The 57,671-nt window shown below is 73.5% G+C and carries 46 protein-coding genes and 3 pseudogenes (1 of these 49 running past the window's edge); 18 read left to right on the top strand and 31 right to left on the bottom strand.

The window, feature by feature from the left end; genetic code table 11:
* Positions 1-1,049 carry the 5' portion of a DUF1349 domain-containing protein gene (locus tag OO54_RS34335; RefSeq protein WP_033210347.1) on the bottom strand. 457 nt of this gene lie to the left of the window's left edge, so only the first 1,049 of its 1,506 coding nucleotides appear in the window; its start codon is at positions 1,047-1,049; its stop codon lies beyond the left edge, outside the window.
* Between the two features lie 148 nt (positions 1,050-1,197).
* On the opposite strand from OO54_RS34335, the gene OO54_RS34330 reads away from it, so the two are divergent.
* A complete protein-coding gene (locus OO54_RS34330; protein WP_234439566.1) occupies positions 1,198-2,388 on the top strand; it encodes a sensor histidine kinase in 1,191 nt (396 codons plus the stop codon).
* The gene (locus OO54_RS34325) at positions 2,385-3,056 is read left to right on the top strand and encodes a response regulator transcription factor (protein ID WP_033210345.1); all 672 of its coding nucleotides are present in this window, start codon (positions 2,385-2,387) and stop codon (positions 3,054-3,056) included. Before OO54_RS34330 ends, OO54_RS34325 begins: the two co-directional genes overlap by 4 nt.
* 103 nt (positions 3,057-3,159) lie before the next feature.
* Here OO54_RS34325 and OO54_RS34320 read toward each other — a convergent pair whose 3' ends face one another.
* The 9 genes and pseudogenes from OO54_RS34320 to OO54_RS34280 form a co-directional block, all read right to left on the bottom strand.
* The gene (locus OO54_RS34320) at positions 3,160-4,056 is read right to left on the bottom strand and encodes a hypothetical protein (RefSeq protein WP_234439565.1); all 897 of its coding nucleotides are present in this window, start codon (positions 4,054-4,056) and stop codon (positions 3,160-3,162) included.
* A 90-nt stretch (positions 4,057-4,146) separates the two neighbouring features.
* Positions 4,147-4,527, bottom strand: coding sequence for a nuclear transport factor 2 family protein (locus OO54_RS34315; protein ID WP_033210344.1), 381 nt, complete (start codon positions 4,525-4,527; stop codon positions 4,147-4,149).
* A gap of 160 nt (positions 4,528-4,687) precedes the next feature.
* Positions 4,688-5,461, bottom strand: a complete 774-nt coding sequence (locus tag OO54_RS34310; protein WP_078905489.1) for a response regulator transcription factor — start codon at positions 5,459-5,461, stop codon at positions 4,688-4,690.
* Between the two features lie 26 nt (positions 5,462-5,487).
* The gene (locus OO54_RS34305; protein ID WP_063738360.1) at positions 5,488-6,831 is read right to left on the bottom strand and encodes a sensor histidine kinase; all 1,344 of its coding nucleotides are present in this window, start codon (positions 6,829-6,831) and stop codon (positions 5,488-5,490) included.
* A 162-nt stretch (positions 6,832-6,993) separates the two neighbouring features.
* On the bottom strand, positions 6,994-7,848 hold the full coding sequence (locus OO54_RS34300; RefSeq protein WP_033210342.1) for a maleylpyruvate isomerase N-terminal domain-containing protein: 855 nt from the start codon (positions 7,846-7,848) through the stop codon (positions 6,994-6,996).
* A gap of 83 nt (positions 7,849-7,931) precedes the next feature.
* Positions 7,932-8,093, bottom strand: a pseudogene (locus tag OO54_RS34295) (VOC family protein); the annotation flags it as partial.
* A 123-nt stretch (positions 8,094-8,216) separates the two neighbouring features.
* Positions 8,217-8,990: a MerR family transcriptional regulator gene (locus OO54_RS34290; protein ID WP_033210341.1), complete on the bottom strand. Its 774-nt coding sequence runs from the start codon at positions 8,988-8,990 to the stop codon at positions 8,217-8,219.
* A 129-nt stretch (positions 8,991-9,119) separates the two neighbouring features.
* Entirely contained in the window at positions 9,120-9,623 is a 504-nt protein-coding gene (locus tag OO54_RS34285) for a DinB family protein (RefSeq protein WP_033210339.1), read from the bottom strand.
* Between the two features lie 77 nt (positions 9,624-9,700).
* The gene (locus tag OO54_RS34280) at positions 9,701-11,707 is read right to left on the bottom strand and encodes a SpoIIE family protein phosphatase (protein ID WP_051787497.1); all 2,007 of its coding nucleotides are present in this window, start codon (positions 11,705-11,707) and stop codon (positions 9,701-9,703) included.
* Between the two features lie 389 nt (positions 11,708-12,096).
* Here OO54_RS34280 and OO54_RS34275 point away from each other — a divergent pair, with 389 nt between their 5' ends.
* The 3 genes and pseudogenes from OO54_RS34275 to OO54_RS34265 form a co-directional block, all read left to right on the top strand.
* On the top strand, positions 12,097-12,882 hold the full coding sequence (locus tag OO54_RS34275) for a YqjF family protein (protein WP_033210337.1): 786 nt from the start codon (positions 12,097-12,099) through the stop codon (positions 12,880-12,882).
* Between the two features lie 238 nt (positions 12,883-13,120).
* On the top strand, positions 13,121-13,816 hold the full coding sequence (locus OO54_RS34270; protein WP_033210334.1) for a type 1 glutamine amidotransferase domain-containing protein: 696 nt from the start codon (positions 13,121-13,123) through the stop codon (positions 13,814-13,816).
* A gap of 65 nt (positions 13,817-13,881) precedes the next feature.
* A pseudogene (locus tag OO54_RS34265) lies at positions 13,882-14,781 on the top strand (LysR family transcriptional regulator); the annotation flags it as partial.
* Here OO54_RS34265 and OO54_RS44215 read toward each other — a convergent pair.
* Positions 14,782-15,897 (bottom strand): annotated as a pseudogene (locus OO54_RS44215) (histidine kinase); the annotation flags it as partial.
* Positions 15,898-16,346: 449 nt separating this feature from the next.
* Between OO54_RS44215 and OO54_RS34255 the strand changes: the two are divergent.
* Positions 16,347-16,988 carry an ankyrin repeat domain-containing protein gene (locus OO54_RS34255; protein WP_051787495.1) on the top strand — a complete coding sequence of 214 codons (642 nt, stop codon included), beginning with the start codon at positions 16,347-16,349 and terminating at the stop codon, positions 16,986-16,988.
* 11 nt (positions 16,989-16,999) lie between these two features.
* On the opposite strand, the gene ligA is transcribed toward OO54_RS34255, so the two are convergent.
* Complete coding sequence (gene ligA / locus OO54_RS34250; protein WP_033210331.1) at positions 17,000-19,075, bottom strand: NAD-dependent DNA ligase LigA; 2,076 nt, start codon at positions 19,073-19,075, stop codon at positions 17,000-17,002.
* Positions 19,076-19,126: 51 nt separating this feature from the next.
* Complete coding sequence (locus tag OO54_RS41895; protein ID WP_051787505.1) at positions 19,127-20,062, bottom strand: TSUP family transporter; 936 nt, start codon at positions 20,060-20,062, stop codon at positions 19,127-19,129.
* 91 nt (positions 20,063-20,153) lie between these two features.
* Here OO54_RS41895 and OO54_RS34240 point away from each other — a divergent pair, with 91 nt between their 5' ends.
* Entirely contained in the window at positions 20,154-20,933 is a 780-nt protein-coding gene (locus tag OO54_RS34240; protein WP_033210328.1) for an AraC family transcriptional regulator, read from the top strand.
* Between the two features lie 85 nt (positions 20,934-21,018).
* Here OO54_RS34240 and OO54_RS34235 read toward each other — a convergent pair whose 3' ends face one another.
* Positions 21,019-22,293 (bottom strand): glycoside hydrolase family 16 protein, encoded by a 1,275-nt coding sequence (locus OO54_RS34235; protein WP_033210326.1) that lies wholly within the window; start codon positions 22,291-22,293, stop codon positions 21,019-21,021.
* A gap of 239 nt (positions 22,294-22,532) precedes the next feature.
* Between OO54_RS34235 and tpx the strand changes: the two genes are divergently transcribed.
* Entirely contained in the window at positions 22,533-23,033 is a 501-nt protein-coding gene (gene tpx / locus OO54_RS34230; RefSeq protein ID WP_033210323.1) for a thiol peroxidase, read from the top strand.
* An 89-nt stretch (positions 23,034-23,122) separates the two neighbouring features.
* On the opposite strand, the gene OO54_RS34225 is transcribed toward tpx, so the two are convergent.
* Entirely contained in the window at positions 23,123-23,533 is a 411-nt protein-coding gene (locus OO54_RS34225; RefSeq protein WP_033210321.1) for a Fur family transcriptional regulator, read from the bottom strand.
* Between the two features lie 271 nt (positions 23,534-23,804).
* On the opposite strand from OO54_RS34225, the gene katG reads away from it, so the two are divergent.
* The 3 genes from katG (at position 23,805) to OO54_RS34210 (ending at position 28,337) form a co-directional block, all read left to right on the top strand.
* A complete protein-coding gene (gene katG / locus OO54_RS34220) occupies positions 23,805-26,039 on the top strand; it encodes a catalase/peroxidase HPI (protein ID WP_033210319.1) in 2,235 nt (744 codons plus the stop codon).
* A 174-nt stretch (positions 26,040-26,213) separates the two neighbouring features.
* Positions 26,214-26,879 carry an RNA 2',3'-cyclic phosphodiesterase gene (gene thpR, locus OO54_RS34215; RefSeq protein WP_078905488.1) on the top strand — a complete coding sequence of 222 codons (666 nt, stop codon included), beginning with the start codon at positions 26,214-26,216 and terminating at the stop codon, positions 26,877-26,879.
* 147 nt (positions 26,880-27,026) lie between these two features.
* Positions 27,027-28,337, top strand: a complete 1,311-nt coding sequence (locus OO54_RS34210) for a phytase (protein ID WP_033210318.1) — start codon at positions 27,027-27,029, stop codon at positions 28,335-28,337.
* Between the two features lie 127 nt (positions 28,338-28,464).
* On the opposite strand, the gene OO54_RS34205 is transcribed toward OO54_RS34210, so the two are convergent.
* On the bottom strand, positions 28,465-29,001 hold the full coding sequence (locus OO54_RS34205) for a hypothetical protein (protein WP_033210316.1): 537 nt from the start codon (positions 28,999-29,001) through the stop codon (positions 28,465-28,467).
* A 156-nt stretch (positions 29,002-29,157) separates the two neighbouring features.
* A complete protein-coding gene (locus OO54_RS34200) occupies positions 29,158-29,727 on the bottom strand; it encodes a DinB family protein (RefSeq protein ID WP_033210315.1) in 570 nt (189 codons plus the stop codon).
* 160 nt (positions 29,728-29,887) lie between these two features.
* Between OO54_RS34200 and OO54_RS34195 the strand changes: the two genes are divergently transcribed.
* Complete coding sequence (locus tag OO54_RS34195; RefSeq protein ID WP_234439563.1) at positions 29,888-31,198, top strand: hypothetical protein; 1,311 nt, start codon at positions 29,888-29,890, stop codon at positions 31,196-31,198.
* A gap of 161 nt (positions 31,199-31,359) precedes the next feature.
* On the opposite strand, the gene OO54_RS42645 is transcribed toward OO54_RS34195, so the two are convergent.
* Positions 31,360-31,611 carry a hypothetical protein gene (locus OO54_RS42645; protein WP_234439562.1) on the bottom strand — a complete coding sequence of 84 codons (252 nt, stop codon included), beginning with the start codon at positions 31,609-31,611 and terminating at the stop codon, positions 31,360-31,362.
* A gap of 103 nt (positions 31,612-31,714) precedes the next feature.
* Positions 31,715-32,848, bottom strand: coding sequence for an FAD-dependent monooxygenase (locus OO54_RS34185; RefSeq protein WP_033210312.1), 1,134 nt, complete (start codon positions 32,846-32,848; stop codon positions 31,715-31,717).
* A 228-nt stretch (positions 32,849-33,076) separates the two neighbouring features.
* On the opposite strand from OO54_RS34185, the gene bdeA reads away from it, so the two are divergent.
* The 3 genes from bdeA (at position 33,077) to OO54_RS34170 (ending at position 37,809) form a co-directional block, all read left to right on the top strand.
* Complete coding sequence (gene bdeA, locus OO54_RS34180) at positions 33,077-33,958, top strand: bis(hydroxyethyl) terephthalate hydrolase (protein WP_033210310.1); 882 nt, start codon at positions 33,077-33,079, stop codon at positions 33,956-33,958.
* Positions 33,959-34,057: 99 nt separating this feature from the next.
* Positions 34,058-36,976 carry a helix-turn-helix transcriptional regulator gene (locus tag OO54_RS34175; RefSeq protein ID WP_063738361.1) on the top strand — a complete coding sequence of 973 codons (2,919 nt, stop codon included), beginning with the start codon at positions 34,058-34,060 and terminating at the stop codon, positions 36,974-36,976.
* A 65-nt stretch (positions 36,977-37,041) separates the two neighbouring features.
* Positions 37,042-37,809: a class I SAM-dependent methyltransferase gene (locus OO54_RS34170; RefSeq protein WP_033210309.1), complete on the top strand. Its 768-nt coding sequence runs from the start codon at positions 37,042-37,044 to the stop codon at positions 37,807-37,809.
* 55 nt (positions 37,810-37,864) lie between these two features.
* Here OO54_RS34170 and OO54_RS34165 read toward each other — a convergent pair whose 3' ends face one another.
* The 3 genes from OO54_RS34165 to OO54_RS34155 all read right to left on the bottom strand — a co-directional run bounded on the left by OO54_RS34165 (position 37,865) and on the right by OO54_RS34155 (position 42,897).
* A complete protein-coding gene (locus OO54_RS34165; RefSeq protein ID WP_033210308.1) occupies positions 37,865-39,919 on the bottom strand; it encodes a pectinesterase family protein in 2,055 nt (684 codons plus the stop codon).
* A gap of 96 nt (positions 39,920-40,015) precedes the next feature.
* Positions 40,016-42,022: a CASTOR/POLLUX-related putative ion channel gene (locus OO54_RS34160; RefSeq protein ID WP_234439561.1), complete on the bottom strand. Its 2,007-nt coding sequence runs from the start codon at positions 42,020-42,022 to the stop codon at positions 40,016-40,018.
* Between the two features lie 83 nt (positions 42,023-42,105).
* Positions 42,106-42,897, bottom strand: a complete 792-nt coding sequence (locus OO54_RS34155) for an NPP1 family protein (protein WP_106970151.1) — start codon at positions 42,895-42,897, stop codon at positions 42,106-42,108.
* Positions 42,898-43,073: 176 nt separating this feature from the next.
* On the opposite strand from OO54_RS34155, the gene mgt reads away from it, so the two are divergent.
* Entirely contained in the window at positions 43,074-44,294 is a 1,221-nt protein-coding gene (mgt, locus tag OO54_RS34150; RefSeq protein WP_033210305.1) for a macrolide-inactivating glycosyltransferase, read from the top strand.
* A gap of 52 nt (positions 44,295-44,346) precedes the next feature.
* Here mgt and OO54_RS34145 read toward each other — a convergent pair whose 3' ends face one another.
* From OO54_RS34145 to OO54_RS34135, 3 genes are all read right to left on the bottom strand, one after another.
* Positions 44,347-46,296, bottom strand: a complete 1,950-nt coding sequence (locus OO54_RS34145; protein ID WP_078905484.1) for a family 20 glycosylhydrolase — start codon at positions 46,294-46,296, stop codon at positions 44,347-44,349.
* Positions 46,297-46,530: 234 nt separating this feature from the next.
* Positions 46,531-48,819: a protein translocase subunit SecD gene (secD, locus tag OO54_RS34140; protein ID WP_033210302.1), complete on the bottom strand. Its 2,289-nt coding sequence runs from the start codon at positions 48,817-48,819 to the stop codon at positions 46,531-46,533.
* Between the two features lie 142 nt (positions 48,820-48,961).
* Complete coding sequence (locus tag OO54_RS34135; RefSeq protein ID WP_033210301.1) at positions 48,962-49,564, bottom strand: hypothetical protein; 603 nt, start codon at positions 49,562-49,564, stop codon at positions 48,962-48,964.
* A gap of 202 nt (positions 49,565-49,766) precedes the next feature.
* Between OO54_RS34135 and OO54_RS34130 the strand changes: the two genes are divergently transcribed.
* Entirely contained in the window at positions 49,767-50,438 is a 672-nt protein-coding gene (locus tag OO54_RS34130) for a lysophospholipid acyltransferase family protein (RefSeq protein ID WP_033210300.1), read from the top strand.
* Between the two features lie 42 nt (positions 50,439-50,480).
* Here the strand turns inward: OO54_RS34130 and OO54_RS34125 are convergent, their stop codons facing one another.
* From OO54_RS34125 to OO54_RS34100, 6 genes are all read right to left on the bottom strand, one after another.
* Positions 50,481-51,404: a glutaminase gene (locus tag OO54_RS34125; protein ID WP_033210299.1), complete on the bottom strand. Its 924-nt coding sequence runs from the start codon at positions 51,402-51,404 to the stop codon at positions 50,481-50,483.
* Positions 51,401-52,504 (bottom strand): enoyl-CoA hydratase/isomerase family protein, encoded by a 1,104-nt coding sequence (locus OO54_RS34120; RefSeq protein WP_418953286.1) that lies wholly within the window; start codon positions 52,502-52,504, stop codon positions 51,401-51,403. Before OO54_RS34120 ends, OO54_RS34125 begins: the two co-directional genes overlap by 4 nt.
* A gap of 534 nt (positions 52,505-53,038) precedes the next feature.
* A complete protein-coding gene (locus OO54_RS34115) occupies positions 53,039-53,722 on the bottom strand; it encodes a GNAT family N-acetyltransferase (RefSeq protein ID WP_033210296.1) in 684 nt (227 codons plus the stop codon).
* Between the two features lie 288 nt (positions 53,723-54,010).
* A complete protein-coding gene (locus tag OO54_RS34110; RefSeq protein ID WP_033210295.1) occupies positions 54,011-54,724 on the bottom strand; it encodes a ribonuclease H family protein in 714 nt (237 codons plus the stop codon).
* Between the two features lie 77 nt (positions 54,725-54,801).
* Entirely contained in the window at positions 54,802-55,719 is a 918-nt protein-coding gene (locus OO54_RS34105; protein WP_157856549.1) for a phosphatase domain-containing protein, read from the bottom strand.
* A 2-nt stretch (positions 55,720-55,721) separates the two neighbouring features.
* Positions 55,722-56,930, bottom strand: coding sequence for an RNA ligase (locus tag OO54_RS34100; RefSeq protein WP_033210294.1), 1,209 nt, complete (start codon positions 56,928-56,930; stop codon positions 55,722-55,724).
* Positions 56,931-57,133: 203 nt separating this feature from the next.
* Here OO54_RS34100 and OO54_RS46535 point away from each other — a divergent pair, with 203 nt between their 5' ends.
* Positions 57,134-57,535 carry a hypothetical protein gene (locus tag OO54_RS46535; protein ID WP_033210293.1) on the top strand — a complete coding sequence of 134 codons (402 nt, stop codon included), beginning with the start codon at positions 57,134-57,136 and terminating at the stop codon, positions 57,533-57,535.
* Positions 57,536-57,671: the final 136 nt, after the last annotated feature.

Below are 57,671 nucleotides of genomic sequence, written 5' to 3'. Positions count from 1 at the left end.
AGACCCGTCACGAAGGTGACGGCCGCGACGACGACGGCCTTCGCGGCGAGTTCCGCGCGGGTGACCGGCGGCCCGTCCTCCGGGTCGCGGCGGTACGCGGTGGTGGCGAACCGCACCGCGACCACGAGCACGACGAGCAGGGCGAGCGCCAGGCCGCCGAGGGTGCGTTCGACCGGGCGCGCGCCGTCCTCGGCACCCGCAGGTCCGATGTCGCCGGCTCCGGTGACGGTGATCGTGCCGTTCTTCTGCACCGCCCCCGACCGCGTCTGGTCCTTCTCCCAGTCGGTACGGTTCGCCTCGCCGACGGTCTCGTCCTTCCATCCCCCGGCCGCATCCGTGCCGGTGACGGTCACGTGGTCGAACGTGCCGCCGGCCTGGGTCCAGCGCACCTGTTCCGTGGCGCCGCCGAGCCCGACGGGCCGCAGGGTCAGATCGCCGGGAGAGGTGGCGAACAGGCCGACCTGCACGGTCGCGGGCAGCGCGGGCAGCGTCGCCTTGCCGACCGTCACCCAGCGCTCGCCGTCGGCGGACTCCTGGCCGGTGATCTCGTCACCCGCCCGGGTCAGCCGCAGCCAGCGCGGTGACCGGGCCGAGACCCCGCCACCGCTGCCCGCGACGTCGTGGAGGTAGTCGTACTGCATCCGTACGCCGTGGCCGCCGGTCAGCATCAGCGCCGCGTAGGCGGATCCCGGGCGGACACCGTCCTTGATGATGATCCCGGCCTTCGCCCACGGGACCAGGCCCGGGACGATCGTGTCGTGGGGCGGCGGCGGGTAGGTGATCGTGCCCGTCATGGACGTCATCCGGACCGTGATGCTGCCGTCCCGGCCGAGGTCCCGGTGCATGAAGGAGAACTGGTCGTTGACGAGAGTGCCGTCCGGGCCGGTCGGATCGACGGGGCACGGACCGTCGCAGGACGCGTGGTTGCCGTACGCGTAGACCAGGCCGAGGGCGATGACGGCCAGGGCCGCCAGGACCATGGCGACGAGTCGGCCCGGACGCCGGAAGCGGGTCCATTCCCGCCGGAGGTGTTCGTGGGTCTTCAGCATGGTTCCGGTTCTACGGAGGCGGCCGTAACAGGGGCCGAACCGCGCCTGTCATGACGCTGTTAGGTGCGGCACGGCATGCTGGGTCCGGCGCGGCCGGCTCCCTGCCGGTGTTCTCCGCCGCCGAACGCACGGGAAGAGGACCATGGGCATGCTGCGGCGCGGGACGGTCGGACGACGCTTCACGATCCTGTACGCGACCGGCTTCCTCGGTTCCGGAGTCCTGCTGCTCGCGCTGACCTACCTCATGTCCGGCGTGCGGCAGACGACGCTCGCCCCTGGACAGGCCCCGACGCCCGTCCCGACCGGCGAACCCGGCCTCGCCGCCGCCGAAGCGCACATCCGGGCCCTTGAGGCGCAGCTCGCGGACGTGCACGGGCAGCAGGAACGCCGGATGCTCCTCGGCTCGCTGGTCGCACTGGTGGTGGCGGCGGCGCTCTCGCTCCTGCTCGGCCGGATCCTGGCCGGCCGGGTCCTGCGCCCGCTGCGGCTGATCACCGCCGCGACGCGGCGGATCACGGCGGAGAACCTGCACGAGCGGCTCGCCGTCACCGGGCCGGACGACGAGGTCAAGGAACTCGCCGACACGGTCGACGACCTCCTCGAACGCCTCGAGGCGTCCTTCGACGCGCAGCGCCGCTTCGTCGGCAACGCCTCGCACGAACTGCGTACGCCCCTGGCGACGATCCGGGCCTCCCTCGACGTGGCCGTCGCCAAACCGGAACCCGCCGCCCAGACCGTCGCGCTCGCCGGCCGGATCCGCACCGAACTGGACCGCCTGGACCACCTCCTCGACGGCTTCCTCCTCCTCGCCCGCGCGCAGCACGGCGCCTTCGCCGACCGCACCCTGGTGTCGCTCGCGGAGCAGACGCGCGAGGCACTGGCCGACCGTGCCGCCGACATCGCCGCGAAGGGCCTGGTCCTCGACACCGACGTACGACCGGACGCCTGGGCGCGGGGCAGTGCGGTGCTGCTCTCCCGGATGGTGAGGAACCTCGTCGACAACGCGATCGTGCACAACGACGTGGACGGCCGGATCCGCGTCGCCACCGACGACGACGGCACCGGTGCCCGTCTCGTCGTGGAGTCCGGCGGGCCCCTCCTGGACCAGCGGGAGGTGGACCGCCTCGGGCGGCCGTTCGAGCGGCTGGGGGTCGCCCGCACCGGACCGGAGGGGAGCTCGGGCCTGGGGCTGTCGATCGTCGCCGCGATCGTCGCCGCGCACGACGGCCGTCTCGTGCTCCGGGCCCGGCCGGAGGGCGGCCTGCGCGTCGCGGTGACGCTGCCGCCGGCGGGCGGCCGGGTGGACCCCACCGCGAAGGTACGACAGGTGACGCCGTGAGGATCCTGGTCGTGGAGGACGCGCGGGCCCTCGCCGAGGTCGTCGCCGAGGGGCTGCGGGATCAGGGGATGGCCGTCGACCTCGCGTACGACGGCCTGGCCGCCGCCGCGAAGCTCGACCTCACCCCGTACGACGTGGTCGTCCTCGACCGCGACCTGCCCGGCATCCACGGCGACACGCTCTGCCGGATGATCACCGAACGGGACGACCGTCCGATGGTCCTGATGCTCACCGCCGCCGGAACGCCCGGCGACCGGGTCAGCGGGCTCACCCTCGGCGCCGACGACTACCTCGCCAAGCCCTTCCACTTCCCCGAGTTGGTCCTGCGCGTCCACGCCCTGGCCCGCCGCCGTCCGGCGGCCCGCCCCCGCACCCTCCGCGCCGCCGGACTGGAACTCGACCCGGTCCGCCGCACCTCGTCCCGCGACGGCCGCCCACTCGCCCTGTCCGTCAAGGAGTTCGCCGTCCTGGAGGCACTCCTGCGCGCCAGTCCCGGCTTCCTGAGCGCCGAGGAACTCCTGGAACAGGTCTGGGACGAGAACGCCGACCCGTTCACCAACACCGTGACCGTCACCGTCGGCCGGCTGCGCCGCAAGCTGGGCGCCCCGCCGGTCATCACCACGACGACCGGGGTGGGCTACCGCATCGCCGACGATCCGGCACGCTGACGCCCCCGGCCTGCCCCGCACGAGGGCAGCACCGCCCTGCCGCTGCTCGTCCCGACCTGCGCCACCGTCGCCGGGGCCACCGTCGCCAGGGGCCATCGCCGCCTCACCAACTCCCCTCGAAGAACGCCAGCAGCGCCGGGGCCGGGTCCGCCGCGGTACTCGTGTTCGCCACCGCGACCACCGTCGCGATCAGCGACGACGAAGCCCAGAGGACCGCGAACGACGCCCGGACACGCCTCGCCGGCCGATCGGCCGCCGTGGTCCCGCGCAGCCTCCGCCACGCGACCGCGCTCATGCCGAGGAGGACGACCGCCACGATCCCGGCGGCCACGGCCATCGCCACGTGGTACCGCGCGAAGTCGTCGATCATCACGCCGAGAGCGGGAGGGGTACGGCCTCCCGGAGGTGCGGGGTCGGCAAGTCCCCGCCTGACCTCCACGAGCGCGTCGGCGAGCGGCCCCTCGGCGGACGCGCCGGTCGGCAGCATCGGGAACAGGGAGGCGAACGGGGCCACCGCGCCCTGGACGTTGGCCATCACCATGGCGGCGGAGAACACCGCGAGCCCCGTGACGAGCACACCGGCCGACCCGAGTGCGACTCTCCTTCCCGCTCCGAGGCCACCGGCTTGCCGGGAGGCCGCCGGGAAGGCCTTCCAGAGCAGCACCGCGAGTACGGCGAGCGTCGCCAGCAGGAGCGCGGCGATCACGGCCTTGGTCACGTGATACCGGAACCAGTAGTCGACGACCCCCGCCATCCCCGGGGAGTGATCCCGCGCGCCGGAGCTCCAGTACGCGACGAACGCCTCGCGGAACGCCCGGGCGAGGCCGCGCCGGTCGACGGCGCCACCGCCGGAGCCGGTCGCCGCCAGTGTGCGGGGGAGGAGGACGAAGGCCGCGACGAGGGCCACGGCCAGGAAGCAGAGGGCGGCGACGGTACGGCGGGAGACGTCCGCCGATCGCCACGGTGCCGCGCGACCGGTGAGGTCGGGTGCTGAGGTCATGCCGACCACCGTCGCCCACCGGGCACACGTGGTCACCGGAGCAGGCCGGACATCGGGGGTGTGGACAGCCACACCCCCGAAGACGGCCGCCTAGAACATGGTGTTGTCGTTCGCGGAGGCGGGCGGTACGACCTGGAGGACGTCCCAGTGTTCGACGATCCTGCCGTCGGCGTCGAAGCGGAAGATGTCGATGCCCGCGTACTCCTCGTCGGGCCAGATCTGGTGGCAGTGCAGGACGACGTGGTCGCCCTCGGCGAAGACGCGCTTGAATTCGACCCGCTTGCCGGGATATTCGGCGGCCATGCGCTCGAAGTAGTCGACGAACGCCTGCTTGCCGTCGGCGACGTGCGGGTTGTGCTGGATGTAGATGTCTCCCGCGTACCGCTCGATGGCCTCGGCGGGCCGGCACTGGTTGAACATCAGGTCGTAGAACGCCTTGGCCGCGGTCTTGTTCTTCTCCGGGTCGCTCATGCTGCCACCGTAGGGTCGGGCGCCCGGTCCGGCGCGGTGGGCGCGTCGGGCAGGTGTACCCGTCGCGCGTCGCCCCGCCCGGACGCCGGGCCGGGATGGTGGGAACCGGCCCCGCCCGACGCCGGGCCGGGGCGGTCGGAACCGCCGACCCCGACGGCCGTCAACTCCTGAGGTGGGCGAGGACGGCGAGGACCCTGCGGTGGTGGGCGTCGTCGGGCAGGAGGCCGAGCTTGGCGAAGATGTTGCCGATGTGCTTCTCCACCGCGCTTGCGGAGACCGCGAGTTGCCGGGCGACGGCCGCGTTGGAGCAGCCCTCGGCCATGAGCGCCAGGATCTGGCGTTCGCGTGGAGTCAGGGTGTCGACCGGGCTGTCCCGACGCCGCTCGGCCAGGAGCTGGGCCACGACCTGGGGGTCGAGCACCGTCCCCCCGCGGGCGACCCGGTCCAGTGCGTCGAGGAACTCGTCGATCCTGGCGACGCGGTCCTTCAGCAGGTAGCCGACGGCGCCCGAGCCGTCCGCGAGCAGCTCCCCCGCGTAGGAGGCCTCCACGTACTGGCTGAGCATCAGCACGGGGGCGCCGGGCAGTCGGGCGCGGACGGCGATCGCCGCCCGCAGGCCCTCGTCGGAGTGCGTCGGAGGCATCCGTACGTCGACGACTGACACGTCCGGACGGTGGTCGAGGACCGACTCGACCAGGGAAGGGCCGTCGCCGACCGCGTCCACGACCTCGTGTCCGTCCTCGCCGAGCAGGCGGACGAGGCCCTCGCGCAGCAACACCGAGTCGTCGGCGACGACGATGCGGAGGGGTCGGCGGGGGGCCGGGGCGGGGTGCGGCTCGGAAGGGTGCAGGGGTGACGGCTCGGAGGCGTGGAAGGGTGACGGCTCGGACGGGTGGGCGGGTGAGGGTGCGGGTACGGGCGGGCGCGCGCTCATGGCCTCGGGCGTTCCTTCGGGCGGGGTCAGCGGCATGGGATCTCGGCGGTGATCGTCGTAGGGCCGCCGACGGGGCTGTCGACCCGCAGCCGGCCGCCGACCGCGCGGAGCCGTTCCTCCAGGCCGCGCAGTCCGTGTCCCTTGGACGGCGCCGCGCCGCCCACTCCGTCGTCCGTCACCCAGGCCGTCAAGGTTCCCTCGCCGTGTCGTAGTCCGATCGCGCAGCGGTGCGCGTGGCTGTGCTTGGCCACGTTGGTCAGTGACTCCGCGACGACGAAGTACGCGGCCGTCTCGACGCCGGCGTCCAGGCGGCGGTCCAGCGGAACGGTATCGAGTACGGCGGGGACGGTGGAACGGGCGGCCAGAGCGGTGAGCGCCTCGGGCAGGCCGCGGTCGACGAGGATCGGTGGTGCGATGCCGCGCGACAAGGCGCGCAGCTCCTCCAGCGCCTCCTGGGCCTGCGTGATCGCGTCGGCGAGTGCCGCTCGGGTCGTCTCCGGCCTGCTGTCGAGGTAGCGCTGCGCCCGCCCGAGGTCCATCGCGAGGCGGACCAGCCGCTGCTGCGGCCCGTCGTGGATGTCCCGCTCCAGCCGGCGCAGCGCTGCCGCCTCGGCCGACACGGCGGCGACCGTCTGCGCACGGGCCGTGTCACGTTCCTGTTCGAGGCCGCTGATCCTCCGGTGCAACGCGGACGCGTCGGAGAGCAGTGCCTTTCCGAGCCGGGCCTGCGCGGTGGCGCACGACCTGGCGACCAGGGGCAGGGTGAGCAGCAGCACCAGGCCCGCCGCCGTGCCGAACGCCACCCGGTCCGTCGGCGACGACAGTCCGAGGCTCACGGTGACGTGCGAAGCGGCGTCCCCGGCGTTCAGGGACAGGGGCCGCAACGACCCGCGCGGCGCGTCCTCGTAGCGGAGCACGCACGTGGCGCAGGCGAGACCGACGAACCACCACAGCGCCGTCAGCGTCGCCGTCACCAGGGCGACCGGGAGCACCACCACCGCGTGAGCCGCGTCGAGCCACGCCCCGGGAGCGAGCGCGGCACCCTCCCCCGTCGGCCTCGGCCTCGGTCGCAGGTCGGCCCGTGTGCCGCCCGGCACCTTGCCGATGCGCCACCGTTCCAGGTTCGCGCACCACCGCGCCGGCTCCAGAGCCCAGGCCGCGGCCCTCGTGCCCCCGGGCAGCAGGAGGCCGGCCGTCGCGCCGAACACGCCGGCGAGCACCGCCACGAGCCCCACCAGGGCGGTGAGCGGGGCGGTGAGCAGGTAGAGGGACCGTACGAGCGTGTGACGCGCCGTCCGGGAGAGGGCGCCGACGCTGCCCGTGCGCCCCAGGACACCGGCTCCTGGTGCTGCTCCTGTCCCCGTCCTCATCCCGTCCTCATCCCCGTCCCTGTCCCCGTCTCCGTCCCCGTCTCTGCCCCGGAAGCGAAGGACTTGGTCATCGCTCCACGCTAGTACGGCTGTCGAGGGTCCGGCGCAGAGATCAGGGACAGGGGGCAGGGGCAGGGGCAGGGATGAGGACGGGGGCAGTAGTCAGGGATTCGCGATGAGTTCGCCGAGCCGCATGGCCAGCCAGGGCTTGCGTCCGCCGGCCCGCATCTGGCCGCGGGCGACCGCCTTCCAGATGGGTGTGCGTCGGAAGGAGACGAGGAGGAAGGCGACCGGTGCCGCGGTGAGGCGGCAGTCGTAGGCGCGTGGTGGGGCGTCGCGGGTGACGGTCATGGTGCCGGCGTCGATGACGACGGCGAGCCGGGGTCCGCCCTTGATGGCGAGGTCGAGGGCGAGGGTGACGCCTCGTGCCTTCGCGGTGTCCAGGGCCAGGGCCATCATCGCCGGCATGGTCTGGCCGAGGACGAGCCGGGCCTCGTCGGGGCCGATGTGCCAGGGGAGCCCGGCGCCGCGGGCGATGTCGAGACCGTGGACGAGGCTCTCGCTGAGCATCAGGCCGGTGAGGGTCGCGAGGGTCAGATCCTTCCCGAACCAGGGGACGGAGACGGGCGTGTCCGGGGCGAGGCCTTCGGTGCCCCGGAGGAAGGCCTCGCCCCGCTCCGCGACGAAGTCGCCCAGGCGCGCGCGTTCTTCGTCGCCGAAGAGGCCGATCGCGGTGGCGTTCATCGCGGTGATGCGCTCGTCGAGCGGCCCGTCGTGGTCCGGGAGGACGCTGTCCCAGTCCATGGACTCGTCGCCGTGGGCGAGGGAGCAGTACGCGAGGTACACCGCGGCGAGGTGAGCGCCGACGTCGCCCACCGTCCAGACCGGGACGCCGGATGCCGCCTTCGGGTCCGGCACGTCGCGGAGCAGCCGGACGAGTCGCGGGACCACGTCGGCCAGGGCGGCGCGGGTCCTCTCGTGTTCGACGACGGGATCGAACGACGTGACCGTACCCATACCACTCCCCCACGCGCGGCTGACCGGGCCCGCAGATTACCGCCGAGTAGCTTGCCGACGATAGCCCTCCGCGCCGAGGTGTGTCAGGCCTGCCGCTCGCTGATGTCGACCATCCAGGTGATGCCGAAGCTGTCCGTGCACACGCCGAACACGTCGCCCCACATCTGCTTCTCCAGGGGGACCGACACCGTGCCGCTGCCGGAGAGTCCGTCCCAGTAGCCGCGCAGTTCGGTGTCGTCTTCGCCACGGGCCGGTCCGACGCCCCGGGCCACCGCCGAAAGCCCGGCCCTTCTCACCTTCTTGGTGGGTTCGAAGCGGTCGCTCGTACGCTCGGCGGAGCCCGGAGGCCCTGGGTAGGTGCCACTGCCTCAAGCGGTTGATGCGGCGTCCGGGCGGTCGGTGGCGTAGGCGTCGATGGCGTCGCGCTGGAATGCCGCGAGGCCGGGTGCGATGGCGTCGTGGGCGGCATGCCAGGAGGGGTTGTCGACGCAGGCGCGGCCGATCTCCCGGAACTCCTGTGCGGACACCGGGCGCAGGACGGCGAGGGCCCGGTACTGGGCGTCGATCTCGGCCTGCACCGGTTCGGCGTCGGCCGCGTGGCCGGCGGCCCGGAGTTCGGCGAGACGGACCATCCGGGCGGTGCGCTCGCGCTGCCCCGCCTCGATGTCCTGCGGGCTCATGCCCGCGACCCGCCGGGCGACCTGTTCGGCGTGCTCGGGGAAGTCGCGCAGGCTGTCCTGGTACTGCTCGGGCTGGACGCCGTCGAAGAGGTTCTCGGGGCGGTTGACGGTCATGGGGGTGCCGTCCTTCCTGGACTGCTCCAGTTCGGTGATCGTGCGGGTGACGGTGGCGGCCAGGACGTCCAGTCGGTCCCGCTCGGCGAGCAGCCGGCGGCGGTGCCCGCGCAGGGCCTCCACCTGGTCGACCTGCTCGGCCAGGACCCGGCCGATGACCTCCAGCCCCAGGCCGAGGGCCCGCAGGACGAGGATCTGCTGCAGGGTCAGCAGCTGACGCTCGCCGTAGTAGCGGTGACCGTTGGCCCCGATCCGGGCGGGCGGCAGGAGGCCGATGTCGTCGTAGTGCCGCAGGGTCCGGGCGGTCACGCCCGACATCCTGGCTACCTCCGCGATCGGCCAGTCCATCGCCGTCTCCCTCACGCCTCACCTGGCGGGCCGGTCTCTCCGCCCCTGGTCACGACCGTAGGAGCTGCCGCAACGGCAACCACAAGCCCCACGGACTTCCCGGCCGCCCGCCCCCGGAAGGCGGCGGTCTCAGCCGGTCGTGCCGTCGAGCATCTCCCGGAGGATGTCCAGGTGGCCGTTGTGGCGGGCCGTCTCCTCGGTGAGGTGGAGGAGGATCCAGCGCAGGTCGACGTGGACACCGTTGCGGACGGGACGCTTCGCCTGGCTGTCCAGGGCGTTGCCCTCGACCAGTTCGCGGTAGCGGGCGCTCTGTTCCGCGTACTCGTCGAGCAGTCGGGCGAGCGGGAAGTCGACGGCGATCCGCATCTCGCGGTCGGGGTCCTCCTCGGTCCAGGGGCCCTGGTCCTCCTCGCCGAGGAAGACCACCTGGAACCAGTAGTACTCGACCCAGCGGAGGTGGTTGATCAATCCGCACATGGTCATCAGCGGCGAGCCGGGCAGGAGCGCCTTGCGGGCGTCCTCCGCCGAGACGCCGGCGCACTTGGCGCGGGCCGTGTCGCGGGTGTAGTCGAGGAACGTGGTGAGCTGGGTGCGCTCGTCCCACGCGGGCGGCGTGTCATCGATTCGGGTCACCGTGCGAAGGGTTCCCGATCATCGCGGCCCGTGTCGAAGCATTTACGCGAAGGACGGCCGGACGGACACCCCACCCCTCAGGGAGTGTCCTCCCTGGTCGGAGCGGGGCCCGCGCGGAAGACGATCATCGCGGTGTCGTCGCGGTGGTCGGACAGTTCGTCGAGGAGGAGGAGAAGTTCGGGAAGGGGGGCGCCGCGGTGGCCGGCGGCGGCCTCGGCGAGGCGTCGTTGGCCGTCTTCGAGCGAGCCCGTGCGGGATTCGATGAGTCCGTCCGTGTAGTGGAGGAGCGTGTCGCCGGGGGCGAGGGTGTGCCGGTGACCGGTACGGGCGATGCGGGGGCCCACGCAGAGGGGCGGGTCCTCTCCGCTGCCGGTGAGGAAACGCGGGGTGCCGTGCGCGGGGATGAGCAGGGGCGGTGGGTGGCCGGCGTTGGACCAGGTCATGTGCCAGGTGCCGTCCGGGCGGCGGACGAGGTGGCTGTGGACGGCGGTGGTGAAGGGAGCGCCGGCGAGGCCTTCGGCGACGTCGTCGAGCATGGAGAGCACGGTGGCCGGGGTGCGGTCGGGGCCCTTGTGCCAGGCGAGGGCGCGGAGCATGCTGCGGAGCTGGCCCATCGCGGTGGCCGCGGCGAGGTCGTGGCCGGCGACGTCGCCGATGTCGAGGACGAGCGTGCCGTCCGGATGGACGATCGCGTCGTACCAGTCGCCGCCGATCTCGTGCGAGGAGCTGGCCGGCCGGTAGCAGGCGGCCAGGCTCGCGCCGGGGACGTCGGGCGGCCTGGTGAGGTGGGCCCGCTGGAGGTCGAGGGCGGTACGACGCGCCTGCTGGAGGTCGAGTGCCTTGCGGATCGGCCGCTGGGCGTGGTGCAGCACCTCCCTCAGCAGTTCGGCGTCGGCCGGCGCGGGGACGGGCGTGTCCCCGTTGGTGCTGGTGGCCGCGTAGCCCAGGACGATGTCCTCCACGACGAGCGGAACGAGCGTCAGGCTGGTCGCGCCCGCGGCGACGAGCCACCGCTCGGTGACCTCCGGGACGAGGCCGGGCGGCACGGGGCCGCCCTCCGGAAGCGGGAACGTCCTGGGCACGCGACGCTCCAGCACTTCGCGCACGGTCTCGGTGACCGTGACCTGCTGCCCCAGCAGCGCCGGCGGGGCGGGCAGGCCGGGCCGGGTGGCGGAGGCGACGCGCCGGGCGGTGACCGTGGCGTTCTCCGGCAGCGGCCACTCCTCGTGCGAGAGCAGCAGGATCAGGCACGCGTCCGTCAGCTCGGGGACCACCACCTTCACCACGGCGGCGAACGCCTCCTCGGGACTCCCGCCGGAGACGGCCGCCACCCGCGCCAGCAGGCTCTCCCGCAGGTGCGTGCCCCAGGTGTCCTCGACGTCGGCGGTGGCCGCGATCCACTCGGCGACACGGCCCTCGTGCAGGACGGGGGCGCAGCGCGTGGTCAGGTGGCGGTACGAGCCGTCGGTCGTCCTGACCCGGAAGGTGCTCTGGAAGACGCCGGTGCCCCCGGGTTCGGCGGCCGCACGCCACGCCTCGCTCAGCTTCTCCCGGTCGCGCGGGTGGATGAAGGCGTACCAGCGGTCGTCCGCGCGGCCGTGCCACGGCGCTCCGGTGAGCTGTTGCCAGCCGGGTACGACCTCCTCCATGGAACCGTCGTCGTGCATCACCCAGACCATCTGCGAGACGGCCGAGACGAGGGCCTCGTACCGCTGGAGTGCGCGGCTCTCCGGCGTCGTGTCCATCGCCACCACCAGGACCCCGGCGCCGTCGCGTGTGGTGACGGGGCTGCAGGAGTAGACGAAGCGGGCCGCCTGGCCGACGGCGCCCGGGTCGACCTCGCGAGCTCCCGTGACCTGGCGCGCGCGTCCCGTCGCCCGCACGTCGGCGAGCACGGACAGGAACCGCCCCGAGTCCGGGTCCGGGAACGCCTCGCGGGCCGGCAGCCCCACCGATCGCCGGCCGAACAGCCGGGTGAAGGCCTCGTTCGTGTAGATCAGCCGGTGCTCGGGCCCGGCCAACAGGGCGACCGCCGCGATCGTCGCGTCGAACAGCTCCGGCTCCAGCGCCGACGCCGGACTCATCGCGAGCCCACCACACGGACCTGCCGTCCGAGCCCGCGCCGGAAGCCGTGACCGGGGACTCCGCCGCGCCCCCGCCCGGCACCCTCGGCGCGGGCCCCGTCGGAACGTCGCCCCGCCCCGCAGCCGAGGCCCGGGCGGTGCACGACCTCCGCACCGAGGCCCCGGCAGCGTCTGACGTCCCCGCCGGGGCCCCGGCCGCGTACCCCGCCGAAGCTCCGGGCGGTACGTCCCGCCGTGGGCGTCCGCCCGTCTCTCACCACACCAGCGCCGCGCATTTCCTCATCCTCCCTGGTCACCCGGCTCGTCCCGGGCGCGCCACGCGGGCTCGGGAAGGCCCCGGCGTCCTGGAGCGGCCCCGTCCTCGCCGCGCGATCCTGGATACTGCTGCGATGCCGCAGACGCCGCCCGAACCCATATCGGCCGACCCGCCGCACCGCACGGACCGCACTCTGCTCACGCAGTCGTGGCTCGACCTGGCGTTCCTGCACTGGCCTGTGGAGCCCGCCGAGGTGGCGCCGCTGCTGCCGGGCGGCACCGTGCCGGACACCCTCGACGGGGTGACGTACGTGGGGCTCGTCGCGTTCCGGATGCACCGAGTCGGCTGGTTCCGGCTGCCGGGGCTCCCGTACCTCGGCAGCTTCCCCGAGACCAACGTCCGGCTGTACTCCGTGGACGGCCACGGGCGCCGTGGGGTGGTCTTCCGCTCGCTCGACGCGTCCCGCCTGCTGCCGGTGGCCGTCGGCCGGTGGGCGTTCCGGCTGCCGTACGTGTGGTCCAGGATGAGCGTCCGGAACGACGGCACCACCCTCACCTACAGCAGCAGACGGCGGTGGCCGGGACCACGCGGGGCCCACAGCGCGATCTCGGTGGACGTCGGGGAACGGGTCGACGAACCCACCCCGCTCGAACACTTCCTGACCGCGCGATGGGGCATGCACAGCTCCTTCCGCGGACGGCCGCTCTACCTCCCCAACACCCACCCCCGCTGGCCCCTGCACCGCGCCCGGCTCGTCTCCCTCGACGAGAGCCTCCTCACCGCCGCCGGATTCCCCCGCCCCCTCGGCGAACCCGTCAGCGTGCTGTACTCCCCCGGCGTCCCCGTCCGCTTCGGCGGTCCACCCAGGCGGCCGTACGACATCGCCGTTCCCCGCCAGCGCCGGGCCGGCGACAGCTGACCCCACGGCCACCGGCCCGGCGCGCGGCGCGGGGGCCCCGACGGGTGCCGTCGGGGTGGGGGTATTCCCCGGTGAACCATCGGAATCCCGATGTCGGGCATCGGGTTCTCCATTGGTGGCGGTTCCGGGACGGGTCTACGTTCGAGGACGTCGCCGCGTCGACGGCCCGGAGGGGTTGCGTCGGGGCGGGGAGTCCTGATCGTCGGGCCCTGAGGGCCTGCTTGCTTGGAGTGAGAGCATGTCGAAGATTCTTTTCGTGATGACCGGCGTCGACCACTGGACGCTCGCGGACGGTACGAAGCATCCGACGGGGTTCTGGGCGGAGGAGGCCGTGGCGCCGTACGAGGCGCTGACGGCGGCCGGGTACGAGGTGGTCGTGGCGACGCCGGGTGGCGTGGTGCCGACGGTGGACCGGGGGAGCCTCGCGCCGGAGGCCAACGGCGGGCAGGAGGCGGCGGACAGGATCGCCGCCGTGCTCGGCTCGATGGAGGAGCTGAAGAAGCCGATCCGGCTGGAGGACGTGGATCTGGCCGAGTACGACGCCGTCTTCTACCCCGGCGGGCACGGGCCGATGGAGGACCTCGCCGTCGACACCACGTCCGGCAGGCTGCTGATCGACGCGCTGGAGTCCGGCAAGCCGCTCGCGGTCGTGTGCCACGGGCCGGCGGCGCTGCTCGCCGCCACGCGGCCGGACGGCACGAACGCCTTCGCCGGCTACGAGGTCGCCGCGTTCACCGACGCCGAGGAGACGCAGGCCGGGTTCGCCGACAAGGCGAAGTGGCTGCTGGAGTCGCGGCTCGTCGAGGCCGGTGTCGAGGTTCGGGTGGGCGAGCCGTGGGCGCCGAACGTGGTCGTGGACCGCAATCTCGTCACCGGGCAGAACCCCGCCTCCTCCGCGCCGCTCGCGGCCGAGGTCGTCAGGATGCTGGGCTGACCGGGACGGGGCCCGCCCGGCGACGGCACGCGCCGCGCCCATAGGGAGATCGGTAGGCTGGCGGGGTGACGCATGTGAATTCCGATGGCTCGGGGTCCGCGTCGCCGGTCTCCGGCGTCGCTGCCGTGTCGGATCTGAACCTGCTGCGCACGTTCCTCGCGGTCTACCGGTCCGGGTCGTTCACGGCGGCCGCGGGGCTCCTCGGCCTGTCGCAGCCGACGGTGACCGCGCAGATCCGGTCGCTGGAGCGGCAGACGGGAAGGGAACTGTTCGCGCGGCTGCCGCGGGGGGTCGCGGCGACGCCGGTCGCACACGATCTGGCGGCGCGCGTCGCCGCTCCGCTGGACGCGCTCGCCGCGGCGACCGGGCAGGACGAGTCGCGCGACGAGCGGCGCGCGCCGGTGCACCTGGCGGGGCCCGCGGAACTGCTGTGCACGCGCGTCCTGCCCGCGCTCGCCCCGGCGGCCGCCGAAGGCGTGCGGCTGCGGGTGACGCCGGGGCTGACGGAGGCGCTCCTGGAGGAGCTGCGCGCGGGGCGGCACGACCTGGTGGTCGCGACCTTCCGGCCGCGCGGGCGGACCTTGGTGTCCGTGCCGCTGATGGACGAGGAGTTCGTCCTCGTGGCCGCCCCCGTATGGGCGGACCGCGTGAGGGAACGGGTGGTCAGGGAAGGGCCGGCGGCCCTGCACGCCGTCCCGCTGGTCAGTTACGCGGAGGACGTTCCCATCGCGCGCCGCTACTGGCGCCACGTCTTCGGGACAAGGCTGTCGTGCCCCGCCGCCGTCACCGTCCCCGATCTGCGCGGCGTCCTCGCGGCGGTCACCGCCGGAGCCGGGTTCACGGTCCTGCCCCGGTACCTCTGCGAGGCCGAACTCGGAACGGGCGCCCTCGTCGCGCTGTGCGAGCCCGAGGATCCGCCGATCAACACCGGCTATCTCGTCCAGCGCCCCGGCCGGCCGGACAACCACGCCGCCGGGGGTGTCGGCGGGGTCGAAGCCGTGGCCGTCGTCGGCGATGTCGAGGACGACCTGGTCGTCGAGGTAGGTGAGGGTGAGGGCGGCGGATCGGGCGTCGGCGTGTTCGCGGATGTTGGCGAGGGCGCCCTGTGCGATGCGCAGCAGCGCCGACCGCACGCGCTCGGGCAGGACGGTGACGGGGACGCCGTCCTGGTGGAAGTGGATCCGGAGCGTGTCGGAGGCCTCGCGCTCGACGAGGGAGCGCAGGGCGTTGTCGAGGCCCGCGCCGTCGGCTAGGTCGGCGGGGGCCAGGTCGTGGACGAAGCGGCGGGCCTCGGTGAGGTTGAGTTCGGCGATGGACTCGGCGGTACGGATGTGGCGGCGGGCGGCCTGCGGATCGGTGTCCCACAGCCGGTCCGCCGCCTGGAGCAGCATCTTCTGGCTGGACAGGCCCTGGGCGAGGGTGTCGTGGATCTCCATCGACAGCCGCTGGCGCTCCGCGAGCGTCCCCTCCCGCCGTTCGGTCGCGGCGAGTTCCCGGCGGGTGCGGACGAGGTCGGTGATGACGGTCCGCAACCGGTCGGCCTGGCGCTGGGAGTAGACGAAGACGGCCGTGGCGACGGCGGCGACGGCCGGCGGCGCGAACATCAGGTTCGGGTCGAAGCCGAAGCGGAGCCGAAGCTTCACCTGGGCGGCCACGACGCAGGCGGTGATGAGGGAGACCAGGAGGATCGCGGATCGGGTACGCAGGGATCGCAGGCCTGTGTAGAAGAGCGGCACCGCGCACCAGCCGAAGCTCGGTGCGAGCATCACCAGGGTCAGCCAGGTCCCCATCACCGCGGCCAGCCAGATCATGGGACCCGCCGTGCGCCCACCGGGGGCGGGCGTCCGTCGGGGGCCGAGCACCGGCCCGAGGACGTACAGCAGGGACAGCAGGGCGGCCAGGGCGACGACCCAGGGGGTGCTGCGGGCTCCGGGGTGGACGATGAGGTAGCGGGTCAGCGACGAGCACAGGAGGACGAAGAACGCCACGTGCATCACGGTCGCGAGCCAGCCGGCGTCGGGGTCGGAGTCCTCCGTGCCCATGAGCGACCGTTCGGTGCCCGGTGTCGACCGCTCGTTCATCCGCACCGCTCGCTCCTCGCCTCCGGTCGTGTCCTCGCGCCCAGGTTATCCGGATTGATCCATTCCGTATCAACCGATCGGCTGACCCCCGGGTCCCCCGCCAGGTGCGCCGGGCGGAGCCTCCAGGTCGACCGGCGAGGGCCGCATCCGCCCCCAGGATGGACGTCAGAGCGGGAACGCAGAAGCTTCCCGGGCCCCTGGAGGGGCGACCACCAAGGAGCCGAAGACCATGAAGAAGCTGTCCCTGCGCACCCGCGTCCTCACCGGTACCGTCGCCGCCGGCGCCCTCGCCGGCGACCTCGACGAGAAGTACGCCCAGGCCGGCGTCGCCACCCTCGCCAAGTAGGCGCCCCCCCCGGACGCCGGCGGCACCTGTCCCCCCGTACGGGTGCCGCCGGCTTTCTCTCACGATGTGACGGGCATGGACAGGACGGACGTGGAGGACCGAGATGAGCGACCGCAACCGCCGCCTGCTGGCGGCCGCCCGCCGGGGTGACGCCCACGAGGTCCACGCCGCCCTGGAGGCCGGCGCCTCCGTGGAGGCACGCGACGAGGAGCTGCGCTCGCCGCTGCTCCTGGCCTCGCTCGGCAGCCATGTCGAGGCCGCCCGGGTTCTCGTCGCGGCCGGGGCCGACCCCGACGCCCAGGACCGCCGTCACGACAGCCCGTGGCTCGTCACCGGCGTGACCGGCAGCGTGGAGATGATGCGCACCCTGCTGCCCGCGGGCCCGGACCTGACCCTGCGCAACCGCTTCGGCGGGATCTCGCTGATCCCGGCGAGCGAGCGGGGCCACGTCCCCTACGTCCGCGCGGTGCTCCGGGAGACCGCCGTCGACGTCGACCACGTCAACGACCTCGGCTGGACGGCCCTCCTGGAGGCCGTGATCCTCGGCGACGGCGGCCGCACGCATCAGGAGGTCGTGGAACTGCTGCTCGCCGCGGGAGCCGACCCCTCGCTCGCCGACGCCGACGGCGTCCCGCCCCTGCGTCATGCCGAGCGGCGCGGCTTCACCGAGATCGCAGCGCTGCTCAGGGCAGCGCTGCGTACGGTCGACGACGTTCCCTCCACCACGCGCACCGCGAACGGGTGACGCGCCGGAACTCAGTCCAGGCAGACGGCCACGAGGTCGGCGAAGGCCTCCGGGGTGAGGACCTCGACGCCGAGCTCCTGGGCCTTGACGGCCTTCGAGCTCGGCTTTCCGCTCGCGGACGGCGCGGCGACCAGGTACGTGGTCCGTGAGTTGACGCCGCTGCCCACCCGCCCGCCGGCCTTCTCGATCAGCGCGCCCATCTCGGAGCGCCCCCATCCGTCGAGCGGGCCGGTCATCTTCCCGGTCACCACGACGGTCTTGCCGGTCAGCGGCCCGTCGACCGGCGCTCCGGCGCTCTCCGGCCGCGGCTCGGTCATGGAGACACCGGCGGCGATCAGCTTGTCGATCACCGGGGCGAGCGCGGCGACCTGCTCGACGACGACCGGCGCCTTCTCCGGACCGATGCCCTCGACGTCCTGAAGGACGGCGGCGTCGGCGGCGCGGATCGCCTCCATCGTGCCGAAGTGCGCCGCGATGCGCCGGGACATGCTCCGCCCCGTGCCCGGTATGCCCAGCGCGCAGAAGACCCGGCTGAGGGGCCGCGACTTGGCGATCCGGATCTGCTCGGCCAGTTTCGCGCCCCGCTTGGCGCTGCCGGAGGCGGCTGTGAGCTGCTCCTCGGTGAGGGTGAACAGATCGGCGACGTCCCGCACTTCGCCGCCCGCGATCAGCGCGTCGACGTACTTCCTGCCGAGCCCGTCGATGTCGAGGATGTCGCGCCCGGCCGCGTACTCGATCAGTGGTGCCAGCGCGCACGCGGTGCCCTTCGCGCAGCGCCACCGCTCCTGGCTCCGGTCGATCTCCCCGCCGCAGTGGGGGCATTCGGACGGCAGCGGGACCGGTACGGCGTCCTGCGGACGGAGCTCGACGACGGCGGCCTGGACGCGCGGGATGATGTCGCCTGCCTTGTGGACGGTCACGGTGTCGCCGAGGTGGAGGTCGCGCCGGAGGATGTCGGCGGGGTTGTGCAGGGTGGCGCGGGTGACGGTGGACCCGTCGAGCTCGACGGGTGCGAGTATCGCGGTGGGTGCGAGGACGCCCGTGCGGCCGACCTCCCAGATCACGTCCCGCAGCACGGTCTGCCGCTCGACGGCGGGGAGCTTGAAGGCGATGGCCCAGTACGGGAAGCGGCTGCCGAGCCCGGCCGCGGCCTGCTCGGCGGCGCTGTCGGCCTTGATGACGACCCCGTCGATCCCGAATGGAAGGGCCGGGCGCATCGCGGCGATCGCGTCGACCCGCTGCTGGGCCTCGGCCAGCGTGGCCACCACGTGCAGTCCGGCCGGGGTCGCGGCCGTCGTCCGTACCCCCGCCCCCTCCACCGCCGTCAGCGTCTCGGCGTGGGTGGCCCCGGCGGGCGGGAACGCGCCTCCGTCGAGCGCGACCGCGCCGTACGCCCAGAAGGTCATCTCCAGGCGGTAGGGCCGGTCCTTCGCGCGGAGGGTGCCCGCCGCCCCGTTGCGCGGATTGGCGAAGACGCCGGCGCCGTGTGCCGCGCGCACCTCGTTCGCGGCGTCGAACTGCTCCTGGGTGAACAGGACTTCGCCTCTCGCTTCGAAGGTGAGCGGCTCCGCGAGCTTCTCGGGGAGGCCTACGATCGTGCCGATGACGTGACTGACGTCCTCGCCCTGGGTGCCGTCGCCCCGGGTGATGATCTGCACCAGCCGCCCGTCGCGGTAGCGGGCGGCGACGGCCGCGCCGTCCATCTTCGGCTCGACGGTGAACCCTCCCGCCGGCTCGTGTCCGAGGCGGCGCCGGAGCGAGGCGCCCCAGGACTCCAGCTCCCCGGGGGTGAAGACGTTGTCGAGGCTGAGCAGGCGCGTGGTGTGCGCGACGTCGCCGACCGGTGCGGCCCCGTCGGCCACGCGGCCCGTCGGCGAGCCTTCGACGACGGCGTCGGGATGGCCCGCCTCCCAGGCCTTCACCTCCAGCAGGAGCCGGTCGTACGTCGCGTCGTCCATCAGGCTGTACCCCGCGCCGAAGTACGTGCGGGACGCCTCCCTCAGCCGCTCGACGGCGGCCTCGTACTCGGCGTGGCTGGAGAGTCCGGGCAGGCCGGCGCGCGCCTCATCGGCGGGAGTGATCGTCATGGGGATCATCCTTGCTCACGGCACTGACAACGCCCCCTGGACGAGGCTCGGTCAGCCGGTGACACCGGTGTCGGGCGTCAGCTCCGGCAGCAGCATCGCGAGCGCCACGACGGCGAGCAGGGCGATGTACGACCAGGCGTGCGCGCGGTCCGGGATGCGGGGCGGGCGGCGGCGGAGCAGGGCGATGACCGGGAGCGCGCCGAGGAGCAGGGCCGCGGCGGCGTAGGGGTCGACGAGACCCACGAGGTCGCTGTGCGCCGTCGTGGCGGCGAGGGGCGGGGAACCGGCGAGCGAGACCAGGACGGCCGGGAGCGCGATGGCGAGCGTGAGGGGGTTGGCCAGGGCGGTCGCCAGCCCCATGGGGTGCCCCGCCCTGCGCAGTGCGGGGACGGTCATGACGCTGCCTCCCACCCCGAGGAAGGCCGCGACCGCGCCGATGGGGAGCCCCGCGGTGGCGGGCAGCGGTCGACGGGCACTCCCTTGCGCGCGCTCGGCTCGTGTCGCGGTGCCCGCCGGGCGGCCCGGTTCGGGGCGCGTCGCGGTGGCCCCCGGGACCGGCTCGGGGCGCGTCGCGGTGGCCCCCCGTGCCGGTTCGGCAGGGGGCGAGGGGCGGAGGAAGCCGGGGCGGAGCAGGAGGTCGAGGGCAGTGGCGGCGACGTAGGCGACGAAGGCCCAGCGGGCGAGGGCCGGCGGGGCGAGGCGGGTGGCGCAGGCGCCGAGGCAGGCACCGGCCGCGAGGAGGGCGAGGAGGGGGCCGGTGCCGCGCAGGGCGAGGAGGACCCTCCGGGGGGTGACGGCCGTGGCGAAGGCCGCGCTCACCACCATCACCAGGGCCGAGGTGGCCGTGGCCACGCGGATCGCGTCCGTACCGAGGGCGGTGTCCGCCCACACCACGACCGGGACGGCGACGAAGCCGCCGCCGAATCCGAACAGCACGGTCGTCGCTCCGGTGAGGAGCCCGATCGCCGTCAGCACCAGCAAGTCCATGTCCATGGGTCAAGCCCATCAGTTCACCACCATGGCCCGCATGCGATGGTCGGCGCTGTTCCTTCGCGTCTCGGCCACTACGGTGGGGCCGGTGAAGAACATCCCCCTGGACGACGTCGACCACGTCGACCGGGCCGTCCTGCCGATCGGCACCGACTACCCGGCCGGCCACGTCCTCGACTGGCACGAGCACCGGCGCGCCCAGTTCCTGTACGGGGCCACCGGCGTGATGGTCGTCGACACCGCCGACGGCACCTGGACCGTGCCGCCCGAGCGGGCCGTGCTCATCCCGCCCGCCACCCTCCACCGCGTGCGGATGCTGGGCGTGAGCACCCGCAGCCTTTACGTGGAACCCGGCGCCGTTCCGTGGTGGCCGACCCGCTGCACGGTGGTGGACGTGCCGCCGCTCCTGCGTGAACTGCTGCTCTCCGCGGCCGAGTTCCCTGTCGACTACAGCGTCGCCGGGCGGGAGGGGGCCGTCACCACCCTACTCCTGCACGAGATCGCCGCGCGCGCCCCGCTGCCCTTCCACGTCGACATCCCGGCCTCCGACGACCTCGCGGCCCTGTGCCGCGCGTACCTCGACTCGCCCGACGCCGGCGTCACCAACACCGACTGGGCGGCCCGTACCGCCCTCAGCGAGCGGGCCTTCACCCGGCGCTTCCGCGCGGAGACCGGCGAGAGCCCCGCCGTCTGGCGGGCCCGCGCCCGTCTCCTCGCCGCCGTCCCCCTCCTCCGTACCGCGTCCGTGACCGAGGTCGCCGCCCGTCTCGGCTACTCCTCCCCCGCCGCCTTCACCGCCGCCTTCACCCGCGCCTTCGGCCTCCCGCCGTCCCGCTTCGGTGCGAGCCGTACGACCCACCGGGTGTGAGGCGGAAGGGCCGTCGCGCACCGCCGACGGGAGGGGGCGGAGTCAGCGGGTCACCGAGTCGGCGAGTCCAGCGAGTTCAGCGAGTTCAGCGAGTCACTGTCCACTTCTGGTTGGCGCCGCCACCGCAGGTCCAGATCTGCAGGCGGGTGCCGTTGGCGGAGCTGTTGCCGGTGGCGTCGAGGCACTTGCCGGACCGCGGGTTGACGATGTCGCGGGCGGTGTCGGCGGTCCAGCGCTGGGCTTCCGTGCCGTTGCAGTCCCAGAGTTGGACGAGGGTGCCGTCGGCGGTTCCCGCGGAGGTGACGTCGAGGCACTTGCCGAGGGCGCGGATCGTGCCGTCGGACGCGAGGGTCCACTGCTGGGCGGGGGTGCCGTTGCAGTCGTAGAGCTGGACAGGGGTGCCGTTCGCGGTGTTCGCGCCGGCGACGTCCACGCACTTGCCGCCGATGCCGGTGATCGGGCCGGCGGTGACGGGACCGTCGGCGGTGGTGACGCGGACGTGGTCGACGACGAGCTGCCGGGGGAAGGCGGTGGAGCCGTCCGGGTCGCCGGGCCAGTAGCCGCCGACGGCCAGGTTGAGGATGAGGAAGAACGGCTTGTCGAAGGCCCAGGTCCGTCCGCCCAGGTCGCTGGGGGTACGGGTCTGGTAGACCGCGCCGTCCACGGTCCAGGTGATCCGGCCCGGCGACCAGTCCACGGCGAAGGTGTGGAAGGCGTCGGCGAAGGCCTGTCCGCCGGGGAGGGTGTACGCGGCGCCGATGCCGCCGGAGCCCGAGTAGCCGGGGCCGTGGAGGGTGCCGTGGACCGTGGAGGGTTCGAAGCCGACGTTCTCCATGACGTCGATCTCACCCGACGCCGGCCAGCCGACCTGGCCGATGTCGTCGCCGAGCATCCAGAACGCGGGCCACATGCCCTGGCCGCGCGGCACCTTCATGCGGGCCTCGACGTGTCCGTACCGGGTGGTGAACCGGCCTGCGGTGTTCAGCCGCGCGGAGGTGTACTCGCACCGGCCGTACCAGCAGGCGTAGTTGCCCGGGTTCTCCTTGCGCGCGGTGATCACCAGGTGGCCCTGGCCGTCGAGCGCGGCGTTGCGGTTGCCGGCCGTGTAGTACTGCCGCTCGTGGTTGTCGACGTTGTCGCCCGTCTCGATCTGCCACCGGGTGCCGTCCACGGCGGAGCCGGCCGGTCCGTCGAAGTCGTCGGAGAAGGTGACGGCGGCGGCCCCGGCCGCGGGCGCGGTGGCCTCGGCGGGACCGCCTGCCCCGGCGGGGCCGGGGCCGAGCGCCGCGACGGCCAGGGCGAGGGCCAGGGCGGTGACCGCCGTGGTCAGCGGGCGCAGGCGTGAGCGGGAGGAGGGCATGACTCTCACTTCCGTGGGGGCGTGGGGACAGGTCGAGCCACTTCATTGCGCACATGATTTAAGGAGTGAATTAAAGGGCCGTCAAGAGTTGCGGCAACCCTTGCAGGACCCGGTGCCGGGGGCTCTCCGTGCGGGGTCGTGACTCTCTGGTGGTGCCCGTTTCGTTTCCGCAGGTCCGTACGCCGTACGATTCCCCCGATACCCCACGTTGCCGTTTACACCGTCCGAAGGAGATCTCCATGGCCCAGGTCACGCTGAAGGGCAACCCGGTTCAGGTCAACGGCGCCCTGCCGCTGCCCGGCAGCCAGGCCCCCGACTTCACGCTCGTCGCCGAGGGTCTGGCGGACAAGTCGCTGAAGGACTACGCCGGCCTGCGCAAGGTCCTCAACATCTTCCCGAGCGTCGACACGCCGACGTGCGCCTCCTCGGTCCGCGCGTTCAACGCGAAGGCCGGCGAGCTGGAGAACACGGTCGTCCTCTGCATCTCCGCCGACCTGCCCTTCGCCCAGGCTCGCTTCTGCGGCGCCGAGGGTCTCGAGAACGTGAAGAACCTGTCGACCCTCCGCGGCCGCGAGTTCCACACCAACTACGGCGTGGAGATCGCGGACGGCCCGCTGGCCGGCCTCACCGCCCGCGCCGTCGTCGTCCTCGACGAGAACGACCAGGTCCTGCACGCGGAGCTGGTCGGCGAGATCGCCGAGGAGCCCAGCTACGACGCGGCCCTCGCGGCCCTGAAGTAGTCGCCTGCGGCCACCGGCCGCGGCACGCGGACAGAGGAGCCCCTTCACCGTCGCCGGTGGAGGGGCTCCTCCGCGTGTGCCCCGGCGGGTCAGACGCAGGCCGGGCACAGCCCCCGGTACGTCACGTCGGCCTTCGAGACGGTGAAGCCGAAGCGCTCGGCGGGCGGGAGGACGTCCAGCGGGTCCCCCGTGGGATGGACGTCCCGGATGATCCCGCAGCCGGAGCAGACCAGGTGCTGGTGCGGGCGGTGCGCGTTCGGGTCGTAGCGCTTCGCGCGGCCGTCGGTGGAGAGTTCGACGACCTCGCCGAGCGCCACCAGTTCGCCGAGCGTGTTGTAGACGGTCGCCCGCGCGATCTCCGGCAGGCGCGCCACCGCGCGCGCGTGGACCTCGTCCGCGGTGAGGTGCACGTGGTCGCCGGCCAGGACCTCGGCGACGACACGCCGCTGGGACGTCATCCGCCATCCCCGCGCGCGCAGTCGCTCCAGCAGGTCGTTCACGTCGGCTCACCTCTTCGGCTCGTCGGCTCTCGGACAGTCGTTTGGCGTGGTTCTTGACTTGGACTACGTCCATCGTAGGATCGGTTTTGTTGATGGCCAAGGGACAGGAAGACTCCAGCGCGGCGGGAGACGGAGAGAGTGAAGGACCGATCCCACGGAGTGGCCCCCGCCCGCGCGACGGGCCGTCCCCCCGTGTCTCGCCATACGACTGGTCCCACCCCTATGACCGGTCCCGCGTCGACGAGGCCGCGGCTGGTCCGGAAGGATTCCGATGTCTGAGAACGCTGAGAACCACGACGCGATCGTCGTAGACGCCAAGGCGGAGGGCGGGGGCGGCTGCCCGGTCGCGCACGAGCGCGCCGCCCATCCGACCCAGGGCGGCGGCAACAGCCAGTGGTGGCCGAACCGGCTCAACCTGAAGATCCTCGCGAAGAACCCAGCCGTGGCCAACCCGCTGGGCGAGGAGTTCGACTACGCCAGTGCTTTCGAGAGCCTCGACCTCCCCGCCGTGAAGCGGGACATCGAGGAGGTCCTGACCACCTCGCAGGACTGGTGGCCCGCCGACTTCGGCCACTACGGCCCGTTCATGATCCGGATGGCCTGGCACAGCGCCGGCACGTACCGCATCAGCGACGGCCGCGGCGGCGCCGGCGCCGGCCAGCAGCGCTTCGCACCGCTGAACAGCTGGCCGGACAACGGCAACCTGGACAAGGCCCGCCGTCTGCTGTGGCCGGTCAAGAAGAAGTACGGCCGCAACCTCTCCTGGGCCGACCTCATGATCCTCACCGGCAACGTGGCCCTGGAGTCGATGGGCTTCGAGACCTTCGGCTTCGCGGGCGGCCGCGCGGACGTGTGGGAGCCCGACGAGGACGTCTACTGGGGCCCGGAGACCACCTGGCTCGGCGACGAGCGCTACACCGGCGACCGCGAGCTGGAGAACCCGCTCGGCGCGGTCCAGATGGGCCTCATCTACGTCAACCCCGAGGGCCCGAACGGCACCCCCGACCCGATCGCCGCGGCCCGCGACATCCGCGAGACGTTCCGCCGGATGGCGATGAACGACGAGGAGACGGTCGCCCTGATCGCGGGCGGTCACACCTTCGGCAAGACCCACGGCGCCGGCCCGGCGGACCACGTGGGCGCGGACCCGGAGGCCGCGCCGCTGGAGCAGCAGGGCTTCGGCTGGAAGAGCACCTACCGCAGCGGCAAGGGCCCGGACGCGATCACCAGCGGCCTCGAGGTCACGTGGACCACCACGCCGACCCAGTGGGGCAACGGGTTCTTCAAGAACCTGTTCGAGTACGAGTACGAGCTGAGCAAGAGCCCGGCGGGCGCCCACCAGTGGGTCGCGAAGAACGCCGAGGCGATCATCCCCGACGCGTACGACCCGGCCGTGAAGCACCTCCCGACGATGCTCACCACCGACCTGTCGCTGCGCTTCGACCCGGTCTACGAGCAGATCTCGCGGCGCTTCTACGAGAACCCCGCGGAGTTCGCGGACGCGTTCGCCCGCGCCTGGTACAAGCTCACCCACCGCGACATGGGGCCGGTCGCGCGCTACCTCGGCCCGGAGGTCCCGTCCGAGGAACTCCTCTGGCAGGACCCGCTGCCGGCGCGCTCGTACGAACTCGTCGACGCCGCGGACATCACCTCCCTCAAGCGGAGCATCCTCGCCTCGGACCTCACGGTCACCCAGCTGGTGTCCGCCGCCTGGGCCGCCGCGAGCTCCTTCCGGGGCAGCGACAAGCGCGGCGGCGCCAACGGCGGCCGCATCCGCCTGGAGCCGCAGCGCAACTGGACGGTCAACAACCCGGACGAGCTGGCGCAGGTGCTGCGCGTCCTGGAGGGCGTCCAGAAGTCGTTCAACGCCGAGCAGAACGGCGGCAAGCAGGTCTCCCTCGCCGACCTCGTCGTCCTCGCGGGCGTCGCGGCGGTCGAGAAGGCGGCCGCCGAGGCCGGCCACGACATCGAGGTGCCGTTCACGCCGGGCCGCGTGGACGCCACGCAGGAGCAGACGGACGTCGAGTCCTTCGCCGCCCTCGAGCCGGCCGCGGACGGCTTCCGCAACTACCTGGGCAAGGGCACGCGCCTCCCGGCCGAGTACCTGCTCATCGACCGGGCGAACCTGCTCACCCTGAGCGCCCCCGAGCTGACGGTCCTCGTCGGCGGTCTGCGTGCCCTGGGCGTGACGCGGCAGCAGTCCTCGCTCGGTGTCCTCACCGAGACCCCCGGCCGGCTGACGAACGACTTCTTCGTCAACCTGCTCGACCTGGGTACGGAGTGGAAGTCCACCTCCGAGGACGAGAACACCTTCGAGGGCCGTGACGCCGCCACGGGCGCGGTCAAGTGGACCGGCACCCGCGCCGACCTCGTGTTCGGCTCGAACAGCGAGCTCCGCGCGGTGGCCGAGGTCTACGCGAGCGACGACGCGAAGGAGAAGTTCGTGAAGGACTTCGTGTCGGCGTGGGACAAGGTCATGAACCTGGACCGGTTCGACATCGCCTGAGGGCGTCGCGGGCGGTGAGGCCCCTCACGCCCGCACCTCGCGCGTCGGCCGGCCGGCTCCGTCGGCCGGCCGACGCGCGCCCCGGCGCACGGCGCCTTCCGGGCACCGCATACGCTCGCCTCGTCACGGCGCACCGCACCAGGTGCCGGCGGCACCGCGAGTAGGGAACGGACGATGACCGATCTGCCGGGGAGCGACACGGACCGTCGCCCGGACCTCCACACGGACCTCGACACGGACCTCGACACAGGCCTTCGCACGGACGAGGACCCCCGGGCGTCGACCGTGCGCGTGTTCATCGCCCTCGCCCCGCCCGACGAGGCGAAGGACGAGCTGGCACGGGCGCTGCGCCCCGCCTACGACGCCTACCCCCGGATGCGGTGGAACCGCATCGAGGACTGGCACATCACCCTCGCGTTCCTCGGGGAGCTCCCGGTCGCGACCGTTCCGCTGCTCCAGGCGCCACTGGCGGCACTCGCGGCGTCGCACCGCCCGGTCGAACTGTCGCTGCGCGGCGGCGGGCACTTCGACGAGCGGGTGCTGTGGAGCGGCATCGACGGAGAGCTCGACGCGCTGCACCGGCTCGCCACCGGCGTGCGCGCCGTGGTCAAGGAGTGCGGGATCCCCTTCGAGGACCGGCCCCTGCGCCCCCACCTCACGCTGGCCCGCGCCCGCCGCGACGACCCCACCAGCGTGACGGAGGCAGCCGAGGGACTGTCCGGCTTCACGGGTCGCCGATGGCCGACCGAACGCCTCCACCTCGTCGGCAGCAACTACGGCCGCGGTCCGGGACCGATCCGCTACCAGGACATCCGGTCCTGGCACTTCGGCGGACACTGAGCACGGCCTGAGCGCACGCCGCCGTCCCCGCCGGTTCACCGGCCGTACTGCTTACCGCGGGGTAACTCGTCATCCCCCGGCCTCCGTCGGTACACACGCGACCAGCACTGTCATGCCTGACCCGTCCCTCTGCCGAGGAGATCCCGCATGACGACCCACCGAACGCTCCGTCCGCTCGTACCGGCCGCGGCGGCCGCCCTGGTGGCACTGGCGCTCGCCGTCCCCGCCCAGGCCCAGCCCCGTGCCCTCGGGCACGCGCTGCCCGCCGTGACGCCCCGGGCGGAGACCCCCGTCCTGCACGACGACGAGGCGGGCGGGAACGCGGACGCGGACGACCCGGCGATCTGGCGCAACGCGGCCGCCCCGGGCCGGAGTCTGGTCATCGCGACCGCCAAGGAGGGCGGGCTGAGGGTCTACGACCTGGACGCGCGCCCGGTGCAGGCGATAGCCGCACCGCCCGCGGCGCGGGAGGGTGGCGCGCCCGGACGCTTCAACAACGTGGACCTCGTCCACGACATGCGGCTGACCTCCGGGCGGGCCGACCTGGCCGTCACCAGCGACCGCGGCCACGACCGCCTGCGCTTCTACCGCATCGACCGGGACCGTGCCGGGGGCCCGCTGGGCGACGTCACCGACCCCGCCGCGCCGGCCGTCTTCTCCCAGGACCAGGACGAGGTCGACGAGCAGCGGACCGCCTACGGCCTCGCGACCTGGACCGACCCGGCGAGCGGCCGCTCGTACGCCCTGGTGAGCCGGCGCGAGCGCACGAGCATCGCCCTCCTCGAACTGCTCCCGGCGGCGGGCGGGAAGGTCACGTACCGCAAGATCCGCACCCTGGACCTGCCGTCCGCGTTCCGTCTGCCGAACGGCACGTCGTGGTCTCCGTGCGCCGAGCCCGGCGAACTGCCGCAGGTCGAGGGCATGGTCGTCGACCCCGCCGACGGCACCCTGTACGCGGGTCAGGAGGACGTCGGCATCTGGCGTCTGCGCGCCGACCTCACCGGTGAGCCCGAACTCGTCGACAAGGTGCGCGAGTACGGCGTTCCCGGAACCTACGACGAGCAGACCGAGGAGTGCGCCGCGGGCACCGACCCCGGCTTCGGCGGCACCCGGATCAGCGCCGACGTCGAGGGCCTGGCCCTGGTCACCGAGACCGACGGCGACGGGTACCTGCTGGCCTCGAGCCAGGGCGACGACACCTTCGCCGCGTACGACCGGGAGCGGGAGGACGACAACGAGTACGAGGGCGGCTTCCGGATCACCCCGGCGGGCGGCGTCCTCGACGGTTCCGAGGAGTGCGACGGCGCCGCGGCACTGAACGCGCCCCTCGGCTCCCGCTACCCCCGCGGCCTCCTCGTCGTCCAGGACGGTCACGACTCCCCCGGCGACGGCGACCGGCCCGCGACCGGCTTCAAGTTCGTCGACCTGGGCAAGGTCATGGACGCCCTCGACGACTGACCCGGTTCGCGCAGGCGCCCGTGCCCGTGCCCGGGGCCGGGGCCGGGGCCGGGGAGCGTCCGGGCCGTAGGCGTGGCCCCCCTTCCCCACAGCCGTCCGCGACGTCAGCGGCCGGGCGTCCGCGAGGTCACCGGCCGTACATCCCGCGGCAGAGGTCGGCCGCGCCCATGGGTGCCTGGATTCCCTCGGCCTGACGGCACAGCCGGCGCATCTCGGAGGGGAGGCCCGTCGGCTGCTGCTGCGGGCGCGGGGAAACCGCGCGGTTCCGCTTCGGTGCCCGGGGCGTGACGGCCCGCGTCTCGGCGGCGGGCTTCCCGGGTTTCCTCACCGAGCCGCGCGGGTGCTTCGGGACCGTGCCGCGAGCCGGTGACCGGCCGGCCCCCGTTCCCGTCGCCCGCTCGACGGCCGGCGCCGCCGGACGGGGAGGCGGACCGGCCGGCCGGTCCGCCTGCCGCGGGGCGGTGTCGGTCTCGGTCAGGGCCTCACGGGCGGCGGCCGGTGTCGGCGCCGGCCAGGTCGGAATCGGCGCGGGGGCACGCTCGGCGTCCGGCGCCAGGTGGGCGGTCCGGGACGGCGGGGCCGGTGCGGTAGGGCGCGGAACGGCCACACATCCGCTGGTGAGAAGCACGGCGATGAGGGCGAGCGTGATGCGACGGGGCTGCATGGGGCCCACGCTGCCCGACTCTCCCGGCGCACCGGAGGTGGCAGGGCCCGGGTCCACCATGACGAGTGAACAGGCCCGAAGGGTGGACGGAGCCGGCCGGGGTCCTTGGACCAGGAACCCGCCCGGCAGGTACGGGCAGGCCGCCCGACGGGGTTCCTACTGGCCCACGCGGCCGTCGACGCATTCGCGGAGCAGGTCGGCGTGTCCGCAGTGGCGGGCGTACTCGTCGATCATGTGGACCATCAGCTCGCGTATCGCCATCTCGTCCTTGCCCACGCGTTCGCCCAGGTCCGGAAAGCCCGCCAGGGCAACGTCCATGGCGGCCTGCTCGCGCTCGAGGTCTGCGTAGGCGGCGTCGACCACGGACTGGTCGGCGACGGCGCCGTGGAAGTCGGCGTCGCGTGCGCCGTACAGCTTCGGCAGCGGCTCGCCGTCGCTGATCCAGTTGCGCCAGTCGCGCTCCACCTCGGCGAGGTGGCGGAGGAGACCGAGCAGGGACATCGTCGACGGCGGGACGGACCGGCGGGCCAACTGCTCCGCGTCGAGGCCCTCGCACTTCATCCGCAGGGTGATCCGATAGTCCGTCAGGAAATCGCGGAGCGTGGCCCGTTCGCCGTCCGGGCTGCTGCTGTCCCTGTTGCGGGGGTCGTCGTCGGGGTCGGCCCACATGTCGGGGTACACGGTCGCCTGGGTCCAGCGTGCGGGTTCGTCGCTCATGCCTTGCATGATCGTCCAGGGGACACGGGGGCGCCATCGAGTTTCCTACGGTCTTCCCGGAGCGGCGGCATCGAGCGGGAAAGTGATCTTGCGTCGTCGCGGGAGTCGTGGTCGGATGGCATGTCTTTCACATGATCATTACTTTTGGGGGCAAGCAATGACCGGAAGCATGGACCGCCGTTCCGTCATACGCGGGATGGCGACGGCCGGTGCGGGCATGGCGGCGGGGGCCGTGGTGGCCGGCGGCGGGACCGCGCACGCGGCCGGCGGCGGTGACGACCCGTACAGCGTGGACGTCATCAGCAAGGGCGCGGACCCGACGGGCGCCACGGCCAGCGACGCCGCCTTCCGGGCGGCCGCCGCCGAGGTGCTCGCCTCGTTCCAGCCGGATCCGATCTCGGGCGCCGTCCCGAAGAAGGTCCTGGTCATTCCGCCGGGCACGTACCTGCTGACGCAGCCCGACTCCCTGCTGCCGAACGTCAACGGCGAGGGCAACGGCGGGATCGTCGACGGGCTGTCGATCACCGGGTACGGCAAGCGCCTGTCGCGGATCGTGTACGCGCCGACGGCCGACGACACGACGCTGTGGACGAACTACCAGCGGTACAAGAACATCCGGATCTCCGGGCTGACCTTCACCAGCAACAACGCCACGTCGAGCTTCTGTTACGCCTACTCGTCGGCCACGTACGGCGTCCAGGACACCTGGTACACGGACGTGGAGTGGCGCGGCAGCTGGAAGCGCGGCATCGGTCTGGACGGGCCGGCCACGACGTCCAACCTGAACAGCGAGATGGGCTGGGACCACTGCCAGGTCGGCGGTTCCTACTCCGACGCGTTCCTCGTCATCGGCATGACCCCGTCGGCGAGCCAGCAGGACCAGTTCCTCAACTACTGGTTCCGCGACTGCAAGGTGGAGTACCAGTCGGGCGTGTTCGTGAAGAACACCCGGGGCGGCTCCATGAACTTCACCGGCGGCTCCTACATCCTCACCGACACCGCCTCGACCGGCACCTTCTTCCAGCTCACCCCCGACGCCGGCACCCGGGCCGACTCCGTCATGCGCCTGTACGCGCAGGGCATCCGGTTCGAGCTGCGCGGCACGGGCCACAAGGTGATCGACTCCCAGTGGTACAAGGGCAACGTCACCTTCGTGTCGTGTGACGACACCGCGCACAGCTTCAAGTCGTGGGCTCCGAACGCCGTCACGCACGTGTACGACTTCGAGGCGAACGGCTCGCGCGGCCCGATGGTGCGCTACGTCGACTGCGCGCTGATGGGCTCGCACCAGGTGAAGACGGGCGCCTCCGCGACCACGTACGGCAAGGTCCTCTACGAGGGGTGCCGGTTCATGGACATGAGCGCGGCGACCGGCGCGTCCGGCTTCCTGCGCTGGACCGGTACGGTCGCGCCCCGCTACGAGCTGCGCGACTGCGTCGGCGCCTCGACCTACCTGGCCGACGTGAAGAACCCGGCCTGACACGGCGGGTCCGGTCCCCCGGCCCCTAAGGGGTGACGGCGGCGCTCCCGCCGGCGCGCCGCCTCACAGCCGCCGTACGCGCAGCGCGGCAGTCAGCACGGGGAAGGTGAACTCGCCACGAGCGGTGGCCGGTTCACCTGCGAGGAACGTCCGGATCCTGCTCAGCGTGGTCTCCTGGTCGGCCTGCGGCATGACCAGGAGACCACGCGCGTCGCGAGCGCGGCGACGAGGGAGTCGGCGGTACGACGCTGCCCGTGCGGGAACTCGGCCTGCTCGGGCGAGCCGAAGCACGGGGCCGCGCCGTCGAGTGCCCAGCGCACCGCGGCCGCCGCGTAGTCCGGCCGGTGCCCGGCGTACGCGACCGCCGCCGCACCGAACGAGGAGGCGTGACGCCGTCGTCCGTCCTTGTCCACGGCGCCACCGTAGCGGCGCCGGGTCGGGGCGGCCGGCACGCCCCGACGCCGGCTTCTCCTTCTGCTTCGGCCTCGGCTTCGGCTTCGGCTTCGTGCCGGGTATTCAGTACGGCTTCGCCAGCACGTGTGCCGCGCCGGGGACGCCGATCTCCAGGAGGGCGTCTTCCTCGGCGGTGGTCGGTGCGCCCATCTCCTGCTTGAGGACCGCGTGGGACATGGCCTGCACCCACATCACCCGGGGCCTGCGGCGGGCCTCCCAGGCCTCCAGGGCGGCGGGCACCGAGGGGGCGGCGTCCAGGGACTCGGCGAGCACGAGCGCGTCCTCGACGGCCATCGCCGCACCCTGGGCGAGGTGCGGGGTGGAGGCGTGGGCCGCGTCGCCGGCCAGGACGACCCGGCCCACGTGCCACGGCTCGTCCACCGTGACCTGGGAGATGCGGGAGTACACCACGGCCGCCGGGTCGGTGACGGCGGCGAGCGCTTCCGCGACGGGTCCGGAGAAGACGCCGAGCCGCTTCGCGAGCTCCTCGTGCGCACGCTCCGGGTCCGGACGGAAGTCCTCGGTCTCGGCGAACACGGCTCCCAGGTACATGAGTTCGTCCGTGATCGGGGTGAGGAGCGCCTTCGCCTCCCGCCCCGCCGTGGCCATCACCACGCCCTGGACTCCGGGGTGGCGCGGCACGGTGACCCGCCAGTTGGCGAAGCCGGTGTACGCGGGCGCGTAGCGGTCCCCGTAGAGGTGGCCGCGCAGCGGGGATCCGATGCCGTCGAAGCCGACGACCAGGTCCCAGCGTGCGGTGGTGCCGTCGGAGAGCCTGACGGTGACGCCCGCGCCGTCGTCTTCGAGCGCGGAGACGGTGGAGGCGTAGCGCACCCGCGCGCCCGCCGCGACGGCGGCGTCGGCGAGGATCGCGGCGAGCGCGGGCCGCGGTATCCCGTTGCTCGGCGGGACGTCGTCCATCCGCGGCTGCGGTATCCGGGCCAGGGTGTTCCCCGCGGGGTCGGCGATCGTCAGGAACTCCCAGGGGAATCCCGCCGCGAGGCACCGGTCGAGCACTCCGAGTTCGCGCATGACGTGCAGGGCGTTCGACGGCTGGATGATGCCGACGCCGAGCGCGGACGGTTCGGCGCGGATCTCGGCGACCTCCACGGTGTGGCCGCGCCGGGCCAGGGCGGTGGCGAGCGCGAGCCCGCCGATGCCTCCGCCGTTGATGAGGACGCGCAGGGATGCTGCCATCGGGGATCTCTCCAAAGCGTGAACGGGGATACGGGGCCGACCACTTCATGATCACATCCCGCTCCGGGTCGGGTAAGGCGACGAGCCCGTCCCGGCGGCGAACGCCGGTGGTTCTGCCGATGCCTTCGTGCCGTGCCGCCCGGACAGTGGCCGGGCCAGTTCACGGCGCGGTCGCCGTCCGGAGGTTCGGACGGTGCCCGCCCCACGACACGAGAGGACGACTCCGTCGTGACACGACACATCGGCGCGGCCGTGGCCGCCGCCTGTCTCACCCTGCTGCTCGCTCCCGGCGTCCAGGCCGCCGACGGTTCCCCGGCCGCCGCCGGCAATCCGTACGAGCGCGGTCCCGCGCCGACCGAGGCGAGCGTGGAGGCGCTGCGCGGCTCGTACGCCGTCGCGGAGACCAGCGTCTCCTCGCTGGCCGTCAGCGGTTTCGGCGGCGGCACGATCTACTACCCGACGTCCACGAGCGACGGCACCTTCGGCGCGGTGGTGATCTCGCCGGGGTTCACCGCGTACCAGTCGTCGATCGCGTGGCTGGGGCCCCGGCTCGCCTCGCAGGGGTTCGTGGTGTTCACCATCGACACTCTCACGACGCTCGACCAGCCCGACAGCCGCGGGCGGCAACTCCTGTCCGCGCTCGACTACCTGACCCAGCGCAGCTCCGTGCGGGGGCGCGTCGACGCGAACCGGCTCGGCGTGATGGGCCACTCCATGGGCGGCGGCGGGACCCTCGAAGCGGCCAAGAGCCGGCCGTCGCTGAAGGCCGCCGTGCCGCTCACCGCGTGGAACACGGACAAGACCTGGCCCGAGATCACGACGCCCACCCTCGTCATCGGCGCCGACGGGGACACGATCGCACCGGTCGCCACCCACTCCGAGCCGTTCTACGAGAGCCTGCCCGCCTCGCTCGACAAGGCGTACCTGGAGCTCAACGGCGCGACGCACTTCACCCCGAACTCGTCGAACACCACGATCGCGAAGTACAGCCTGTCCTGGCTGAAGCGCTTCATCGACGACGACACCCGCTATGAGCAGTTCCTCTGCCCGCTGCCGCGGCCGGGTCTCACGATCGACGAGTACCGGGGCACCTGCCCGCTCGGCTCCTGACGCTCTGTGCACCGTCACAGAGCGCGGTTCCCGGGTCTGGGCCACCGCCCAGGCCCGGGAGCCTTCCGCCGACCCGTACGGGTCGGTAACGTGACCGCCGTGAGCGGAGCGACGCAAGCCGCCGCACCCGGAGCGCGGCTGTACGACCGCGCGGCCGAACTGGCCGCCGTGGCCCGCCTGTCGGCCCGTGCCGCCGCCGGATCCGGTGGCGTCCTGTTCGTCACCGGCAGCCCCGGCGAGGGGCGCACCAGCCTGCTGGCCCGGGCGGCGCACGACTTTCCCGGCACGGCGTACCGGGTCGCCGCGCCGGGCCACCGTGGGCCGTGGAGCGCGGCCCGCGCGCTGTTCACCGCCCTCGCACCGACTCCTGCGGCAGGTCGCCGGGCGCTTCGGCGCGCGCGGGACGAGGGCGGGTTCGGACCGGCCGTCGCCGCCCTCGTCGCGGAGGCCGAGGCCGAGCCCGCGGCCGCGGCCGCCCTGCGCGACGGAACCGGTGCCGCGGCCGCCCTGCGCGACGGGACCGGTGGCGAGGCCGCCCTGCGCGACGGGACCGGTGGCGAGGCCGTACGCCTCGGCGCCGCCGGCCGCTCCCCCGCCGGAAGGCCCCGCCCCGTGCTGATCTGCGTCGACGACCTCCACCTCTGGGACGCGCATTCCCGGACCGCGCTCGCCGCGACCTGGCGGGAAGCCCCGGGCACCGGGTCGCGTCGGCCGTCGCCGGTGGGATGGCTGGTCTCGGCCGCACGTCACCACCGGTTCCCCGGGGTGCCGGGGGCGGAGACGGTCCGGCTGGGCAGGCTGACGACGGCCGGTGCGCGGGCCCTTCTCGGTGACCTGTGCCCGGCGCCCGCGCCGACGCCGCCGGTCGTGGACCGGTTGCTCGACGAGGCGGCGGGGCACCCCGGTGTCCTGGCCGCGGCGGTACGCCGCCTGAGCGCGGCTCAGCTGACAGGCATCGCTCCCCTGCCGCGGCCCGCGGTCGACGACGCCGTCCTCGCCGAGGTGTACGGAGGGCTCCTCGACCGGCTTCCCTCGGCCTCGCGCCGGCTGCTCGCCACGGTCGCCGTGCTGGCCCTGGCGGGCCGCACCGAGGTCGGCGGCGCGAGCGCCGGGACGTACGGACGGGGTGGCGGTGCCGGGGCCTTCCCCACCGGAGGCCGGGGCGCGCGCACGTCCGTGGATCCGCTGGAAGGGCTGGTCGCGGACGGCCTGCTGTGCCGCAGGGACGGGGTGCTCGGCTTCCATGACGCGTTCCTCGGGCGCGCCGCGCTCGCCTCGGCCCGACCGACGTGGCCGACCCGGCCACGGGAGGCTCCCGATACGACGCCGCGGGCCGGGAACGCCGCCGCACCGCCTGTGGCGGGCGCCGCCGCACCCGAGGCCGCCCCGGTCGTGCCCGGCGCTGTCACGAGCACCGCGCCCGCACCTGACAGTCCGAACCTCGCGACGGCCGGCGCCGCACCGGAGACGGCCCCCACGGCAACCGGCTCGGCCTCGCGGACGGCGCTCGCGCGCGGCGCCGGTCATCGCGCCGACCGTCTGGGGCCGTCCGCGGCCGTGCGCTCGCTGTCTCCGCTCGTCCGGGGCCGCGCCCAGTTGGTGCGCGGTCTGGCGGCGCTGGCCGGGGGGCCGGTGATGGACGCGCACGAGGCGCTGCTGCAGGCGGCGGAGCTGCTGCGGGGCCGGGCGCCGGTGGAGGCGTCCGACGCCCGGTTCCTGGCGATGGAAGCGGCGTGGGCCGGCGGCGACGTCGCCGGGTGTCTGGCGGCACTCGACGGCGGGGAGGAGGTGCCGGGCGCGGAGCGGGACTTCGCCGAGGGGCTGAGCGCCGCCCTGACCGTACGGCTCGACGAGGCTCGTACGACGCTGGCGCGGGTGGTCGCGCGGGACGGCGCCGCGGACGACGCCCGGCTGCTGCTGCGGGCGGGTTCGGCCGCGCTGGTCCTCGGCGACACCGCGGCGGCGGCCCGGGTCCATGCCCGCGCGCTCGCCCGGGCGCGGGCCGAACGCCGTACGGCCCTGCTGCCGCGCGCCCTCGAACAGCTCGCGTACGCCGAACTCCGGGCCGGCCGGCACAGCAGGGCCGAGCGCACCGCACGCGAGGGGCTGCGGGCTGCGGAGGCGACGGGCCAGCACAACGTGGCCGCCCATCAGCACGCCGTCCTGGCCCTGGTGGCCTCCGTGTCGGGCGACGGATCCGCGGTGTCGGAACACGCCGGGCGGGCGCTCGCGACGGCCGGTCCGCACGGGCTCGTCCAGGCGGCGACCCTCGCCGAGTGGGCGCTGGCCCGTGCCGAGCTGGGCCGGGGTCTTGCCGCCCAGGCCGCCGCGCGGCTGGTGCCGCTCGTGCGGCCCGGTCCCCGTGGCGGCCACTTCGCGCTGCGGATGCTGGCCGTGCCGTGTTTCGTGGAGGCGGCCGTCGCGGCCGGCCGGACCGCCGAGGCCAGGGAAGCGGCCGACGAGTACGGCGCGTGGGCGGCGCTGGGCGTCGACGGTCCTGCGCCGGCCCAGCTGGCGCGCTGCCGAGCGCTGCTGTCGGACGGCGAGGGGCCGGGCTACTGGTTCGGCGAGGCCGTGCGCCGTCACGACGGCTGCGGCAACGACTTCGAGCGCGCCCGTACCCTCCTCGCCTACGGCACCTGGCTGAGGCGCCGTCGGCGTCCGGGGGCGGCGCGCGGTCCGCTGCGCGACGCGCTCGTCACCTTCGAGCGGGCCGCGGCGGGCGGCTGGGCCGAGCACGCGCGCTCCGAACTCCGCGCGACGGGCGGCGCGTCCGCCGGTGCCTCCGCGGCTGCCGCGGCTCCGCGCGAGCTGACGCCGCAACAGCAGCGCATCGCCCGCCTGGTCGCGCGCGGGGCCACGAACCAGGAGGTCGCCGACCACCTCTCCCTCAGCCCCCGCACGGTCGATCACCACCTGCGGGGCGTCTTCGTCCGGCTCGGCATCCGGTCCCGGGTCGAGCTCCCGGGCGTCGTGGGCAGGTGGGACGCGGAACGGGAGGCGCGGGTGGAGCGTTAGGGCCCGTCCTGTGAAGGGGGCTTAATCCGCTCGCCCGGGATCGTCGCCTCGCCGATCATGAGGGGATGACACGCTCTTTCGAAGAACTCGTGGCGGAGGCCTCCGAGGCGTCGGTCGACGGCTGGGACTTCTCCTGGCTCGAAGGGCGGGCGACGGAGCAGCGCCCGTCCTGGGGTTACCAGCGGCTGCTCGGCGAGCGGCTCGCGACCGCCTCGGCGGGACTGGATCTGCAGACGGGCGGCGGCGAGGTCCTGGGCGGCGTGCCGGTGCTCCCGCCGACGATGGCGGCGACCGAGTCGTGGCCGCCGAACGTGGCCCGTGCCACCCGGCGGCTCCATCCGCGTGGGGTGGTCGTCGTCGCCGATGCCGACGAGCCGCCGCTGCCCTTCGGCGACGCCGCGTTCGACCTCGTCACCAGTCGGCATCCGGTCACCGTGTGGTGGTCAGAGATCGCCCGCGTCCTGCGGCCGGGCGGCACGTATCTGGCCCAGCACATCGGGCCGTCGAGTGTGTGGGAGCTGGTCGAGTACTTCCTCGGGCCGCAGCCCGAGGCGGCCCGGGCCCGGCGTCCCGACGACGAGGCGGCCGAGGCACGGGAGGCCGGGCTCGACGTCGTGGACGTGCGGAGCGAGCGGCTGCGGATGGAGTTCCACGACATCGGTGCCGTCGTCTGGTTCCTGCGCAAGGTCGTCTGGATCGTGCCGGGCTTCGTGGTCGACGCGCAGCTGCCCCGGCTGCGCGAGCTGGACGCGCTGATCCGCGCGGAGGGGCCGTTCGTGGCCCACTCCGCGCGGACGCTGATCGAGGCGCGCAAGCCGGAGGGCGGCGCGTAGGGGGTCGAGAGGCGTGGACGCGTCCGGTGCCGGTGGGACGGACGCGTCCGGGCCGTCAGCCGGCCGTGGGGGTCCAGCCGCCGAGCCAGTGGGCGGTGTCCTGGGCGGCGGTGAGGTGGGGGCGGTCGGCGCCGGCCGGTCCGGCGCCGGGGCCGGTGTTGCGGTACTCGGCGAAGCGGTCGGCCTTCCACGAGAAGCCGCCCATGTCCGTCCACGGCGTGCTCTTGACGGCGGCGCCGAGGACGCTGTCGCGGACGGTGGTCTGCGGGTCGAGGGTCGCGTCGCCGCCGGCGTGCCAGGGGCGGCCGAGGTGGAAGCTGCCGGCGGCCACGTCACCGTTCACGGTGGAGCGGGTGATGAGGAAGCCGTTGCGGCCCGCGGCGGTGCTGGGCGCGGTGAGGTAGCCGCCGGAGGAGCCGTCCCAGCGTTTCTTCAGGGTGAGGACGGACCGGTCGATGACGGCCGTGGCGCGGCCGAAGACGAAGTCGACGTTGCCGATGACGTAGGAGTCGGTGAGGTGGACGCGGCCGATCCTGTCGCGGGCGGCGGTGTCGAGGAGGAGGGTGTCCTGGTCACCGCTGATGATGAGGCCGTCGAGGACGATCCGGTCGGCGGCGGTCCGCAGGGCCACCGCCTGATGGCCGGTCAGCGCCTGGTTGGCCGCTTCGTCGAAGTCGTTCGCGATGCTGAGGTTGCGGGCCTGGAACTCGTCGGCCTCGACCGCGACGGTGGCGCTGCCGCCGGTGCCGTAGGTGCCCGTGCCGTCGGGCTTGGGCGTACCGGAGGCGTGTCCCTCGACGATGAGGGTGTCCTTGCGGCTGCGGCCCGTGCCTTCGATGGTGACGTAGGGCTTGTTCGCCGGGACCTTCACCGTCTCGCGGTAGACGCCGGGCGCGACGCGGATCACGACCCGGGAGGTGTTGCCCGCGGGGACGGCGTCGACGGCCTTCTGCACGCTCGTGTACCGGCCGCTGCCGTCCTTGGCGACGGTCAGGGTCGTGGCCGCGGTGGTCGTGGTCGTCGTGGTCGTCGTGCCGATGGTGGTGCGGGGGCCGGCGCCGGACTTGACCAGGGCGGGCACGTCGGCCGCCGGGGCTGCGGTGTACGGGTAGTAGGTCCTCGGGTCGAAGGCCGTGCCGCCGCTCTCGTTGCGGCCGGTGGTGCCGGAGAAGAGGTTGCCGCGCTGGACGAGGCCGGCGCCGGCGTCCTTGACGACCGGGTTGTTCACGCCCTGGAAGTAGCTGTTCTCCAGCAGCATCCGGGTCTTCCCCCGGGCGTAGTTGCCGTAGGCCGAGGTGATGGCGGTCCCGGCGTCGTCCTGGAGGAGGTTGTTGTAGAGGTGCGCGTGGGCGGCGTTGTCGGTGGAGGGGTTGCGCTGCTCGGTCTCCCGGAACCAGTTGTGGTGGATCGTGAGGTCGGCCGTGACGTTCTCGGTCCAGCCGATCCCGAAGGTCTTGTTGTTGTTGCCGAGCCTGTTCCAGGACACGGTGACGTACGTGGTGTCCTTGCGGCTGTCGATGAGGCCGTCGGCCATGTTCCGCAGGTCGTTGTGGTCGATCCACACGTGGTGCGCGCCGTCCATCTGGACGGCGTCGAAGTCGTGGTCCTTGTCGTTCCAGACGCCCTGGTGGGTGTCCCTGATCGTCAGGTTCCTGATGATGACGTTGTGGATGCCCGGCCCGAGGAAGAAGCCGCCGCCGACGATGTGGCCGGCCGTGCCGGAGCCGACGATCGTCTTGTCGGAGGCGACCTTGATCTCCTTGCCGACGGGGTTCACGGTGATCGTCCCGGCGACGACGATGACGTACGGCTCCGGGGCGGTCGCGTACTTCTCCAGGTCGGCGAGGTTCCGTACCGTGACGGTGGCCCCGTCCCGCCCGCCGTAGGTTCCGTTCTGCCCGAGCGCGTGGACCGAGGCGAACCCGTCGGCGACGGCCCGTGCCCACGCGGGCGCGTCCGCGGCGGTGGCCTCGGGGCGCGCGTCCTCGCCGAACACTCCGAAGGCGGTGCCGTACGCCAGGACTCCGGCCGCGGCGAGGGCGGCCGGAACGCCGATCACCTGTGCCTTTCCGCGGCGGCGGTGTCTCGCCCTGCTGTGGTTCTCGCTCACGTCGTGGGTCCTTCCGTTGGGGGGTGACCCAGCCCCGGAGGGGCGGGCGTGAGTGAGTCGCCGCCACGGTGGGAAAGGTTGCCGTCTTCCGTCCGGTCAGTCGCCCGGTGCGATGACCGCGACCTGGTCGGCGGGGTGCCAGTGCCGGACGTGGGACTTCGGGGGGTTGAGGCGTACGCCGTGGTGCGGGGCGGTCGCGGCGTGCTCGTGCGAGCGGTAGCCGATGGCGCAGGCGCCCTGGCGCGCGGCGGATTCGACGACGGTCGCGAAGGAGGTGGGGCGGCCGGTGGCGACGTAGTGGGCGGCCGGGCGGAGGTGGACGGAGTTGCCGTCCGGGGCGAAGAGCTCCTCGAACACGGCGGCCCGGTGGGGGTTCTGGGAGATCTGGGTCATCAGGAGTCCGATGGTCCTGCCGTTGACGACGAAGTCGGTCGCCGCGGTGCGCGGTGCGATGAGGAGGCTGCGGTCGTCGGTCAGTTCGGCGACCACGTGGAGGGGGTGCCCGCCGCGGCGCTGTAGCTCCCTGAGGTGGAGGAGGGTGACGAGGGTGCGGTCGTCCGGGTCCTCGTGACCTCGGCGGGAGTCGGGGCCGAGCACGATGACGGCGTCGTAGCAGGCGAGGTCCCGTGCGGCCGGCGTCTCCGGCCGGGTGGGGTCGCCGGGGCGGTGGACGAGCGTGAGGCGGTGGCCCGCGGCGTCGGTGACGGAGCGGAAGGCGGCGCGCGTCGCCGCCGTGGGTTCGGTGACGACGTCGAGGGTCGTGCCGGGGGGTGTGCTCAGCGACAGGCGGTGCGCGAGCATGGGCGCCCGGCGGTTCCAGCCCAGGAGGAGGTACCGCTCGGGAGGGGTCGGCGCCGGGGGCGGCGCCACCGCGAGGGCCGTGGGGTCGTACGGCACCGGAGGCTCGGCGGGGTGGGTCGGGTCGTCGTCCTCGGCGACGACGACGAGACGGTCGCCGGGTTCGAGTCGGGTGTCGGCGGGCGGGTTGAGCAGGACGGTCCCGTCGCCGCGGACCAGGCCGGCCCCGCACGACTCGGGGCATCTCGCGGAGGCCTTCTTGAACGTGAGGCCCGCCGGTCCTGGTGCGGGGAGGGTGTGGAACTCGTGGCCGGCGAAGTCGAGCAGTTCCTGGTGGACGTGGGAGAGGCCGGGGGCGCGCGCGTACTGGGCGAGGAGTCGCGCGGAGATGTCGTCCGTGTGCAGGACGGTGGCGCGGGGACCGCCGGCGAGGCGGGCGGCGGTGAGGTGACGGTCGCCGCGTACGGCGGCGATGACGCGCGCCGGGTGGTGCTCTCCGGCGGCGGCCGTGAGGGACAGCAGGGTCTTGACCGTCTCGGCGTCGTCGCGGGGGCTGTCCCGGGGCAGGACGAGCACGGACTCGGCGGCCGCCGGGCTCACGCGGGCGAGCGCGGTGGGGTCGGCCGGCCGGCCGGTGCGGCAGATGACCCGGGTGCGGCCCGTGCCGCCGACGGCCGCGCGGAGCTCCTCCTCCATCGCGGTCTTGACCCGGTCGGCGAGCACCGTGACGACGGCGCGGCTCCGGCGGGCCGCGGAGACCTGACCGGTGACCAGTTCGGTGATGACGGTGGGGATCTGCTCGGACCAGCCGAGTACGACGGTGTGGCCGCGTTCCAGGACGGTGGAGTGCCCGCGGTTGAGGGCGATGAGCTTGTCGGTGATGCCGGTGGTGATGAGGCTGACCAGGGTGGAGACGTACAGGAGTGCGATGAGGGCGAGGAGGACGGAGAGGGCGACGCGCAGCGGTGGGCCGACCTCGCCGCCCAGGCGCAGGGTCTGTCCGGTGTTCCGCCAGACCGCCGCGATGCGGGAGCTCAGGGAGGCGGGGGCGTGGTCGTCGGTCCACACCAGCAGGGCGCTGACGGGGACGACGAGCAGGAGGCAGGCGAGGGCGAGCCAGCCGACGAGTGCGGGCGTGCCGCGGGTGAGGACGGTGTCGAACCAGTAGCGGAGGCGCGCCTCGGCGGAGTCGGTCCGGTACGGGGGCCGTCGGTGGGGTGCGGGTGGTGTGACGGCCTTGCCCGTACCGGTTGCCTGTGCGGCGGTCCGCTGCGGCGGGACCACCCTGTTGCCTTCTGTGCGCACGTCAGCAGCGTGGCGTCCCGCCGTGACCGGCGGGGCGCCATCGCGGCAGGTTCATCCCTTCGTGATCAGTGGTCGAGCGGTGGTCAGGCGTACGGGTCGAAGGCGATGCCGGACGGTTTGGCCTTGGCGAGGTGGGCGGCGAAGTTGCCGTCCTTGAGGCCGAAGACGGCGCTGCCGAAGTCGGCCTGGCTCAGCTTGTCGCGCAGGCCGGCGGAGTAGCCGTTCCAGCCGACCAGGCTGGGGTACTGCCAGGTGTGCTGGTGGTTCTCGGGCGGTTCGTCGTTGGTGTTGGCGGGCCGGAAGCAGTGGGTTCCGATGCCGTCCTTGTGGTAGACGACCTTGGGGTGGGTGCCGTCCCAGCGGATGCGGTCCCTGCTGTTGGTCACGAAGGCGCCGTGGGCCGAGGTGGAGACGTACTGGGCCTGGTTGTTCTGCACCCACACGACGACGTGTTCCCAGTCGTGGCGGTGGCCGCCGAGGCCGCTGCCGGCCACGGCCTGGTCCTTCTCGAAGTACAGGCCGTAGAGGATGGCGCACCAGCCGTTGTTGCACTTGTAGCGTGCGTAGCCGTTGGTGTTGGTGAGGTCCCACGCGTCGCGACACTGGCCGTTGAGGGCGCCCGACGGGTTGAGTCCGCCGTTGAGCGTTCCGTCGGGCCCGATCGCGGGGGTGGAGTAGCACCCGTCCGTGTCGTAGTCGAAGGCCGGCTGGAAGGTCTGCTCCAGGCCGTCGGCGTTGGCGGGCAGGGCGGTGGGCGGGGCGGCGAGCGCGCTGGTCGGAAGGGCGATGAGCAGGGCGAGGGCGCCGGTGAGGGCGAGGGCGCCCCTGGTGACGTACGCCGGTGTCTTCACTACGTCCCCTTGCGTCGGAGGCATGGTGCGGGCAGCCCATATTGGCATGCACAGTTCACATCCCGTGGCCCACCGGACCAATCCGGGGCCGACACGGGGTCGTCGGCCGCCCGCCCGACCGCCGGACGCGCCCCACCGCGTTCGGGGGCACCCGGTGGATCCGACTAGACGATACGGTCCGTCTCGCTTAAGGTGGCGTCATGACCACCGCATCCCCCGCGCACATCGCCATGTTCTCCATCGCCGCACACGGCCACGTGAACCCCAGCCTGGAGGTCATCCGCGAGCTCGTCGCCCGCGGCCACCGGGTCAGTTACGCCGTCCCCGCCTCGTTCGCGGAGAAGGTCGCCGAGACCGGGGCGGACCCCGTCGTCTACACGTCCACACTGCCGACCGACGACGACCCGGACGCCTGGGGCACGGAGCTGATCGACAACCTCGAACCGTTCCTGGCCGACGCCGTGCAGGCACTCCCCCAGCTGGCGGACGCCTTCGACGGGGACCGCCCCGACCTCGTCCTGCACGACATCACGTCGTACCCGGCGCCCGTCCTGGCCCACACGTGGGGAGTGCCCGCACTGTCGCTGTGGCCGAACCTCGTGCCGTGGGAGGGCTACGAGGAGGAGGTCGCGGAACCGACGTTCGCCGAGCTCAAGGCGTCACCGCGCGGCAAGGCCTACTACGCGAGGTTCGAGGAGTGGCTCGCCGGCCACGGGATCGACACCCACCCCGACCGGTTCGTCGCCCGCCCCCGCCGTGCCGTCGTGCTCATCCCGAAGGCCCTCCAGCCGCACGCCGACCGGGTCGACGAGTCCGTGTACCGCTTCGTCGGCGCCTGCCAGGGCGCACGGGCCGACCAGGGCGAGTGGCGGCGGCCGACGGGCGCGGGGAAGGTGCTCCTCGTCTCGCTGGGGTCCTCCTTCACCAAGCAGCCCGGCTTCTACCGCGACTGCGTCGAGGCGTTCGGCGGCCTCCCGGACTGGCATGTCGTCCTGCAGATCGGGAAGTTCGTCGACCCGGCCGAGCTCGGCGACCTGCCCGCCAACGTCGAGGCGCACGCCTGGGTGCCGCAGCTCGCGATCCTCCGCGAGGCCGACGCGTTCATCACGCACGCGGGCGCGGGCGGCAGCCAGGAGGGCCTCGCCACCGCCACCCCGATGGTCGCGGTGCCGCAGGCCGTCGACCAGTTCGGGAACGCCGCGATGCTGGAGTCGCTCGGCGTGGCCCGGCACCTGCCCATGGAGGAGGTGAGCCCCGCCCGGCTGCGCGAGGCGGTGCTCGCCCTGGTCGACGACCCCGAAGTGGCCCGCCGCGCACGGGAGATCCAGGAGTCGATGGCCCGCGAGGGCGGCACGCGCCGCGCCGCGGACCTCGTCGAGGCCGAACTCGGCGCGCCCTCGCTCCGGGCCTCGGAGCGGTAGGCCCTGAACACCAGGGCCCACCGCCGCCGAGGGAACCGTCACGCGTCCGGTGCTAGACCTCGGTCGGCGCGTAGACCTCGAACTCGTACAGGGAGAAGCCGAACTGGGTGGCCCGCGCCGTTCCCTGCATGCGGACGTAGCGGCCGGAGCCGGAGAGGCCGGTCAGGTCGTCGGTGCCGCCGTCACCTGTGGTGGTGGTGTGGATGGTCGTCCATGTGGTGGCGTCGTTCGACGTCTGGATCCTGTAGCCCGAGGCGTACGCCGTCTCCCAGGACAACTTGACGCGCCCGATCTGCCGTGCCGTTCCGAGATCCACGGTGATCCACTCGTTGTCGGAGTAGCCGCTGGACCAGCGTGAGAAGTAGTCGCCGTCCACCGCGTTCACGCCGAGCAGGTTCGCCGTCTCGGCGCTGGAGACGGTGACCGGCTTGTTCGCGGCGAGGTTCCCGACCTGGACCGACGTCGTCCAGGCGGGGTTGCGGCCGATCGTGTTGATCACCGGGACGAAATTCGACCAGGGAGTCACCGCCTTCGGCGAGCCCCAGGTCTGTTGGGCCAGCATCCGCAGCCCCTGTTTGATGTCGGAGGCGATGCGCTCCTCGGTGGCCACGTCGGGGTGGTCGCACCAGACGTGGATCTTCGAGCCGAGGTTCTTGGACTTCGACGCCTTGGTGATGGCCTGGTCGCCCTGGAACAGGTCGGGGTTCCACGTGTCGTAGCCCCACTGGCTGGACGGGCCGCCCGGGCCGCCGGCGTGGAGCACGTAGTACGTCGGGGTCCAGCTCTCGTTGGAGATCAGGTGCCCGGCGTCGATGTGCGCCTGCGGCGATTTGCCGTAGTCGTACCAGAACTCGAGGATGACGTCGGTGTCGACGGTGACCGCGACGCCACCGCCGATGCCGTCGTTCCAGGCGCGGGCGGTCTTGCCGGCCGCGCGGACGATCCCGTCGGCCCAGTTGACGAAGCCGAGATAGGCGTCCTTGCCGATGGCATCGGCGCCGTAGGCGGCCTTGGCATACTGCTCCAGCTGCGGGTGGGCACTGTAGTCGATGTGGTACTCGTCGGCGCCGATGTGGAAGTACGGGCCGGGGAACAGCGGCAGGTACTCGTCGTACAGGTCCTTGATCAGCGCGTACGCCGCGGGCTTGGACAGGTCGATGTACGAGTTCTGCACCACACCCGTGTCGCTGACCAGCTTCAGCTCGGGGTGGGCGGCCAGGATCGGGGCCATGTGGCCCGGCGCGTCGATCTCCGGCACGATCGTGATCTTGTACCGTGCGGCGAGCGCGACGAGATCCCGCACCTCCTGCTTCGTCAGATGCTCCGCCGACACGATCTCCGGGTGCGAGCCGCTCTCGATCCGGAAGCCCTTGTCGTCCGACAGGTGCAGGTGGAAGTAGTTCATCTTCAGATAGGCCAGTTCCTTCACGTGATCCCGCAGCCACTGCGGCGTGAAGTACTTGCGTCCGTTGTCCACCATCAGACCGCGCTCCGGCTTGAGCGGCCAGTCCCGCGCCGTACCCCGCGGGATCGACGACCCCTGCTTGAGCAGTTGAAGCACGGTCCGGGTGCCGTAGAACGCACCCCGGTCGTCACGAGCGCTGATAGTGATCCTGTCGGTGACGGAGAGCGCGTAACCCTCGGCGCCGAGCTGGCTGTCGGTCGAGCCGAGCGACAGGAAGATGTCGCCGGTCCGCAGGTCGGCGGCGGTGCCGGTCGACCGGGCGACCGTAAGGCCGGACAGGGCCCGCAGGTCATCGGCGAACACCTCACTGGTCGACGCCAGGGCCGGAGCGTGTGCGGTCGACGACACGATCCGCGTGGCGCCCGTGAACGTGAACGAGCCGGTACCGCCGGTCCACTGCTGCAGTGCGGGGATGGTCAGGGGCTTCGGATTCGCCGCCTGCCGCGCGGCGACCGGTCCGGCCGAAACCGAAACGGCGAGGACCAGACCGACAAGCGCGGCCGGCGCGCCACAGGACAACAATCGCAGGAGTCTCATCGGAACCTCGATGGGAGTAGGGAGGGGACCCACCACGAGCAGAAGTGCTGGTATGGACCAATGGTCTACACCACTCGACCAGTGCAGCGGCTTGTCGGGCCCACGTCAAGAGTTGGGCGACAGGCGGTACGCCCGGCCCGGCCCGGGCGGCGGCCCGTCGCTCCGCGGGGCAGAGGACGGGCCGCCGCCCAGAGGGCGTCCGAGACGCACCCCCTAGGGCCTCCCACCGCGCGGTCAGACCACGGCACCCGCGCGTCGGCGAGGTGCGGTGGGTGCCGGGGCCGGGTGGCGTGCCTCCAGGACGACGGCGAGGGGCATCGCCGTGAAGACGGTGGACGCCATGCCGAGGACGACGCCGGCGAGCAGCGCGACGGAGAAGTCCGTGAGCGAGTCGCCGCCCAGGACGGCGAGCGCCACGAGGACGAAGAGCGCCCCCATGCCGGTGTTGACCGTACGGGGAAGGGTCTGGGCCACGGCACGGTCGGCGAGGTCCGCGAGCGGGACGCCGCCGCCGCGCCGGCGCAGTTCCCGCAGCCTGTCGAGGACGACGACCGAATCGTTGACCGAGTAGCCCACGACGGTCAGCAGCGCGGCCAGGAACACGCTGTCGAACGGTTTGCCCAGCCAGGCGAACAGACCGACCACGAGCAGGACGTCCTGGGTCATCGCGGCCACCGCCGCCGTCGCGTACGTCCAGCGGAACCGTACGGTCAGGTAGAGGAGTTGGGCCGCGACGGCCAGGCCGAGGGCGAGCAGGGCATGGGTGCGCAGCTCGCCGCCCAGGCTCGGTCCGATCAGGTCGTCGCGCTCGACGGTCACCGGGCCCGCGACGCCGGTGAGCGCCTCGCGGATGTCCCGCTGCTCGTCGTCGCCGGTCTCGCGGACCCGGACCGACACGTCGGAGTCGCCGTCGCCGGTCGTCTGCACGACGGCGTCGGGGAAGCCCGCGGCGGCGATCGCCGTACGGGCCGCGTCGGCGTCCACCGGTCGTTCCGCCGCGTACTGCACGACGCGGCCACCGGTGAACTCGACGCCGAACTCCACGCCCCGGACGCCGATTCCCGCGAGGGCCACGAGGAGGAGCCCGGCGCAGCCGGTGAGCCAGCGGCGGCGGTGCGCCATCACGCGCGGGGCCCGGCGGGACAGCCGGGTCCGCAGCCGACCGGGCGAGGCGATGCCCGTGAGCTCCGGGCGTCGGCGCACGGCCGGGAGGCGCAGGGCCGCGTCGGCGAGCAGGCGGGTGATCACCATCGCGGTGAGGACCGAGGTCACGACGCCGATCGCGAGCGTCACGCCGAAGCCCTTGACCGGGCCCGTGGCGAAGGCGAACAGCAGGCCGGCCGCGAGCAACGTGGTGACGTGGGAGTCGGCGACGGCGCTCCACACCTTGCCGAACGCCACCGTCACCGGGCGTCGGAGGTCGCGTCCTGCGGCCCGGCCGAGGGCCGCGTACTCCTCCCTCGCCCGTTCGAAGACCAGCACGTTGGCGTCCACGGCGATGCCGACGGCCAGGACGAATCCGGCGAGCCCGGGCAGGGTGAGGGTGGCGCCCAGGGCGACCACGGCGGCGTACGAGATCAGCCCGTACAGCAGGAGGGCGACGGTGGCGAGCACGCCGAGGAGGCGGTAGACCACCATGACGAAGAGCCCGGTGCAGGCCAGGCCGATCGCCGCGGCCAGCGCGCTGGCCCTGATCGCCTCGGCGCCGAGCGTCGGGCCCACGGTGCTCTGTTCGACCGTCGTCACCGGCACGGGCAGCGCGCCGCCCTGGACGAGGGCCGCGAGGTCACGCGCCTCCTGCGCCGAGAACCCGCCGGTGATCTGCGCGGAGCCGCCTCCGATGCCCGCCCCGCAGGGGACTCCGGCCTGCATGCCGGGGGCGGAGACGATCCGGTCGTCCAGCACGATCGCGACCCTGCGGGCCGGGTCGGCGGGCTGCGCGCAGGCGGCGTCGCCGGTCAGCCGCGCCCAGCCGTCCGCCGCCCCGTCACGGAAGGACAGGTCGACCGTCCAGCCACGCCCGTTGGCCGTGTCGAGCACGGCTTCGGCGTTCTCGACGCCGTCGCCGGTGAGCGCGGGCGCCGACAGGGCGAGGAAGCGGCCCGGCGCGTCGGGGTCGGCCAGGACGCGCTTCCCGTCCGCGCCGGCCGGCCCGGCCGGTCCCCCGGCCTCTCCGGTGACGGCGTGGAAGGTGAGCTGCGCGGTACGGCCGATCACCTCGGCCGCCTCGCGCGGGTCGCGGAGGCCGGGCAGTTCGACGACGATGCGCCGCTCCCCCGCCCGGGCGAGCGAGGGCTCCGCGACGCCCAGGCCGTCGACGCGCTTCCGCAGCACCTCCAGGGCGCGGTCGGTGGCCGCGGCGTCGGCGCGGGTGGTGGGTCCGTCCTCGGTCTGGAGGACGATGCGGGTCCCGCCCCTGAGGTCGAGTCCGAGGCGGGGTGCGGTGGTCAGGGCGATCCAGAGGGAGAGCGCGACGACGGCGAGCGCGAGGAGCGCGCGCCGGAGCGCGGAACGAGCGGTCATGGGTACTCCACAGGCAGCGCACGGATCCGGCGGGCGCCCCCGCGGGGGAGCCTGCGCCGTCCGTGCCGGACGTACGGTCGGATGCGCGCCGCCGACCTGTCCGAGGGCATGCCGATGCCCCGGACGACGACGCGGGAGAACGTCAGTCGTGCCGGGGAGAGGGAGGTCCGCGCGGATCCCGCGGCCCACGGGGGCCGCCGGGCGGCGCCCGCTCGCGGCGCGGATCGCCCGCCAGGACTCCGCGCGGGGGTACGGGAACGTCGACGGGCACGGCGGCCGGGGTCGCGGGGGCCGGCGGGAACCTCAGCGGGTTCTCGACGGCCGCCGACAGCCGTACGACGGCGGTGTCCCCGACGTGCGGCTCCAGCGGTGTGAGGTGGTGGGCTGCCGACGCCTTCGGAACGGCCGGCGCGCCTCCGGCCGGGGTGCTGCCGGTGGGTGCGCCTGTTGCCGCGCTTGCGGCTGCGCCTCCGGGCAGGGTGCCGCCGGTCGGTGCGCCCGCGGCCTGGGTGCTCGGTGCCGGGGTGCTGCCGGTCGGCGTGCCCGCGGCCTGGACACTCGCGGCCTGGGTGCGCACGACCGGTGTGCTCACGACGGGTGTACTTGCGGCGGCGCTGCGGGCCGTCGCGCTCGCGGCCGTCGTCGTGACGGCCGTCGTGGCGGACGGTGCGAGCAGGACGAGGGACCAGATCGCCCAGAGCAGCGCGGGCAGGAGGGCCGCGAGCCATCGTGGAGAACGCTTCACCGCCCCGCCCCTCCCCCCCCTCTGGTCAGTCGTGCCGCCGTCCGTCCGGCTCAGCGTAGACCGGGGGTCTCCGGGGCCGGGCACCCGGCCCCGTACACAGGGCGGTTGGGTACGCGGGTGAGTACGCGTGCTCATCCCCGACCCCCACGGCGCGGCGACGATGGTCGGGTCAGCGCATCCTTCCCGTAGTCAGGGGCCGTCCGTGCTCAGTCGAATCGCCGCCCGTGTCGTGCCGTTGTTCGGCCGGCTGACCGTCACCGCCGACGCGGGGGCCCGCATCGAGCCCGGCAGCATCCTGGTCGCGAACCACACGTCGACGGCCGACCCCGCGCTCGTCCTGGCCGCGCTCCGCAGGGGACCGGCCGTGGAGCCGGTCGTGCTCGCCACGGCGGGGCTGTGGCGCGTCCCGGTGCTCGGCAGGGCACTGACCCGCGAAGGACACGTACCGGTCCACCGGAACTCGGCACGGGCCGCCGCCGCACTCGACGCCGCCGCCGTCGCGCTCGCCTCGGGCCGGCACGTGATGCTGTACGCCGAGGGGCGCATCCCGCCGCGCCGTGACGCCGCCGAGAACCCGCCCGAGATGTTCCGTACCGGACTGGCCCGGCTCGCCCGCGCCACCGGCGCGCAGGTCGTGCCGATCGGCCAGGCGGGCGCCCGGCGGATCACCTCGGGCAGCCGCGCGAAGCAGATCGCCGGGCTCCTCACGGCTCCCGTCCGCAGACCCGACCTCCACGTCCACATCGGCTCGCCGCTCCGCCTCCCCGACGACGTCGCCGCCGCGACCCTCCTCGCCCACGGCGCCGTCACCGAGGCCTGGCGGACGGCGGCCGGCGCCCTGGGCGAACCGGCCGCGCTCGGCGACGCCGCATAGGCCGGGGAACGGCCGGTCCGGCCGCCCGCTCCCGAGGCCGGGTCAGAAGACGGACAGGCCGGTGATGGTCGTGAAGCGGTCGAGGGCGGTGACGCCGGCGACCGAGTTGCCGCGGGCGTCGAGGCCGGGGCTCCAGACGCAGAGGGTGCAGCGGCCGGGGACGACGGCGACGACGGCTCCGCCGACGCCGCTCTTGCCGGGGAGGCCGACGCGGTAGGCGAAGTCGCCGGCGGCGTCGTAGGTGCCGCAGGTGAGCATGACGGCGTTGATCTGCTTGGCCTGACTGCGGGTCAGCAGGCGGGTGCCGTCGGCTCGGAGGCCGTGCCGGGCGAGGAAGCCGGTGGCGAGGGCGAGGTCGGCGCAGGAGGCTTCGAGGGAGCACTGCCGGAAGTACTCGCGCAGCAGGTCGGGGACGGGGCCCGTGATGTTGCCGTAGGAGGCCATGAAGTGGGCGAGGGCCGCGTTGCGGTCGCCGTGCGCGGCCTCCGACGCGGCGACGCCGGGGTCGAAGCCGAGGTCGGGGTTGCCGCTCTCCGCGCGGAGGAAGGCGAGCAGGCTGCCGGAGGCGTCGCCGGTGAGGCGGTGCAGGCGGTCGGTGACGACGAGGGCGCCGGCGTTGATGAACGGGTTGCGCGGGATGCCGTGTTCGTACTCCAGCTGCACGAGGGAGTTGAAGGGGTCGCCGGAGGGTTCCCTGCCGACGTGGGCCCAGAGGTCGTCGCCCTCCCCCGCGAGGGCGAGCGCGAGGGTGAAGACCTTGGTGACGGACTGGGTGGAGAACGGGTGCTGCCAGTCCCCCACCCCGTAGACGGTGCCGTCGAGTTCGGCGACGGCCATGCCGAAGCGGTGCGGGTCGCCCGCGGCGAGGGCCGGGATGTAGTCGGCGGGCGTGCCCCGGTCGGCGAGTTCCGCGATCTCCTCGGCGATGCGGTCGAGGACGGGCCCGAAGGAGGTGTCCGTGGTCATGCCCGGTCTCGGGCGTCCCGGTCCGCCGCCGTCGGCAGGGTGTCCGCCGGCGCGGTGGCCGCGAGGCCGAGGTCGCCGCCGGGCGGTGCCGTGAAGTACCGGGCGACGTCCGCCGCGGTGACCTCGGCGAGCGTGGGCGGGGTCCAGCGCGGGTCGCGGTCCTTGTCGACGACCTGGGCGCGGATGCCCTCGACGAGGTCGGGCGTGGTCAGTGCGGCGCAGGAGGCCCGGAACTCCAGGTCCAGGACCTCTTCCAGGGTGCCGAGCCCGCGGGCGCGGCGGATGGCCGCGAGCGTGGCCTTGAGGGCCGTCGGGGACTTCGCGAGCAGGGTGGTGGCGGCTTCCTTGGCGGCGGGGTCGCCGATGTCGAAGAGCCGCTCGACGACGGTCTCCACGTCCTCGGCGCCGTAGCAGGCGTCGATCCACTGCCGCTGTTCGGCGAGGACGCCGGGCGGGGGCGTCGCCGTGTGGCGGGCGACGGCCTCCGCGGCCGGCAGGAGCGTCAGGTCCCGGGCGAGGGCGGTCAGTTCGGTGGACGGGACGAAGTGGTCGGCGAGACCGGTGAGGAGCGCGTCGGCCGCGCCGACGACTCCTCCGGTGAGGGCGAGATGGGTGCCGAGCTCGCCGGGGGCGCGCCCGAGGAGGTACGTACCGCCGACGTCGGGGACGAAGCCGATGCCGGTCTCCGGCATGGCCACCTTGGAGCGCTCGGTGACGACGCGGACGGAGCCGTGCGCGGAGACGCCGACGCCGCCGCCCATGACGATGCCGTCCATGAGGGCCACGTACGGCTTGGGATAGCGGGCGATCCGCGCGTTGAGCCGGTACTCGTCCCGCCAGAAGGCCGCGGAGGCCGAGCCTCCGGCGCGCGCGTCCTCGTGGATCGCCCGGATGTCGCCGCCCGCGCACAGGCCCCGCTCGCCCGCTCCTTCGATCACGACCGTGGTGATCTCGGGGTCGTGCTCCCACTCCGTGAGCGCGCCGTCGACGGCGAGGACCATGGCGTGGGTGAGCGCGTTGATGGCGCGGGGCCGGTTCAGGGTGACGAACCCGGCACGGCCCTCCGTCCGGAGGAGTACGTCGGGGGTTCCGGTCGGCACGATCACTCGGTCCTTTCGGGTGGCGCTGCTCGCTGTCCCGGTCACCGTACCGGGCGGCCCCGGGCACGGAGCGGGCGGAGCCCGTCGGCGCGGGAAGGGGCGGGGAGCGGGCCGTGGAACGGCCGGGGAACCGGCCGGACCGGGGCCGGAGAACGCACTGGAGCGGTGGGGAGGCACGACCCGGGCGTGAGGGGGGCCGGGGTTCGGGCGGGGGGCTCCGGAGGAGGCTCTGGCAGGGGGCGAGCCGCGGTCGGGGCCGGGCTCGGGTGGGGGCCGGGCGTGGTCGGCCGGCCCGGTGGGTCAGGGGCGGGAAGGACTCATCCGCTTCTCGCGGATCCTGATTGCACGGTGCACGGCCTGGTAGCGACCGCTACTCCGCATCCTCACGCGAGTCCTTCCCGTCACTTCCATGGAACCACCCGTGCGACGGGCGCGCTAGCGCCCGCCGGGGCCCGCACGAACCGGCTCCGCCCCGGCCGCGCGGCGGAGGTACGCCGGGCGGCCGGGGCGGGGCGACGGAGCACCGCGGGGGGGTCAGGCCGGGAGCAGGTCCTGGGGGATCCGCACCTGGCGGGGGGTGGACATGCGGAGCTCGATGATGTCCCGGACCGTGGGCCATTCCTCGTCGAGGATCGAGTAGAAGGCCGTGTCGCGGACGGCTCCGTCGAGGCCCCGCGAGTGGGCCCGGCGGACGCCTTCGCAGGTGGCTCCGAGCCGTTCGATCGCCACGCGTGAGCGGGTGTTGCGGGCGTCGGCGCGCAGCGTGATGCGGCGGACACCCCAGGCTTCGAAGGCGTGCCGGAGCATGAGGTACTTGGCCTCGGTGTTGATGCCGGTCCCCCGGGCGGCACCGGAGATCCACGTGTTCCCGATCTCGGCCGCGTCGGGGACCGCGGTCAGCGGATCACCGTGGGGCATGCCCGGGACGGGGGGCCAGACGAGCGGTCCCCGCCAGTAGTCGAGTTCGAGGAATCGGGTCGAACCGATGACTCGTTCGTCGGCCGTACTGACCAGGGCGAAGGGCAGGCACCGGCCTGCCGCCTGATCGGATAGGGCACGGGCGATGTAGTCGAGGGCCGATTCGAAGCCGTCGGGTACGGGGGTGAAGGCGTAGGCCGATCGGTCCGCCCCGCCGGCCCGGGCGAGGGCTTCGGCGTGCCGCATCGCCAGCGGCTCCAGGCGCACGGAGCGCCCGGTCAGGAGAACAGGTACTGGCACGGAACCTCGGGTCTTTCACGGGCAGGGAAAGCTCCCGCAGCGGAGAGGCCGCGGCGGCAGCAGGAGGGAGGTTCTCGCCGGGTGCCGATCACGTCGTGAGAGCGACATAAGAGCAGGTAAAACGGTTCGTCACCAGGTGCGAGGAGGAACAGTATGCAGCCACAACCGCTCCGAGAACAGAACCCAGGACGAACCCGCGCCCACACGTGGGTGAAGCCTGCCGCACACCCCGTTTCGGCGGTCTCACGAGCCGGACGGGGCCGCCCGCCAGTCGGACGGCCCCCGCCTTCAGACGCAGGTGGGATGGCCCCAGCCGTCGGGATTCCTGGCGATGGTCTCGCCCTTTTCGTAGGCCTTGCCGCAGCGGCAGCGGCCGGGAAACTTCGCCTTGAGGGTGCCGCCGGACGGGCGACTCCGGCGGGCGGAGGAGGCTGAGGAGGACGAGGCCGACCCCGACGCGGAACGGGCCGGAGCGGAGGTGCGCGCCCGGGGCGCGAAGGCGCGCGTGGGCGCTTCCGGCGGGGGCAGCGGTGCGCCGGTCTCGGAGCCCGTGGGCTCCTGGGTGCGGGCGGTGTGGCTGGCCGCGCGGTCGGCGGCGTCGTTGAGGGGGTCGCCGTCGACCTGGTGGGCGGGGACGTAGACGAAGGCCACGTCGCGGCCGGTGAGCAGCTCGTCGATGCGCACGACGAGTTCCTTGTTGGCGACGGGGCTGCCCGAGGAGGTCTTCCAGCCCTTGCGGCGCCAGCCGGGCAGCCAGGTCGTGACGGCCTTCATGGCGTACTGCGAGTCCATCCGGACCTCGGTCGGCACTCCGGGGTCGAGGGCTTCGAGGAGCCGTTCCAGGGCCGTGAGTTCCGCCACGTTGTTGGTCGCCCGGCCCAGCGGCCCCGCCTCCCAGCGGTCGATCCCGCCGTCGGGGCGGCCGATGACCCATGCCCAGGCCGCGGGGCCGGGGTTTCCCTTCGACGCGCCGTCGCACGCCGCGATGATCTTTTGCACCATCCCACGATCCTGACATGGTCACGGGGGTGGACCGCCCCACCCCCGTGACCTGCCGGAGCGTTCCGGCCCGCCTCCGGTCAGAAGGCGCCGTAGTTGACCTGCCAGGTGGGCAGGCCCATGCGGCGCCAGAGGGCGACGACGCGGTCGCGGTCGTCGAGGGAGACGCGGACGGCGTACCGGTGGCGCACGTGGGCGTCGAAGAGCTCCGCCTTCACGATGTCGTCGCTGCGGCCGTCGCCCGAGGCCCGCATCCACAGCTCGTCGTACGGGACCTCGTGCCGGGCCAGCCACGCCTCGGTGAGGGGGCGGTGGTCCTCGCTGCGACCGGACAGCAGGACGATCCGGTCGCGCTCGGCGTGCCGGAAGGCGCGCAGGGCGTCCCGTACGGAGGGGTTGAGGAGGTCCTCGTCGCAGCGCGTGAAGTCGTACGGGCCCCGGTCGCCGCGCAGGGCGAGGGTGCCGTCGATGTCGCACATGACGGCCGACGGGAGCGACGGGTCGGCGACGTAGGGCACGCCGGCGGGCCGGTCGTTGAGCCAGTCCGCGGTGAGGCGCCAGCCGCCGCGGGTGGCCTTGGCGTGCTTGTCCGCGAGGAGGCGGATGATCTCCTCGCCGACGGGCCGGTCGCGGGCGGCGTCGCGGCGGACGCACTCGTCGACGGGCACGTCCGTGAAGTCGTGGACGACGAAGGTGGCCGCCCGGCCGGTGAGGGCTGCCTTGAGCCGCTTCGGGATGTGCGGGGTCAGGTGGGTGTTGTCGACGACGACGTCGAAGCCGTCGTCGACGGCCGCGCGGACGGCGGCGTCCTGGATGCCCAGCACGGTCTGCTCGTGCCCGTGGGAGCGCCCGCGGTCGGCCGCCGGGAGGTCGAGCATGGAGCGCAGGTCGTCGAGGTTGACGCGGCGCACGCGTCCCTCGGCGGCGGCCTGGAGGGCGCGGGCGGCCGTCGTCTTCCCGGAGGCCGGGAGGCCGGTCATGACGTGGACGACAGGCACGGTCAGTTCTCCTCGTCGTGGGTGAAGGGGTCGGTGGCGTCGGGACGGAGCTGACGCCACACGAGGAGGTCCGTGGGGCGCCCGTCGAGGCGCAGGAAGAGGGCTGCTCGGAGCCCCCGGTCGGGCACGCCCGCGGCGGCGCGGGCGAAGGCGGCCCGGTCACCGGCGAGGTGCGCCAGGCGAGTGTAGGCCTCGTCGACGGCCCGCTCGCGCCGGTCCGCCTCCTCTTCGAGGCGCGCGACGACCTCGCGCACCCAGGCGTCGAACTCGTCCGGGACCTGTTCGAGGAGGGCGTCGAGGGGCTTTCCGCCGGAGGCCTCCACGTCGGCGACGGCGCAGCCGATGCCGTTGGCCAGCCGGGCCGCGGGCACGGCGGCGAAGCGCTGGATGCCGTGGCCGCGCCAGATGTCCCGCTCGGTGACGCCGGTGAGCACCTTGTGGAGGCGCACGTACTCGGTGAGCTTCGCCTTGGCGCGCAGGCCGGAGGCGAAGCGCAGCACGAAGCCCTCGGCGTCGGTGCCGGTGGCCGGTACGCCGCCGGGGAGGGTGTTGGACTCCGTCAGGGCGGTGAGTTCGGCGACGCTCATGGCGGGCCAGGTGCGCACGACCGAGCCGATGGGCCGCCAGGCGGCGGCCGCCTCGGCGAGCGCGATCTCCGTGCCGTCCCGGTCGAAGGCGGCGAGCAGGACCAGGTCCCGCCGGTCGCCGTAGTTCACGACGATCCGGTTGTGCGGGTGGAGGATCTCGGCGAGGTACGTGACGCCCGGCGCCAGGCCCGAGGTGTCGGCGGCGTCCAGGTGGCGCTGCGCCCAGCCCGCCTGGGCGCTGGTGAAGGAGCCCTTGGAGGCGGCGTGCCAGCGGTCCTCGTAGTGGAAGATCACGCCGAGGCTGCCGTCGACCTTGTCGTACACCTCGAAGGGTTCGTCGGGCAGCGGCGGCGCGTAGGGGCGGCCGGTGGCGTGTTCGGACAGGTTGAAGAACTTGGGGAGGGGGAGGGCGACGATCCGGCCGGTGGCGTCGTCGGCCACGAGGCCGCGGCAGCGCGTGGTGGCCAGGTTCCAGTGCTGGGCGTACTGGCACGCGCGCGTGTACGTGTAGATCGACAGCGGCAGCTCGGGGTGGCGCTTCCGTGTGATGTGCCCCTCCTCGAGTGCGTCGGTCAGCTCGTCGGACGGCATCAGGTCGTGCAGAGTCAGGGTCGCCTGGCTCATGGGGTCCCTCCCGGTTGTTCGGTGATCCATTCTCGGGCCGAACAGTCCCGGGAGGACAGCGAATATCCGGCGCGCGGGGCCTTCGTGGACCCCGTTCGGGCCCGGACGGCGGGCTCCCGATCCCGGGCGTGTCGGTGATGCCCCGTAGACTCGCCGTCGCCCCGTCGGTGACGGAACCGGCGCAGTCGAAGGAAGCGAGCCCCATGAACCACGCGGACGGCACGGCACCGATCTACGCCGAGCTCATACGGGAGCGGGGGGATGTTCCGGGTGACGTCCGCCAGGTCGCCGAGGAGGTTCTGCGGGACCTGAGCCGGGTCATCCAGCTGCCGCCGCAGGGCGTTCCCGCGCCGCAGGCGCCCGTCGCCCACGCCGGTGTCGGCGGGCAGGTCGCCGTCGCCGGCCCCCAGGGAGGCATGGGTCAGGGCCTCATGGGTCCCGGGGGCATGGGGCCGGGTGGCATGGGGCCGGGGCCTGGTGGCATGGGCCCTGGTGGCATGGGCCCTGGCGGCCTGAGCCCGAACGGCATGGGTCAGGGCGCCGCCGTGATGGCCCACCCGCAGCCCGGCGCCGCCGTCATGCCGCACCGCCCCCAGCTCCCCTAGGGCCTGTCCGGCGGATCAGGGCCGGACAGGCCCTAGATGTATTGATCACGAGCGTTGTTGACACTGGTCTGGTCTTGAACATGGCGAAGACCTCCGGTGTGGTGGGAGCTGTCTAGGAACTCACCTCACGGAGGTC

The organism is Streptomyces wedmorensis (assembly GCF_000716445.1).
GTDB lineage: Bacteria > Actinomycetota > Actinomycetes > Streptomycetales > Streptomycetaceae > Streptomyces > Streptomyces wedmorensis.
Note: the sequence above shows the minus strand (reverse complement) of the source record. Positions and strands in the feature narration are given on the sequence as shown.

Excerpts from the sequence above, each read along its gene's own strand:
- OO54_RS34330 (WP_234439566.1), top strand. The coding sequence starts at position 1,198 with ATGCTGCGGCGCGGGACGGTCGGACGACGCTTCACGATCCTGTACGCG.
- OO54_RS34320 (WP_234439565.1), bottom strand. The coding sequence starts at position 4,056 with ATGACCTCAGCACCCGACCTCACCGGTCGCGCGGCACCGTGGCGATCG.
- OO54_RS34315 (WP_033210344.1), bottom strand. The coding sequence starts at position 4,527 with ATGAGCGACCCGGAGAAGAACAAGACCGCGGCCAAGGCGTTCTACGAC.
- OO54_RS34310 (WP_078905489.1), bottom strand. The coding sequence starts at position 5,461 with ATGAGCGCGCGCCCGCCCGTACCCGCACCCTCACCCGCCCACCCGTCC.
- OO54_RS34305 (WP_063738360.1), bottom strand. The coding sequence starts at position 6,831 with ATGAGGACGGGGACAGGAGCAGCACCAGGAGCCGGTGTCCTGGGGCGC.
- OO54_RS34300 (WP_033210342.1), bottom strand. The coding sequence starts at position 7,848 with ATGGGTACGGTCACGTCGTTCGATCCCGTCGTCGAACACGAGAGGACC.
- OO54_RS34290 (WP_033210341.1), bottom strand. The coding sequence starts at position 8,990 with ATGGACTGGCCGATCGCGGAGGTAGCCAGGATGTCGGGCGTGACCGCC.
- OO54_RS34280 (WP_051787497.1), bottom strand. The coding sequence starts at position 11,707 with ATGAGTCCGGCGTCGGCGCTGGAGCCGGAGCTGTTCGACGCGACGATC.
- OO54_RS34275 (WP_033210337.1), top strand. The coding sequence starts at position 12,097 with ATGCCGCAGACGCCGCCCGAACCCATATCGGCCGACCCGCCGCACCGC.
- OO54_RS34270 (WP_033210334.1), top strand. The coding sequence starts at position 13,121 with ATGTCGAAGATTCTTTTCGTGATGACCGGCGTCGACCACTGGACGCTC.
- OO54_RS34255 (WP_051787495.1), top strand. The coding sequence starts at position 16,347 with ATGAGCGACCGCAACCGCCGCCTGCTGGCGGCCGCCCGCCGGGGTGAC.
- ligA (WP_033210331.1), bottom strand. The coding sequence starts at position 19,075 with ATGACGATCACTCCCGCCGATGAGGCGCGCGCCGGCCTGCCCGGACTC.
- OO54_RS41895 (WP_051787505.1), bottom strand. The coding sequence starts at position 20,062 with ATGGACTTGCTGGTGCTGACGGCGATCGGGCTCCTCACCGGAGCGACG.
- OO54_RS34235 (WP_033210326.1), bottom strand. The coding sequence starts at position 22,293 with ATGCCCTCCTCCCGCTCACGCCTGCGCCCGCTGACCACGGCGGTCACC.
- tpx (WP_033210323.1), top strand. The coding sequence starts at position 22,533 with ATGGCCCAGGTCACGCTGAAGGGCAACCCGGTTCAGGTCAACGGCGCC.
- katG (WP_033210319.1), top strand. The coding sequence starts at position 23,805 with ATGTCTGAGAACGCTGAGAACCACGACGCGATCGTCGTAGACGCCAAG.
- thpR (WP_078905488.1), top strand. The coding sequence starts at position 26,214 with ATGACCGATCTGCCGGGGAGCGACACGGACCGTCGCCCGGACCTCCAC.
- OO54_RS34210 (WP_033210318.1), top strand. The coding sequence starts at position 27,027 with ATGACGACCCACCGAACGCTCCGTCCGCTCGTACCGGCCGCGGCGGCC.
- OO54_RS34205 (WP_033210316.1), bottom strand. The coding sequence starts at position 29,001 with ATGCAGCCCCGTCGCATCACGCTCGCCCTCATCGCCGTGCTTCTCACC.
- OO54_RS34200 (WP_033210315.1), bottom strand. The coding sequence starts at position 29,727 with ATGCAAGGCATGAGCGACGAACCCGCACGCTGGACCCAGGCGACCGTG.
- OO54_RS34195 (WP_234439563.1), top strand. The coding sequence starts at position 29,888 with ATGGACCGCCGTTCCGTCATACGCGGGATGGCGACGGCCGGTGCGGGC.
- OO54_RS34185 (WP_033210312.1), bottom strand. The coding sequence starts at position 32,848 with ATGGCAGCATCCCTGCGCGTCCTCATCAACGGCGGAGGCATCGGCGGG.
- OO54_RS34170 (WP_033210309.1), top strand. The coding sequence starts at position 37,042 with ATGACACGCTCTTTCGAAGAACTCGTGGCGGAGGCCTCCGAGGCGTCG.
- OO54_RS34155 (WP_106970151.1), bottom strand. The coding sequence starts at position 42,897 with ATGCCTCCGACGCAAGGGGACGTAGTGAAGACACCGGCGTACGTCACC.
- mgt (WP_033210305.1), top strand. The coding sequence starts at position 43,074 with ATGACCACCGCATCCCCCGCGCACATCGCCATGTTCTCCATCGCCGCA.
- OO54_RS34145 (WP_078905484.1), bottom strand. The coding sequence starts at position 46,296 with ATGAGACTCCTGCGATTGTTGTCCTGTGGCGCGCCGGCCGCGCTTGTC.
- secD (WP_033210302.1), bottom strand. The coding sequence starts at position 48,819 with ATGACCGCTCGTTCCGCGCTCCGGCGCGCGCTCCTCGCGCTCGCCGTC.
- OO54_RS34125 (WP_033210299.1), bottom strand. The coding sequence starts at position 51,404 with ATGACCACGGACACCTCCTTCGGGCCCGTCCTCGACCGCATCGCCGAG.
- OO54_RS34110 (WP_033210295.1), bottom strand. The coding sequence starts at position 54,724 with ATGGTGCAAAAGATCATCGCGGCGTGCGACGGCGCGTCGAAGGGAAAC.
- OO54_RS34100 (WP_033210294.1), bottom strand. The coding sequence starts at position 56,930 with ATGAGCCAGGCGACCCTGACTCTGCACGACCTGATGCCGTCCGACGAG.
- OO54_RS46535 (WP_033210293.1), top strand. The coding sequence starts at position 57,134 with ATGAACCACGCGGACGGCACGGCACCGATCTACGCCGAGCTCATACGG.